Source organism: Labrys neptuniae (assembly GCF_040797145.1).
GTDB classification, from domain to species: domain Bacteria; phylum Pseudomonadota; class Alphaproteobacteria; order Rhizobiales; family Labraceae; genus Labrys; species Labrys neptuniae.
On record NZ_JBFNQD010000016.1, the window covers coordinates 57,078 to 112,208 of the forward strand.

Sequence of the window (55,131 nt, forward strand, 5' to 3'; positions counted from 1 at the left end):
TGGTCGCCATCGGCGTCGTCGGCTTCGTCGTGTGGGCCCACCACATGTACACCGTCGGCCTCGACGTCGACACCCAGGCCTATTTCGTGTTCGCCACCATGGTGATCGCGGTGCCGACCGGCGTGAAGATCTTCTCCTGGATCGCCACGATGTGGGGCGGCTCCATCGACTTCAAGGCGCCCATGGTGTGGGCGACGGGCTTCATCTTCCTGTTCACCGTCGGCGGCGTCACCGGCGTGATGCTGGCCAATGCCGGTGTCGACCGCTCGCTGCACAACACCTATTACGTGGTGGCGCATTTCCACTACGTGCTGTCGCTGGGCGCGGTCTTCTCCATCTTCGCGGGCTGGTACTACTGGTTCCCGAAAATGTTCGGCTACGTCATCCCCGACTGGATGGGCCAGGTGCATTTCTGGATCGCCTTCGTCGGCGCCAACATGCTGTTCATGCCGCAGCACTTCCTCGGCCTCGCCGGCATGCCCCGCCACCTCGTCGACTACAACCCGGCCTTCGCAGGCTGGAACCTGGTCTCCTCGCTCGGTGCCTTCATCTTCTTCGGCGGCGTGATCTGGTTCCTGGCCATCAACTTCTATGCGGTCTTCGTCCGCAAGGAGCAGGCGGCCGCCAATCCCTGGGGCGAAGGCGCCACCACCCTGGAATGGACGCTGTCCTCGCCGCCGCCCTTCCACCAGTTCGAGACACTGCCCCGCATCCGCTGAGCCCCTCGAACGCATGAGCTTTCGGGAGGGCGGCCGTTTCGACGGCCGCCCTCCCGCCTCCAGCAAACAGGTTTTCTTCTCGAGCCTTTCCCCGAAGGCTCGAGAAGAAAACCGGCCCGCAAGGGCCTCCGGCCAAATGCTCTCAGACCAAGCATCTCCTGTCTGGCCGGCTCGACGAAAAGGAACGTTCTTTGACCGATATCGGCATGCCCATCCAAGGCGAGGCTGACGATGCTGTTCCCGTGATCAGCATCGCGTCGGTTGGCGACTTCCTGGCCTTGCTCAAGCCGCGCGTGATGTCGCTCGTGGTGTTCACCGCCCTCACCGGCATGGTCGTGGCGCCCGGCCCGATCCATCCGGTCATCGGCCTCGCCGCCCTGATCGCCATCGCGGTCGGCGCCGGCGCCTCGGGCGCCCTCAACATGTGGTACGACGCCGACATCGATGCCGTGATGTCGCGTACGCGCAACCGTCCGGTTCCGGCCGGCCGGGTCAGCCCGGGCGAGGCGCTCGCCTTCGGCATCATCCTGTCCGGCCTATCGGTGCTGGCGCTGGGCGTCTTCACCAACTTCCTCGCCGCGGGCCTGCTCGCCTTCACCATCTTCTTCTATGTCGTTGTTTACACGATGTGGCTGAAGCGCTGGACGGTGCAGAACATCGTGATCGGCGGTGCGGCGGGCGCCCTGCCCCCGGTCGTCGCCTATGCGGCGGTGACCGGCACGGTAACCGTGGAAAGCCTCGTGCTCTTCGCCCTGATCTTCATGTGGACGCCGCCCCATTTCTGGGCGCTGGCGCTGTTTAAGTCGGGCGACTACGAAAAGGCCGGCGTGCCGATGCTGCCCGTGGTCGCGGGAGACCACGAGACCCGCCGCCAGATCCTGATCTACACCGTGCTGCTGGCTCCGATCGGCATGCTGCCCTGGCTGCTCGGCTATGCGCATTGGAGCTATGGCGTGGTTGCGGGCCTGGGTGGGCTCGGCATGCTCTGGCTTGCCATCGACATCTGGCGCAAGCCCGGCGACATGGGACCGGCCAAGCGCATGTTCGGCTACTCGATCCTCTATCTGTTCGTGTTGTTCGCCTGCCTGCTCGGCGAGGCGCTGGTGATGAGGGTCCTGGCATGATGGCGCATCATCTTTGGTTCATCGGACCGGCCCTGATCATCCTGCTGCTGATCATCCTGTTCCGTCCCCTCGCCTATCAGCGCCCGCCCAAGGACAGCTGGGTCGCCAGGCTGCCAGCCGACCAGGCGCGTAAGCTGCACTGGCGTTCCATCGCGATCGCCGCCGCCCTCATCGCCTTCGTGCTGCTCGTCTATGCCGTGAGCTTCGTCAAGGGCCCCGGCGTGCTCGACAAGGGGTTCTAGAATGGCTGGAACGCCCGACAAGCCCTCCTCTTCGCGCCCCAAGGTCGGCAATGGCGTGATCGCGGTGTCCTGCATCGCGTTCGTGGCATCGATGGTCGGTGCGGCCTATGCCGCCGTGCCGCTCTATACGCTGTTCTGCCAGGTCACCGGTTTCGCGGGAACCACGCGCGTTGCCGAGGCCGCCCCGGGCCAAGTCCTCGACCGCAGCTTCGAGGTGCGCTTCGATTCGAACATCAACCCGGCCCTGCCCTGGAAGTTCGAGCCCGAGCAGCGCTCGGTGACGGTCAAGGCCGGCGAGGTGAAGACGGTCTATTACAAGATCACCAACCTCTCCCAGGAAACCACCTATGCCGCGGCCGCCTATAATGTGACGCCGCAGGAAACCGGTGCGTATTTCTCGAAAATCCAGTGCTTCTGCTTCACCAACCAGAAGCTGGGGCCGGGCGAGAGCCAGGAATTGCCGGTGGTCTTCTTCGTCGATCCCGCGATCGACAAGGTCGACTATCTTGCCGGCGTGCACACGATCACGCTTTCCTATACCTACTATCCGGCCAAGCCTCCCGTGACTCCGCTCGCGGCGGCCGAACCGAAAACCGACACGTCGAGCAAACCGCAGTTATAAGTTCCCGGGCGACCGGCATCTGGAGAAAGCCATGGCTCAGACCAAGAACCATGATTACCACCTCGTCAATCCGAGCCCGTGGCCGTTCGTCGGCTCGATGGCGGCTTTCATCCTGGCCATCGGCCTGATCACCTGGATGCACAAATATTCCTACGGCCCGCTGGTGTTCGGCGTCGGCCTGATCGGCGTGCTCTACACCATGCTGATGTGGTGGTGGGACGTCATCAAGGAAGCTTCCGAGGGCGATCACACCCCGGTGGTGCAGCTGCATCACCGCTACGGCATGATGCTGTTCATCGCGTCGGAAGTGATGTTCTTCGTCGCCTGGTTCTGGGCCTATTTCGACGTCGCCCTCTTCCCGGGCGATGCCGCCGAGGTCGCTCGTACCACCCTGACGGGAGGCGTCTGGCCGCCCAAGGGCATCGAGACCCTCGATCCCTGGCATTTGCCGCTCCTGAACACGCTGATCCTGCTCACCTCCGGCACCACGGTGACCTGGGCCCATCACGCCCTGCTCGAGGGCGACCAGAAGGGCCTGAAGAACGGCCTGATCCTCACGGTCGTCCTTGGCCTGATCTTCACGCTGTGCCAGGCCTACGAGTATGCCCACGCGCCGTTCTCCTTCTCGGGCCACATCTATGGCTCGACCTTCTTCATGGCGACGGGCTTCCACGGCTTCCATGTGATCGTCGGCACCATCTTCCTGGCGGTCTGCCTGCTGCGCGCCAATCTGGGCCAGTTCACCCAGCGCCATCACCTCGGCTTCGAATTCGCCGCCTGGTACTGGCACTTCGTCGACGTGGTCTGGCTGTTCCTGTTCGCCTGCATCTACATCTGGGGTTACGGTCCCGGCGGCGTGCACGGCTGAGCCGCCTTCATACGATCAACGAGGCGGCCGGGATCACCCGGCCGTTTCCTTTTTGAGGCCCGAGATGCCGCAAGATCACCATTATGCGCCGCTTTCGCCCTTCCAGACCGGCTCGCGCGGCAGATGCCCGCGTTGCGGCCAGGGCAAGCTCTTCGATGGCTTCATCAGCCTCAAGCCGAAATGCAGCGCCTGCGACCTGGACTACAGCTTTGCCGATTCGGGCGACGGGCCGGCCGTGCTGGTCATCCTGGTCGCCGGCTTCATCCTGCTGGGTGCGGCAGTCTATGTCGAATTCACCTTCTCGCCTCCGGTCTGGGTCCACATCGTCCTGTGGCTGCCGCTCTCCCTCGCCGTCTGCCTCGGCCTGCTGCGCTGGATGAAGGGCGTGCTGGTCGCCCTGCAATATACCAACAGGGCGGCCGAAGGCCGGCTGGAAGAATGACGACGGCCGTAGTCTCCTCGCGTCCGCGCTCGCTGGTGGCGCTGACGATCTCGATGCTGGTGATGGGCGCCTTCCTGGTCGGGCTCGGTATCTGGCAGCTCGAACGTCTGCAATGGAAGTTCGGCCTGCTCAAGGAGATTGCCGACCGCACCACCGCGGCTCCCGTTGCTCCGCCCCCCGAAGCCGATTGGCCGCGCCTGACGCGGGATGGCCTCGAATACCGGCATTGGCAGGTCTCGGGAACCTTCGACCATGCCAAGGAGATCCGCTCCTTCACCAACCTGCCCGATGCCAAAGGGCAGTTTCGCGGCGTGGGCTACTGGGTGCTGACACCGCTCATCCGTCCCGACGGTTCCACCATCCTGGTCAATCGCGGCTTCGTGCCCGAGAACGCCAAGGATCCCGCCAGCCGCCAGGCCGGGCAGATCGCCGGTCCCGTCACCATCACCGGCCTCGCCCGCTGGACGGAAGACCGCAATCTCTTCACGCCGGCAGACGATCCTGCCACCGGCAACTGGTTCACGCGCGACATCGCCGGCATTGCCAAGGCCGAGGGGCTGACGCGGGTCGCGCCCTTCTTCATCGATGCCGATGCCAGCGCCCCCGGCGGCCTGCCCGAGGGCGGAGAAACCATTCTCACCTTCCCCAACAACCACCTGCAATATGCGCTGACCTGGTTCGGTCTCGCCCTCGGTCTGGTTGGGGTCTACATCGCCTTCGTCCTGCGCCTGAGGCGCAAACCGGCGGGATAAGGACGGCGCCGCTGGGCAAGCAGAATTTCCCGGCGAGGGCCGCGAACGGGTCTCGCCGGGAAATTCTGCAAATATTTGATATCTTGCAGTTTCCCGTTGATCGGGCCTGTGGTCCGATCAACGGGAAACTGCATGGGAGGCGGCGATACGCGCCTTGCCCGTCGGGCCCGGGCGGATTACAGGATGAAGACTGTGTTCCGGGACGGCGCGGCCGGCATTGGCGGCGCTTCCGGCACCGAAAGGATAGAACCGTGCACTATGTCTCCACGCGGGGCGAAGCTCCCGTCCTCGGCTTTTGCGATGCCCTCCTCGCCGGCCTTGCCCGCGACGGCGGCCTCTATGTGCCGCAGCATTGGCCGGTTCTGTCCCACGCCCAGATCGCCTCGTTTGCGGGTAAATCCTATTGGCAGGTGGCCGAGGCGGTGATCGCGCCCTTCGTCGGCGACGAGATCGAGCCGGCGCCCCTGCGCCACATGATCCAGGAGGCCTATGCCGGCTTCGGCCATCCGGCCGTCGTGCCGCTGGTGCAGATCGGCGACAATCTGTTCGTGCAGGAGCTGTTCCACGGCCCCACCCTTGCCTTCAAGGACGTGGCGATGCAGTTGCTCGCCCGGCTGATGGATCATGCCCTGAAGGCGCGCAACAAGCGCGCCACCATCGTCGGCGCCACCTCGGGCGATACCGGCAGTGCCGCCATCGAGGCCTTCCGTGGCCTCGAACAGGTCGATATCGTCATCCTCTATCCCCATGGCCGCGTCTCCGAGGTGCAGCGCCGGCAAATGACCACGGTGGACGCCCCCAACGTGCATGCCGTGGCGCTGGAGGGCAATTTCGACGATTGCCAGGCGCAGCTGAAGGCGATGTTCAACCATCTCGAATTCCGCGACGAGATCGGCCTGTCGGGCGTCAACTCCATCAACTGGGCTCGTATCGTCGCCCAGATCGTTTATTACTTCACCGCCGCGGTGGCCCTGGGCGCGCCGCATCGCAAAGTGTCGTTCTCGGTGCCCACGGGCAATTTCGGCGACATTTTCGCCGGCTATGTCGCCAAGCGCATGGGCCTGCCGATCGAGCGGCTCCTGATCGCCACCAATGTCAATGACATCCTGGCGCGCACCATCGCGACCGGCGTCTATGAGGCGCGCGGCGTGAAGGAGACGTCTTCTCCCTCGATGGACATCCAGGTCTCCTCCAATTTCGAACGCCTGCTCTTCGACGCCTATCGCCGCGATGCCGGCCAGATCCGCCGCCTGATGGGCAATCTCGCCCAATCCGGTGCCTTCGAGATCGACGAGGGCGCCTATGAGGCCATTCGGTCGGAGTTCGACGCCGAGCGCGCCGACGAGAAGGAAGTCGCCAAGACGATCGGCATGATCTGGCGCAATGCCGGCTATCTCCTGGACCCCCACACGGCCGTCGGCGTGATGGCGGCGTGGAAGGCCGAACCCGATCGCCGCGTGCCGATGGTCGTGCTCGGCACGGCTCATCCCGCCAAGTTCCCCGCTGCGGTCAAGGATGCCTCCGGCATCGAACCCAAATTGCCGGATGCCCTGGCCGATCTCTATGAGCGGCCCGAGCGCTTTACCGTCCTGCCCAATGACCTCGGGGTCCTGGAGGCCTTTGTCCGCAAGCATTCCCGCGCGGCCCAGGGTGCTGCGGCATGAGCGTCGAGGTTACCCGCCTCCCTTCCGGGCTGACCGTCGTCACCGATGCGATGAGCCATCTCGAGACCGCTTCGCTCGGTGTCTTCGCGGGTGCCGGCGCCCGCTCGGAAGGCGAGAAGGAGCACGGCCTCGCCCATCTGCTCGAGCATATGGCGTTCAAGGGCACGCGGACCCGTGACGCCAAGCGCATCGCCGAGGAGATCGAAAGCGCCGGCGGTGAACTCAATGCCGCGACATCGGGCGAGCAGACCGCCTATTATGCGCGCGTGCTGAAGGAAGATGTCGGCCTCGGCTTCGACATCCTGGCCGACATCCTCACCCAGTCTGTCTTCGATGCCGATGAACTGACGCGGGAAAAGAATGTCATCCTGCAGGAGATCAGCGCCGTAGAGGACACGCCGGACGATCTGGTCTTCGACATGTTCAACCAGGCCGCCTTTCCGCATCAGCCCCTCGGCCGCCCCATTCTCGGCACGCCCGAGACGGTGATGTCGTTCGACCGCAAGGCGATCCAGACCTATCTCGACACCCATTACCGGGCCGGACGCATGGTGGTTGCCGCCGCCGGGGCCGTCGAGCATGATCGCGTCGTCGAAGAGGCAGGCCGCCTGTTCGCCCATCTGCCCGAAGGCAGTGGCCCCGAACCGGCTTCGGCCGTCTATCGTGGCGGCGAAGACGTGATGGAGACCGATCACGAGCAGGCCAATGTGCTGATCGGCTTTGCCGGCCGCTCCTACAAGGATGCCCTCAGCCCGGCTCTCGGCATCTTCACCAATCTGGTCGGCGGCGGCATGTCCTCACGCCTGTTCCAGGAGGTGCGCGAAAAACGCGGCCTGTGCTATTCAGTCTATGCCTTTCAGTGGGGCTATGCCGATACCGGCATTTTCGGCATATCCGCCGGTGCCGGCGCCGACGAGCTGCACGATCTCGTCCCGGTGATCCTGGATACCGTGGCTGCCGCCGCCTCGTCCCCCACCGAGGCCGAAATCGCCCGCGCCAAGGCGCAGATGAAGGCCGGCCTTCTGATGGCGCTCGAATCCTCGGCCATGCGTGCCGAGCAGATGGCGCGCCACATGCTGATCTGGGGCCGCCCCCTGCCGCCGGCCGAATTGATTGCCAAGATCGATGCGGTCACCGCCGAGGACGTGCGCCAGGCCGGCGAGGCCGTGCTGGCTTCGCCGCCGACCCTGGCCGCCCTCGGACCGGTCAAAAAACTGCCCCGTCTCGACAAGATCCGCACCTATCTGGCGGCATGAGGCGGTGAATGTCCTTCCTGCGCCCCTTCTCCTTCGCCGACGTCGTACCGCCGGTCCGTGGTGAGAAGGTCGAGCTGCGCGCCCCGGAAATGCGCGATTTCGAGGCCTGGGCCGCCCTGCGCGGCGCAAGCCGGGAATTCCTGCGCCCCTGGGAGCCGACCTGGCCACCCAATGATCTGACACGCCCGGCCTTTCGGGCCCGGATCAAGCGCTATGGCCAGGATGCGAGGGCGGACGCCGCCTATCCCTTCTTCGTCTTCCGCTCCGATAACGGCGCGCTGGTCGGCGGCCTCACGCTCGGCCAGATCCGCCGCGGCGTGGCGCAGACCGGTTCGCTCGGCTATTGGATGGGTCAGGCGCATGCCGGCCAGGGCCTGATGAGCGACGCCGTGCGGGCTTTGCTGCCCTATGCCTTCGGCACGCTGCGCCTGCGCCGGGTGGAAGCCGCCTGCCTGCCGGAGAACGGCCCCTCGATCCGGCTCCTGGAGCGTGTCGGCTTCATCCGAGAGGGCTATGCCCGCTCCTATCTGTGCATCGCCGGCGCCTGGCGCGACCATCTGCTCTACGCCATTCTCTCCAGCGACGAGATCCGTTGAGGCTTTCCAGGGTGAGAAGCGTTGGCTTCACCAGGCGCTCCCGGAGGGCAGGAACGTAAATTCACGGCATCACCGCGCGGAGGGCACCATGATCGGGGAAACTCAACTTGTCATCACCCGGGCAGAGGAGCGGCCACGGGAAGCCTGGGAGGATCCCGCCAAGGGGAGCGTGGCCTGGCACACCTTGATCAGCGCTGAGATCACGCCGACCGACAGCCTCAGTGCTGGAATCGCCGTCCTGCCGCCCGGCGGCACCAATCCGCCGCACCGCCATGCCGAAGCGGAGCTCTATCTCATCCTGGAAGGCAGCGGCGTGCTCACGGTCGATGGCGCGGAAAGCCCCGTCGGCAAGGGAGCGGCTATCTTCATTCCCGGCAATGCCTGGCACGCGCTGCGCAACGAAGGCGACGCCGAGCTCCGGCTCTTCTATGTCTTCCCGACCGGACGCTTTTCCGACGTGGTCTACGAGTTTCCCGGTTGAGCCCGAACGTCGCAGCCCGAAGGCGCATTGCCATGTCCGCGCCCAGAAAAATGGCCCGGTTTCCCGGGCCATTTCATCCAGAACCTTGTCAGCCCAGCAGGGCCTTCAACTCGGCCCTCAGTTCGTCACCGAGGCCCTCGCGTTCCAGCGCATAGGCGACATTGGCGGTCAGGAAGCCGATCTTCATGCCGGTGTCGTAGATGCGGCCCTTGAACACCGAGCCGTAGAATTTCTGCCCCTGGGCGAGCTTGAGCATGGAATCGGTGAGCTGGATCTCGCCGCCCGCGCCGCGTTCCTGCTTTTCCAGGAGATCGAAGATCTCCGGCTGCAGGATGTAGCGGCCGGAGACCGCCAGATTGGAGGGCGCCGTGCCCTTCTTGGGCTTTTCGACCATCTGGGTGATCTCGAAGGCATTGCCGCCGACGCTTTCGCCCTTGCCGACGATGCCATATTGATGGGTCTGGTCTTCCGGCGCCTCGAACACGGCGATGTGGTTGCCGCCGACCTTGTCATAGGCATCCACCATCTCCGCAAGGCACCCCTTGCCCTTGCCGTGATGCAGCATGTCGGGCAGCAGCAGGGCGAAAGGCTCGCGCCCGACGATCTCCCGCGCGCACCAGACGGCATGGCCGAGGCCGAGCGGGGCCTGCTGGCGCGTGAAGCTGGTCTGGCCCGCTGCCGGCAGCGAACGCTGCAATTCCTCATAGGCTTCCATCTTGCCGCGCTCCTTGAGCGTGGCGTCGAGTTCATAGGCGATATCGAAATGATCCTCGATCACGCCCTTGTTGCGGCCGGTCACGAAGATGAAGTGCTCGATGCCGGCTTCGCGGGCTTCATCCACCACGTGCTGGATGACGGGCTTGTCCACCACGGTGAGCATCTCCTTGGGCACCGACTTCGTGGCAGGCAGAAAGCGCGTGCCGAGGCCGGCGACGGGAAATACAGCTTTGCGAATGCGCGTCATAGGAATCCTTTGATCGGTGCCCTTGGGGAAGGTTGGTTGTTCTTATTGCCCCCTCGGATGAAGGAACGGTTTATGCAAGCCTACTCAGAGTCTGGCCCTGCAGCAATCTCAGCCTTGCCAGCTTTGAACGTCAAAAATGAGGTCACGGCGAAATCGCCGGTAACACCCTGCCTACATCGGCTGGACCTGCACGATGATGACGCTGGACGGAGCTGCGGGCACTCAATCTCCATTCCGCCAACAGGAATCCGCCCGGGGCAGCTTGCCCATTTTCGCATTGCTGGCTACTGCTTCTCGACACAATTGAGTGGCAGGTGGGCAGGCCCTTCGAAGTGAGATGAACCAGGACCGTCGCAAGGGGGCGCCGGGAAGCCTGGCTGGAGATCGTATGTTGCAGTTCATTCGCGTCGTCGCAGCCTCCATGGTCATGATGCTCGTCATGGCAATGGTCGGCGGCGTTGCGCATGCCCTGGAGCCGGTGGACGTCAACGGCGAGGTCGATGCGATCGATCTCCTGCCCGCTGTCGAAAGCTATTCCAGCCAGGGCGACCGCATCCAGATCCAGACCGCCCCGGGCGCCGACGGCATCGTGCGCCGCATCGAAGTGCGTTCGAAGCAGCCGGGAACCAATCCGCACTGGATCGTGTTCGCCCTCGCCAACACCACCGACGAGCAGATCGACCGCATCGTGGTGGCACCGCATTTCCGCCTGGTCGGTTCCGGCCTGGTCTGGCCGGATCTCGGTGCCTCCCGCATCGCGGAAATCACGCCCAGCCAGGGCTTCCAGCCCGAGCGGCAGGAGGATGACGACGCCGATGTCTTCCGGGTGACGCTCGATCCGGGCTCGCGCGTGACCTTCGTGGCCGAATTGCGCACCTCCAAGCTGCCCCAGCTCTTCCTGTGGGATCCCGACGCCTACAAGGACAAGGTCAACTCGCTCACCCTCTACAAGGGCATCGTGCTCGGCATTGCCGGCCTGCTCGCTTTGTTTCTCACCATCGCCTTCGTGGTGAAGGGCACGGCGATGTTTCCAGCCGCCGCGGCGCTGGCCTGGGCGGTGCTGGCCTATCTCGCCATCGATTTCGGCTTCCTGCACAAATTCCTCGCCATTCCCCCGGATGGAGACAGGGTGTGGCGCGCGGGCGCGGAAGCGGTGTTCTCGGCGACGCTCCTGGTCTTCCTATTCGCCTATCTCAATCTCAACCGCTGGCATGTGCGCTATTCCGTGGTCTCGGCGCTCTGGCTCACCGCCCTTGCCGCCCTCGTCGGCCTGGCGGTGATCAACGCCCCCGTCGCCGCCGGTGTCGCCCGCATCTCCATCGCCACGCTGGCCGTGGTCGGCCTCTTGATCATCCTGTTGCTGGCCTTCTACGGCTATGACCGGGCCGTGATGCTGATACCCACCTGGACGTTGCTGCTCGGCTGGGTGGCGGCGGCGGGATTGACCATCATGGGCCATCTTACCAACGACCTGGTGCAGCCGGCCCTCACCGGCGGCCTGGTGCTGGTGGTGATGCTGATCGGCTTCACGGTTATGCAACACGCCTTTGCCGGCAGTGCCTTCGCGCCCGGCCTGATGACCGATACCGAACGCAAGGCCCTCGCCCTCACCGGCTCCGGCGACGTGGTCTGGGACTGGGACGTGCCGGCCGATCGCATCTATGTCAGCCCCGAGGCCGACCAGCTGCTCGGCGTTGCCCCCGGCGCCCTCGACGGGCCTGCCGCCGAATGGCTCGAGCTCGTCCATATTTTCGACCGCGACCGCTTCCGTACTGCTCTCGACGCGGTGATCGACCAGCGCCGCGGCCGCGTCAGCCTGGATTTCCGCATCCGGGCCGCCGACGGCCATTATATGTGGCTCAACCTCAAGGCCCGGCCCGTGGTGGGCTCGGACGGCGAAGTGGTACGCTGCGTCGGCACCGTCTCCGATGTCACCGAACAGAAGACGGCCGAGGAGCGCCTGCTGCACGATGCCGTCAGGGACAATCTGACCGGCTTGCCCAACCGGGAGCTGTTCACCGATCGGCTGGAAGCGGCGTTGGTCCAGGCCAAGCAGGACGGCACCACCAAGCCGACGGTACTGATCCTCGATCTCGACCGCTACAAGCAGGTCAACGACGCCGTCGGCCATTCCGTCGGCGATTCGATCCTGCTGACAGTGTCGCGCCGCCTCTCGCGCCTGATGAAGCCCCGCGACAGCGTCTGTCGCATCTTCGGCGATCAGTTCGGCGTGCTTCTCATGTCGGAACCCGATCCGGAGCGGATCTCGGCCTTCGCCGAGTCGATCCGTCGCTCGCTGCGCGCGCCCATCGCCGTGGCCGACCGCGAGATCTTCCTCACCGCCTCGGTCGGCGTGGCGATGTACGATCCCCAGGCCCCGGTCAAGGCGGACGAACTGATCAAGGACGCCGAGATCGCCATGTACAACGCCAAGAAGATCGGCGGCGATCGCATCGAGATCTTCCGGTCGGCCATGCGGGTCGAGCGGCCGGACCGCTCCTCCCTGGAGGCCGACCTCAGAAGGGCGATCGAACGCGACGAGCTCAAGGTGCTGTTCCAGCCGGTGGTGCGCCTGCAGGATCGCACCATTGCCGGCTTCGAGGCGATCGTGCGCTGGGAGCATCCCAAGCTCGGCCGCTTGCCGCCGGGCGAATTCAACGCCATGGCCGAGGAGACGGGGCTGATCGTCGATGTCGGCCTGTTCGTGCTCGACCGCACCGCCCGCCAGCTGTCGATCTGGCAGCGCCTCGTCGAGGTCGAGCCGCCCTTGTTCGGCATGGTCAACATCTCCAGCCGGCAATTGCTGCGCCAGGACCTCGTCCAGGACATCAAGGCGGTGATGGCGCGGGCCGGCATCGAGCGCGGTTCGCTCAAGCTCGAGGTCTCCGAGAGCCTGGTGATGGAAAATCCCGAATATGCCGCGCAGATTCTGGCCCAGCTCAGCGATCTCGGGGTGGGCCTGGCCATGGATGGCTTCGGCACCGGCTATTCCAGCCTGTCCTACCTCCAACGCTTCCCCTTCGACATGCTCAAGATCGATCCGAGCTTCGTCAAGGAAGGCGAGCGCGGCCGGCCGGTGATCCTGCGCTCGATCATCGCCATGGCGGGCGACCTCGGCATGGAGATCATCGCCGACGGTGCCGAGGCCGATAGCGATGCCGCCGAACTCGGTGAGCTCGGCTGCCAGTTCGCCCAGGGCGAGGCCTTCGGCGATCCCGTCACGGCGGAGGAAGCCCGCAGGCTGATCGCCGGCCCGGTGCGGCTGCGGGCGTGACCTGGAGCGCGGACATCCTGTCCGCTCTTGAAACCTGCCCCTTGCAGGACGTTTCGAGGGAACCGCCATGGTGGAGAAGAAACACCCGCTGCGGCCACAAGTGGAGTGGCATTCCCGAGGATATCTCCCGCATTGGGAAGCTGGCGAGCATCCACAAAGCATCACCTTCCGTCTCGCGGATTCCCTGCCTAGCGAGCTGCTGAGCCGTTGGGCGCGGGATCTGAAGGAGTCCGACCCCGAACTCGATTCAACCGAGCAGCGCCGGCGCTATGAGGAAGCGCTTGACAAGGGCCATGGGGAAGCTTTGCTCGCGCAGCCCGATGCCGGCTCGATCGTGCAAGCAGCTCTGCTTCATTTCGATGGGGTACGATATCGTCTCCACGCCTGGAGCATCATGCCCAACCACGTTCATGTACTCGCCACACCGCTTGTACCGCATGCGCTATCGGCCATCATTCACTCGTGGAAATCTTTTACGGCACTTCAGATCAATCGCGCCTTAGGGCGGCAGGGAATGCTGTGGTTTCCTGAATATTTTGATCGTCGGATCAGAGATGAGGGCCACTTTCAACGCGCGCTTTACTACATCGAGACCAATGCGGTAAGCGCCGGTTTGTGTGCCCGGGCCGAGGACTGGCCTCATTCGAGTGCAGCGTGCATAAGGGGAAGTAATGAAGTCGAGTTGTGAGGCACGACCAAAGACGTTCGGCAATCACAGATTTAGTGGAACCGATTGAGGATCAAGAGCGGACAGGATGTCCGCGCTCCTCGCCTACGCGTGCCCCGCATCCCGCGAGAACAGGCCGGGCTCGATGCCGAGCTTGCGCAGCGCCCGCGTATATTTGGTGTCGACCTGGTCGTCGAACAGCAGCCCCGGATCGGCATCGCAATGCAGCCAGCCATTGGCCTGGATCTCGCGTTCGAGCTGCCCGGCACCCCAGCCAGCATAGCCCAGCGCCAACAAGGCCTGTTCCGGCCCCTCGCCGATGGCGATGCTGCGCAGAATGTCGAGCGTCGCGGTCAGGCAGATATTGTCTTCGATCGGCATGGTCGAATTGTCGATGAAGACATCGTTGGTATGGAGCACGAATCCCCTGCCGGATTCGACCGGGCCGCCATTGACGATGCGGATCGGCGCGCCCCTCGGTTGACGCATGTCCGAGACGCCGTCAATGACGCCGAGCTGCTTGAGGAGGTCGGGAAAGCGGATATTCTTGGCCGGCTGGTTGACCACGATGCCCATGGCACCGTCGGACGAATGCGCACAGATATAGATCACCGTGCGCGCGAAGCGCTCATCCTGCATGGACGGCGTAGCCACGAGCATCTTGCCGTCCAGGAAACCGCCGGATGAATCGCTGCCAAATGGAATGTACCCTGTCATGGACATGATCGTGCCGCATCGTATCGGCTTTGTTAAGGCATAAATTTGGCCAACCTTGGCGAAGCGCCGGCGGTAGGCTTCACAAGAGTGTCACGCCTTCGTGCATGGCGCTATTGACCATTCGCAGTTATCCGTCTGCCGAGACCCTTGTTTGGAGCCGCAAGCTATCCGAATGTCCAGCCGTCCTGTCCTTGCCATACTCGCCGGGTGCCTCGCCTTGTGTGCCCTGCCGGCCCTGGCCGGCTCCCCCAGCCAGTCCGATCCAAATCAGGCGGACCCGCACGCCGTCATCCAGCTGCTTGCCGGCCAGGCACATCCGGAAGGCCTGGCAGGCCTGGAGATCCAGCTCGCGCCGGGCTGGAAGACCTATTGGCGCAATCCGGGCGATGCCGGCATTCCCCCGACTTTCGACTGGTCCAAGTCGGAGAATCTGCGCGAAGTGACGGTGCTCTGGCCGGCGCCGAGCCGCTACGACCAGGAGGGCGCATCGTCGGCCGTCTATCACGATCAGGTCGTGCTGCCCCTCAAGATCAGCGCGATCGATCCGTCCAAGCCCGTCAAGCTGGCACTCGGCCTCGACTATGCCGCCTGCAAGACGATCTGCGTCCCGGCCAAGGGCAGCGCCGACGTCGTCCTCTCCCCGGGCGCGGTGACGGGAGGGGAAGGCAGCGCCGAGATCGCACAGGCCCTGAAGAAAGTACCGGTATCGCAAGAGATCGGCGCCACGGCTCCCCTCGCCATCAAGCAGATCCGCCTGGACACCGCGACCAATCCGGCTCGCCTGACCATCGATGTCAGCACCCCCTCCGCCTCCGCGCTGTTCGTCGAAGGGCCGATGAAATGGTACCTGCCGATGCCGGAACCGGCCGACAAGGCGGACAAGGCCAATCCCCAGCGCTTCGTGCTGCCGCTCGAGGGACTGCCCAAAGGCGCGACCCTCGCCGGAAACGAACTGCGCTTCACGCTCTCGACTGGCGAGGCCGGCGTCGAAAGCCTATATCGGTTGCCGTAGACTCTCGTCATGGCTACTGACCGGCCATCCCGATCGCGCACAGGCGCAAGGGGTGACAGGGCAGCGTTCGCCATGGCGTCACCAATGGAGATATCAGTGACGATCAAGCCCGGCGACAAACTCCCCGATGTGACGTTCCGCGCGGTGACGCAGGACATGCCCGAACCCAAGAGCACGGCCGACGTCTTCGGCGGCAAGAAGGTGGTGCTGTTCGCCGTTCCCGGCGCCTTCACCCCCACCTGCCACCGCAACCATCTGCCGGGCTATCTGGAACATTACGATGCCTTCAAGGCCAAGGGCGTGGACACGGTGGCCGTGACGGCCGTCAACGACGCCTTCGTCATGCAGGCCTGGGCCAAGGCCACGGGCGGCCTGGGCAAGATCGAATTCCTCGCCGATGGCAGCGGCGATTTCGCCAAGGCGATCGGCATGGAGCTCGATCGCGTCGCAGCGGGCCTGGGCGTGCGCTCGCAGCGCTATGCCATGCTGGTGGAAGATGGCGTCGTGAAGGTCCTCAACCTCGACGATGGCGGCAAGCTCGACATTTCCGGCGCCGACACGCTGCTCAAGGCGCTCTGATTAGGAGGGCTGGTCTTCCCAGTTTCATCGGAGGATGGAACTGGGCCAGTCGGCCTGTAGTCCCAAAATACGGGCGTCGTCAAAATCGAGATTTCACGACGGCCAACGCTGGTAGGAAAGGGGAATTCTCGTTTCCCCTTATGCGCAACAGCTTTTCCTCTTGGTCAAGTCTTATCCCTCGGCCTCGTTCAGAGTTCGAGCCACAACCATCAATGCGCGATGTCGGAGCATTCTTTGATAACCTCCTTATAAATGCAGGTATTTATGACCCACGCTCAGCTCTGCACTCTCATCCAGCAAACTGTCAAAGGCGACAAATCTGCTGAGGAGCGGTTACGGGCATCGGCTTCGCTCCTGAGGCTATGGGCCAAGGAAGCAGCCATCGTCGTCCTGTCACGCGAGAACGGAGACGCAGGAATCTATCTGGGCTGGTACCCCGGGAGGGGTGGCGGTTTGGAAACGGTGCCTTTGCCGCAAACCTTCACTGTCATCGACGCCCATTTCGAGGGTGAGGTTTTCACTCTTCAATCGCAGGATGGACGGTCCGTTTCGGCCACCTGGCGCGGATTTCATCAGATTCGTTCCTATCTGTTGCCTACCCACGCAGTGCAACGCAGCCCTGGCGATCTCGACCGCATTTTCGCCTACCTTCATCCCGGCAAGGCAACCGGCAACGGAACGAGTAGGGTGGCAGGTTCGCTCGAGGCATCTGATGGGCCCTATGCTCCTCTCTTCAATTACGAAGGACGTTTCCTGTATCACGATCAGGAGATCTTCCTGGCCGTCCATGCCGTAAGCGAGAAACATCTCCAGACCATGTTGCCAGGTCTCGATCACGCGTTGGTCCGGCTCGACAATGCATTGCCTGCAGCAAGGCGTTTACTGGCGGAGGGGATGGAGGTCGAGCCAAGCGAGATGGGAACTCTCTCTTTATCGGAAATCGTCCACTACGATGGTGGTGCCACGGATTTGGTCTTCAATGCGGATGAGGAGACCCAGGATCAAGGTGTCGACTTTTTCACGGTCCATTGCGACGTCACTGGCGTACCAAAACTAGTCTCGATGGGATAAGCGTGGGCGCAAAATTTCTGGCTTCGGCGACGACGCCGGGTCAGACACAAAAGTCATCGCTGGGCTTGGTCGGTCCACGGAGTTCACGTGTCGGAAGGCTATCTTCAAACATTGCAGCACGAATTCGAAGCTGGCGAAGGGTCTTTTCTGCTACAGCTGCGCAGCGATTTGTATTGGGACCGGCAAGCGTTCGGCCGTCTGGTTTCAGCAATGCAGGCATGCTGCAACGAGCATCAAAGCACACAGGCCTTTGATCGATGGATGGCAGAAGGGTTCTGGTATACTCAGTCGTTCGTCCGCAGCTGGGTCAATCATCCGAACTTTCCGAAACCCTATACGCAAGACTATTACGAGAAAGCCTGCACAAGCTTGGATGATCTAGCCCAGTGGTTCTTCTCGGGTATTAACCCCTATGAAGGAGAAGGCGGCTTCGAGCTCATTGAGTAAGTAAATCGCGGCGTTGCTGGATTTTGCGACAGCATTGGCCTTAAGACAGCGTCGCCGCCCTGTCCCGCTTTTCCTGCTGATAGGGCGCCATGCCCTCGCGCGCCAGCCGGTCGGCCTCCTCGTTGAGCGGGTGGCCGGCATGGCCCTTTACCCAGTGGAACTCGACGTCGTGGCGCTCCAGCGCCGCGTCGAGGCGGCGCCAAAGGTCCTCGTTCTTCACCGGCTTCTTGTCGGCGGTGCGCCAGCCATTGCGCTTCCAGCCATGGATCCAGCCGGTGATGCCGTTCTTGACATATTGGCTGTCCGTATGCAGGTCGACAGCACAGCCGCGCGTCAAAGCTTCCAGCCCCTCGATCGCCGCCTGCAGCTCCATACGGTTGTTGGTGGTCTCCAGGGCGCCGCCGCACATCGTCTTGCGGTGCTCGCCGAACATCAAGATGGCGCCCCAGCCGCCGGGGCCCGGATTGCCCGAGCAGGCACCATCGGTATAGAGCGTCACCTTCTTGGTCGTCATAGGTCGAACCCGTATTCGGCCGGGCTGGCGACGCGCTGGTGGAAGCGCAGCTTCTTCCAATATTCCAGCGGATCCTTCGGCTTCACCAGGGCGCCGGGCGGCACGTTGAGCCAGTCGACCAGGCGCGTCAGCATGAAGCGCAGCGCCGAGCCCCGGGCGAGCACCGGCATGGCTGCCATCTCGGCGTCCGAGAGCGGCCTGACGGCGCGATAGCCTGCCAGGAGCGCCCTGCCCTTGGTCGCGTTGTAGGCGTGGTCGGGCTCGAAGCACCAGGCATTCAGGCAGATCGCGACGTCATAGGCGAGAATGTCGGTGCAGGCGAAATAGAAATCGATCAGGCCCGAAAGCCGCCCGTTCAGGAAGAAGACATTGTCGGGGAAGAGGTCGGCGTGGATGACGCCCGTCGGCAAGCCTTGCGGCCAATGGGCGCGATGAAAGGCGAGTTCCTCGGCGATGGCGGCATCGAGCCCGGCCTGCACGCTGTCGGCCCGGCCATCCGCCTGACTGTAGAGCGTCTCCCAGCCGGCGAGAGACAAGGCGTTGGGCCGCTCCATCGGAAAGCCCAGCGTGGCATTGTGCATGGCGGCGAGCGCGCGGCCGACGGCACCGCAATGCTCGACATTCGGTTTCTTGATCCAGACGCCTTCCAGGAAGCTGATCAGGGCGGCAGGCCGTCCGGCGAGTTCCCCCAGCACCTTGCCGTTCCGCCGCCGGATCGGGGTCGGGCAGGTCACGCCGCTTGCGGAAAGATGCTCCATCAGGGCCATGAAGAAGGGCAGGTCGTCCCGCCTCACCCGCTTTTCATAGAGGGTGAGGATATAGGCGCCCTTTTCGGTGCGCAGGATGTAATTGGTGTTCTCGACGCCCTCGGCGATGCCCTTGCAGGCCAGTACCCCACCGATATCGTATTCGGCGACGAAACAGGCGAGATCCTCGTCATTGACTTCGGTGTAAACAGCCATCAGCGGGCAACATCTTCTGCAATTTTGCGCATGTCGTTCTCCCTCAGATCCTTGGGCAGCGGGAAGAACACGCTTTCATCGGCGGTCGAGACCGTCTCCACGGTGATGGCATAGCGCTCCGCAAAGGCGTCGAGGATTTCCTCGACCAGGATTTCCGGCGCAGAGGCGCCGGCCGCGACACCCAGGGACTTCAATGCACCGAACCGGTTCCAGTCGATATCGGAGGCGCGCTGCACCAGTTCCGAGATGAGGCAGCCCGAGCGCTCGGCCACTTCGCGCAGGCGCTGCGAATTGGAGGAGTTCGGCGCACCGACCACGATGAAGGCCTCCACCCGCGGCGCCACCGCCTTGACCGCTTCCTGGCGATTGGTGGTGGCGTAGCAGATGTCTTCCTTGTGGGGCCCGACGATCGAGGGGAAACGGACCTTCAGCGCCTCAACGATGTCGCGCGTATCGTCGACCGACAACGTGGTCTGCGTCACATAGGCAAGCGCATCCGGATTGGACGGCGTGAAAGCGGCGACATCGGCAACCGTCTCGATCAGGCTGACGGCGCCGTCCGGCAGCTGCCCCATCGTGCCGATGACCTCGGGATGACCCCGATGCCCGACCAGCACGATCTCGCGCCCGCGCTTGTGGTGGATCTCGGCCTCACGATGCACCTTGGTCACCAGCGGGCAGGTTGCGTCGATGGCAAACAGATTGCGGCTTGCGGCGGCTGACGGCACCGATTTGGCAACGCCATGGGCCGAAAAGATCACCGGCGCACGCGTCTCGGGCACCTCGTCGAGCTCCTCGACGAAGATCGCGCCCTTCGACTTGAGATTCTCGACCACATATTTGTTGTGCACGATCTCATGGCGCACATAGACCGGCGGGCCATAGATCTTCAAGGCCTGCTCGACGGCGTCGATCGCCCTGACGACCCCGGCGCAGAAACCGCGAGGCGAGCAGAGCAGAATGGTGAGGGCGGGTTTTTCAGCAATCATCTCGGCCCGGATATGGGGCTGAGCCGCAAGGCCCGTCAAGCGCTTTGGCGACATCGCCGTCGCTATCCCCGCCCTGCCGGCTTGGCGGGCAGCCCGAGGCGGTCCGCCATGCGGATGAGATCGGCCAGCGTATTGGCCTGCATCTTGCGCATGACCTGGCCGCGATGGATCTTCACGGTGATCTCGCTCAGTTCCAGTTCGGCGGCCGTCTGTTTGTTGAGAAGCCCCTGCACCACCAGCGCCATCACCTCCTGCTGGCGCGGTGACAGGGCGGCGTAGCGGTTGCGCAGATCCTCCCCCAGGGCCGTCTCGACACTCTCCGCGCGGCTTTTTTCCAGGCACGCCGCCACGGCATCGAGAAGATCCTGCTCGCGGAAGGGTTTGAGCAGGAATTCCATGGCTCCGGCCTTGATGGCCCGCACCGACATCGGCACGTCGCCATGGCCGGTGAGGAAGACGATCGGAATGGCATCTCCTGCGCCGGCCAGTTCGGTCTGGAAGTCGAGCCCGCTCTGTCCCGGCATGCGCACGTCGAGCACCAGGCAGGACGCTCCCTCCGAGCGCCGATACTGCATGAACTCGCGGGGCGAGGCGAAGCAGCGGACGCGATAGCCGACCGATCTCAGCAAGCTGTCCAGCCCATCCCTGACCATGGGATCGTCATCCACCACATAGACGGTCGCGATTTCTTCCGACATGGGTCTAATCCTTGCGTCCGCGCTCTCGCGCCAGCGGCAGCGTGAAGCGAAAAATGCTGCCATGCGGCATAGCGGCCCGGGCCTCTATACTCCCGCCATGCGCCTCGACGATGGAACGGCTGATGGCCAATCCAATGCCCATACCGTCCTCCTTGGTGGTAAAAAAGGGATCGAAGACATGCTCTATCGCCTGTGGCGACAGGCCAGGGCCGGTATCGGTGACGGCAATGGTGACCTCCCTGTCGTCGGCTGAGGTGTTGACCGTTATCTCCCGGTTTCCCTGTTTCGTTTCCACCGCCGCCTCGACGGCATTGGCGACGAGGTTGAGCAGGACCTGCTGCAATTGAACCCGATCGCCCATCACCGGCAGCAGGCCATGCAGCAATTCGGTCCGCAGCAGGATGGCATTCGCACGCAGCTTGCCCCGCATCAGGGCCAGTGTCTCGTCGATCACTTCGACCATGTCGACGGGTTCGCGCGAGGGCGGGGCGCGGCGCACCAGGCGGCGCACCCGCTCCACCACTTCGCCAGCCCGTTCGGCGGCTTCCACGATCCGATTGAGGGCATGCCGAGCCTCGTCCTGATTGGGCGGCGAGGCGGAAAGCCAGCGCAGCGCGGCATTGCTGCTGGCACCGATGGCGGCCAGGGGCTGACTGACCTCATGAGCAATGGAGGCGGTGAGCTCGCCCAGCATGGTGATGCGCGAGATACGGGCAAGGTCGGCCTCGGCACGGCGCACGGCGAGATCGGCAAGCTCGATCCGGATGGCAAGATAGGTGGTCGCGCCGATAGCCACCAGGCTGAGGGAGCTGTTGGCGATACCCGCCTCGGTATCGCCCCTCACCGTCATGAAGAAGCTGAGCACGGTCAGGAGGCTGCAGGCCAATCCGACGATCAGTACGATCCGCGGTCGCCCCGTCCACACCGAGATCAGCACCACGACGACATGCAGCACGGCGACGGCGATTTCCAGATCGGTGACGGTGTCCGCCACGAAAATGAGCAAGGCCAGCCCGGCCATGGCGAGCCACAGCAGCGGCAGGTCGATGGTCGATCCCAGGCGTTCGCGTTTCACCAACTGCGTTCCCCGTCATGGAAGGGCTGTCCCACATCCTTGCCGCCATCCACGCCAGGCCTGCGAGCGCGTCCCTCAGGCGCGATGGCGGGAATACCGCCGCAGATGTCGGCGCAACAGCACCACGCCCACCTTGTTGAGGCCTGCGGCCATGCGAAGCAAGCCTTGCGTCTCCGGCGGCAGCAATTGCCTGCGAAGGAAAAGGCGGCGCGTGAGCCAGGACAGGCCGTCGGCGCCCGACAGGACGAGGCCGATGGCGAGCAACGATGCCCTGTTTTCGACCCAGCCGCCCGCCTTCTGCAGCGCGATGATGGTCCGCGCGAGTTCTTGATTGTCCCGGAGCATGTTTCACCTGCCTTCGCCATGAAGGATGGCAAGGCTCCCGCCGGCGCTGGTGGCGGGAGCACGACCACGATATCGACGATCACCAAGCGCTCGAGGCGTTCAGCTCGGGTTCTCCAGCGTGAAGAGATCCGCCGCCTCGTCATAGGCGAAATATTCGGCGTAGCGGGCGAGGCTGATCACGGACCGTACGGTACCGGCCGCATAGTCCTCCGACATGTGGTCCTCCAGCTCGTCGCGAAAGCGGCGGGCCGGCGCCTGATGGCTCGGCCTTTCGTCGAGGATGCGGCGAATATGGGCCGCCAGCGGCACATAGGTCGCCAATTGCTGTGCAAACTGGCGTTTGCGCTCGTCCACCTCACTTTCGGCGAAGCGCTTCCCCGCCGCGGTAAGGCGGATGTCGCCGCCCTCCAGCTCGGCAAAACGCAGCAGCTGCAAGGTCTCGGCTACCGGGAAGAGTTCGTCGATCTCGAGATGCAGGCCGGCAGCCAAGGGCGGCAGGTCGGCCTTGCCGTGATAGGGAGCCGCCGCCACCGCCTCGATCAGGCCGGCGAGTTCGTTGGAGGAAACCTTGGGCAGCACCATGGCGATGCCCGTGCCGGGGAAGAGGCCGTCCCGCGCCGGCGCCGAACCAGGACGTGCGGTCATGCGGGCGTAGATGTCCTCCACCAGGGCCCGGAAGGCAGGATCGAGCCGGTTGCGCGGCTGTGGCAGGTCGACGCGGACTTCTCCGATCACCCGGCCCGGATTGGAGCCGAAGATCAGGATGCGGTCGCACATCAGCACCGCCTCCTCGATATTGTGGGTGACCATCAGGATCGCCTCGATCGGCATGCGGCCTTCGCACCACAGATCGAGCAGGTCCGTGCGCAGGGTCTCGGCGGTGAGCACGTCGAGGGCCGAGAAGGGTTCATCCATCAAGAGGAGCTTGGGATGCACCACCAGAGCGCGGGCCAGGCCGACGCGCTGGCGCATGCCGCCCGACAGTTCCTTGGGATAGGCGTTCTCATAGCCGTCGAGCCCGATGAGGTCGATCGCGGCCAGGGCCCGCTTGCGGCGTTCTGCCGGCAGGACACCCTGCGCCTCGAGCCCGAGCTCGACATTCTGCTGCACGGTAAGCCAGGGAAACAGGGCAAAGCTCTGGAACACCAGCGAAATGCCGCTGCGGGTGCCGCTGACGGGCTCGCCCTGGAAGGAGACACTGCCTTCGCTGGGCCGGATCAGGCCGGCGATCGCGCGGAGCAGAGTCGACTTGCCGGAGCCGGAGCGGCCGAGCAGGCCGACGATTTCGCCGGCCCGCAGCGTGAGATCGACCCTGTCGAGCACGACCAGCGGGCTCGACCCGCCCTTATCATAGGTCTGGCGCACGCCGAGGACGGACACCAGCGGGGCATCCTTGATGGTGACGGGGGCATTCATGGTGACGGGAGCGTTCATGGCGAGATCTCCGGGCGATCAGTCGAGGCGCAGGCGGCGTTCCGCGAACACATAGAGCGGGCGCCACAGCAGGCGGTTGAACAAGGTGACGAAGAGCGACATCACGGCGATGCCGAGCACGACGCGCGGAAAGTCTCCCGCCTCCGTCGCCCTGGCGATGTAGGAGCCGAGGCCGTGGGCCTCGAGCCTGGTATTTCCCCAGCTCACGAGTTCGGCGACGATGCTGGCGTTCCAGGAGCCGCCCGAAGCCGTGAGGGCACCGGTCACGTAATAGGGAAAGATCCCCGGCAGGATCACCCGGCGCCACCAGGTCCAGGACCGGATCTGGTAGATCGAAGCCGCTTCCTTGAGATCGGTGGGAAAGGCGCTGGCACCGGCAATGACGTTGAACAGGATGTACCACTGCGTCCCCAGCACCATCAGGGGCGACAGCCAGATGTCGGGACTTGCCCCCGTCGCGACGATGGCGATGACGGCAAAGGGAAACAGCACGTTCGCCGGGAAGGCGGCCAGAAACTGGGCCAGGGGCTGAACCCGCTCGGCCAGGGCCGGGCGCAGGCCGATCAGCACGCCGATCGGCACCCAGATCAGGCTTGCCACCGCGATGAGGACGATGACGCGCAATAGCGTCGCGAGGCCGCCGCCCAGCGCTTCGAACGCGTCGCTCCAGGACAGGCTCTGGCGCATATAGGCGATCGCCACGAAGATCCCCCAGGCCGTGACAGCGAGCACCAAGCCAAGCCAGAGGCGATCGATCAAAGGCGAGGTCGCCCGTCCGGGCCGAAAGGATGCCTTGCCCGATCGTCCGATACGCACCAGCATCAGGCGCTGCCAGATCCAGGCCAGCGGCGCGATCAGCCGCTTCATCAGCCTGGTATGGCGGATGAGGTCGTAGACCCAGGAGCGCGGCCTTTGCTGGCTGGCCGTCTGCTCGACGCGGAACTTGTCGGCCCAGGCGACCACCGGCCGGAACAGGAGCTGATCGTAGAGCACGATCAGGATGCCCATCGCCGCCACGGCCCAGCCGACTGCGACGAAGTTCTTCTGGTCGATGGCGAGCGCCAGGAAGGAGCCGATGCCGGGAAGCTGCACGGTGGTATTGCCCACCGTGATCGCCTCGGAGGCGACCACGAAGAACCAGCCGCCGGACATGGACATCATGGTGTTCCAGATCAGGCCCGGCGCCGCGAACGGCGCCTCCAGGCGCCAGAAGCGCTGCCAGCCGGACAGTCTGAAGCCGCGGCTGACCTCGTCCAGGTCTCCAGGCACCGTGCGCAGGGACTGGTAGAAGGAAAAGGCCATGTTCCAGGCCTGGCTGGTGAAGATCGCGAAGATCGAGGCGCATTCCGCTCCGAGCTGGCTGCCGGGAAACAGGCCCATGAAGAAGGTGACGGTGAAGGTCAGGAAGCCGAGCACCGGAACCGACTGCAGGATGTCGAGGGCCGGGATGATGATCAGCTCAGCCCGCCGGCTCTTGGCCGCGAGCGTGGCCACCACGAAGGTAAAGACCAGCGAGGCGATGATGGCGGCAAACATGCGCAGCGTGGTGCGCAGCGCATATTCCGGCAGGCGGGCCGGATCGAGCGAGACCGGGGCCCCTGAGAGGGCGTCGAGCGGTGTCCGCATCGCGGCAGCGCCATGCAGCACCAGAGCAATGAGCGCGATCACCAGCCCGCAGGCAATCAGATCGTAAAGATTGGGCAGGAGGCGCCCGCGGGCGAAAGCCGCGACGGAGCGCTGACCGGAACGGTCATGGGGCAGGAAAACCATGGCGAACCTCGTGGAGGGCAAGGTCGGAAAAGGCAGGATGCTGGGAAAAAGGCGAGCTCTTGCAGGGCCCGCACCGAGAGACACTCAGCGCGAGCCGACGGCCGTTCCGGCGCATTTCGAACAAGGAGGGTAGAAAGCGTCCGTCTCTTCACCGGCGTCGGACAGGCGCCAGCGGCATTCGAGCCGACCCGTGTCCGGGTTCAGGTGCCAGGCTGCCCGGAGACAACCGCGGATCGTGCCGGGTTGTCGTTCCATCCGATCAGACCGGAAAGAGGCATCCGATGGCGTGAGCGATGCGCCGGGCGTGGTTGTACGGGCCTTGGCCGGGAAGGCAAGGATGACGACGCCGCGAACAGGCGGCGTGACGGCCGTGACACGGCCGCGGAACGGAATGACGTTGTTCATGTTTCACCTCGTCGGGCCGCCTTTGGCCAGACCCGCGAGGCAAGACGGCGCGGACTTAAGGCCGGCCGGTCATAGCCCGGCGCGCGAGACCGCCGGCGTTCCAGATCGATGGCGCACCCCTCCGGCGACGGCTGGGAGCCGAAGCCGGACGGCTACTGCGATCGTTGTCCATGTGCTTCCACAGCTGATTGTTCGGGTGTTATCCAAGGTGTCGGGCACCGCGGATACAGAGCCCTTCTGTCATTGCCCCAAAGCGGGGTCAACCGTGCCTTGGTGTGTGAAGACCATACCTTGGTATGGGGACGTCGGCGCTGACTGGGCGGGGCGGCAACGCTCGACGGGCAGCTTATCCAATAGTTTCATCCACGCCGGCACACATGCCACGTTGGTAAGAAAAGGCGCCGGCATCCGTTCCCAACTTCGGGGACGGATGCCGGCGCCTTGTACTGGCAATACTGAGATGTGTGCAGCGGATAACCGCGCAGTGGAGAAGACAAATCGTTCCTTGCTCCGCCCCGTCTCAGGCCAAGACAGGCGACAAGTTCCGACCACGACGTACGATCCGGAAGCACCTCTTTGATGGCATCACCCCTGACCGCGCTTTTCGAAATCCTCGACCTTGGCCGCGCCGGTCATGATGGCCACCACGTCGGCCATCGAATGGGTCTTGGGACTTACCACGGCGGCCCGGCGGCCCAGTCGCATGATGTGGATACGGTCGGCGAGCTCGAACACATTGGGCATGTTGTGGCTGATCAGCACGACGGGCAGACCACGGTCACGGATGGTGCGGATCAGTTCCAGCACCTGGCCGGTCTCGCGCACGCCGAGCGCCGCCGTCGGCTCGTCCATGATCGCCAGCTTCTTGGCGAACAGGGCGGCTCTCGCCACCGCCACGCCCTGGCGCTGGCCGCCCGAGAGGGCCTCCACCGCATTGTGGATCGACGGCAGCCGGAATTTCAGTTCCGCCATGGCCTTGCGCGCTTCCTCGCGCATGCGCGCCTTGTCCAGGCGACGGAACACGCTGCCGAGCACGCCGGGCATGCGCAATTCGCGCCCGAGGAAGAGGTTCGAGGAAATGTCGAGGGCGGGTGCCACCGCAAGATCCTGGTAGACCGTCTCGATGCCGCGATGGCGGGCATCGAGCGGCCCCTTGAAATGCACGGGCTGGCCATCGAGCAGGATTTCGCCGCTGTCCGGCTTGAGGGCTCCGGTCAGTGCCTTGATCAGGGAGCTCTTGCCGGCGCCGTTGTCGCCGACGACAGCGAGAATCTCACCTTTGCGCAGCTCGAAATCCACCCCGTCCAACGCCGTGACATGGCCATAGCGCTTGATGACGTTGCGGGCCTCGAGGATGACCTCGGAAGAAGCGGATGCGGTCATCAGCGCCTCCCGCGCGAAAGCTGGTCGAAGGCCACCGCCACGATCACCAAGATGCCCGTGATCAAGTCCTGCCAGAGCGGATCGATGCCGGCGAGCGTCAGACCGTTGCGCAGCACGCCCACGATCAGCGCGCCGATCAGCGTGCCGACGAGGCCGCCGCGGCCGCCGAACAGCGAGGTACCGCCGATCACCACGGCGGTGATCGAGTCGAGATTGGCCGTCTGCAGCGAATTGGGATCGGCATTGGGAATGCGGCCGAGCGCCAGCCAGGCGGCGATGCCATAGAGCAGGCCGGCGAGCACGTAGACCGAAAGCAGATGCCGCCTGACGGGAATGCCGACCAGCCGCGCCGCCTCGGGATTGTTGCCGATGGCATAGACGTGACGGCCCCATTTGGTCTGGTTCAGCAGATACCAGACCAAGGCATAGAGCAGCAGCATGGCGAGGACGCCATAGGTGACCACGAAGCCGCCGATGAGTTCGCCATTGCCGGTCCAGCTCAGGAATTCGTCATCGACCGGAAAGGCACCGCCGGCGGAGATCAGGCGCAGGGCAGCCGTGATGATGCCGAGCGTGCCGAGCGTGACGATGAAGGGCGGCAGCTTCAGCCCGCTGATCAGGCCGCCGGCCACGGTGCCCGACAGGGTGCAGAGCACGATCGCCACGCCCATGGACAGCACGGGATCATAGCCGAGCGCCGCCATCTTGCCGGCGATGATGGTGCCGAGCACGCAGATCGCCCCGACGGCGAGGTCGATGCCCGCGGTCAGGATGATCAGGGTCTGGCCGATCGCCAGCGTGCCGACCACCACGGTCTGCTGCAGGATCAGCGAGATGTTCTGCAGGGCAAGGAAACGCTCGTTGATGCTGGCGAAGATGACGCAGAACAGCGCCAATACCAGGAAGGGCCCTGCCGAAGGCACCGCGAAGATGCGTGCCAGCAGGCTGCGCTTCTCTTCAGGTGCGGGAACCGTGGTCGTGCTCATGCAGTCCTCGACGATATGGCTGACGGGCCGGTCAGGAAACCGGCCCGCCCAATCTGGAGGAAATGCTGGTCAGGCTTATTCGCCGCCCCAGCAATTCTTGAGGCCCCAGGCGGTGTCCTTGGAGTCGAGACCCGCCATCGGCTTGTCGGTGATCAGCTCCGAGCCGGTGTTGATGAAGCCGGTCGGCTTCTTGCCGGTCTTGGCATATTCGGCAACCGCATCGACGCCGGCGACTGCCATCTTGTAGGGGAACTGCATCACAGTGGCGGCGACCTTGCCGGACTTGACGTCCTTCACGCCCTGGCAGCTGCCGTCGATCGAGGTCAGCATCACCGCCTTGGCCTTGCCGAAGGATTTCAGTGCCGCATAGCCGCCGGCCGCGGCCGGCTCGTTGATGGTGTAGACGACATTGATGTCGCCATTCTTCGACAGGAGGTTCTCCATGCCGGTCTGGCCCTTGTCCTGCGCGCCATTGGTGATGGCGGAGCCGGCGATGACCGGGTCGCCCTCCTTGATGCCGAAGCCCTGCAGGTAGCCGTTGTGGCGGAAGGTATCGACCGTGCCACCCGGCGTGCCGTCGAGCATGGCGAGCACCGGCTTCTTGTCGCCCATGGCCTTCTTGGCATAGGTGCCCTGCTTGACGCCGGCCTCGAAATTGTCGGTGGCGTAGGTAGCGTCGACCGCATCGGCCGGATCGGTCGCCGTGTCGAGCGCGATCACCAGGATGCCGGAGTCGCGTGCCTTCTTGATGATGCCGAGCATGCCGGTCGAATTGTTGGGCGTCACCAGGATGCCCTTGGCGCCGGCAGAGATCAGGTCCTCGATCGCCGCGACCTGGCCTTCATTGTCGCCGTCGAACTTGCCGAAGCGGGCGATCAGCTTGAGGCCCTTCTTCTTGGCTTCGGCCTCGGCGGCCTGGCGCAGCTTGACGAAATAGGGATTGACCTCGGTCTTGGTGACCAGGCCGACGATCACTTCGCCTGCCGCCTGGGCCTTGTCGGCCACGGCGAGGGACGAAAACACGGCAAAGCCGAGGGCGGCCGTGGTGGCGAGGGCAGTGGACGTGAAGATGCGGCTCAGGCGGAGCGCTGACATGAAATCCTCCCAGATTTTTGAATGGAGCTTGGCGCTCTCTTCTCGACGATGGCCTTTCCATCGCAGGAAGCGGATTAATGCATCATCGCTGAATGATTGCAAATATATTTTGCCTGTTTTCAGGCATAACGGCGCCGCCGCTAAGGGAGCTGTTGGATATTACCGATCCGGTTGAGCGCATGCATGGCCGTTCGCAGCGAAGCATCACCTGCCAGGGCGGCGTAGCTGCGATAGAGATCGGCATAGACGGATGCGGCCCGGGCGTCCGGCCGATAGGTCCTGAACGCCCGGGCGCCGAACCTCGCGCCGCCATCGGGATAATCGGCGACGACCCCGGCCGCGATGGCGCCATGGATGGCGGCACCCACCGCGGTGGGATTGTCGATTTCGGGCACCTCGACCGCGCGCGCGAAGACATCGGCCATGATCTGCACCAGCAGGGGATTGTTACGGGCAAGGCCGCTCGACAGGATCAGGCGGTCGATGGGAAAGCCTCCGGCGATGAAGAGATCCTGGATGCTGCGCGCACCATAGGCGAGCGACTCCAGCAGAGCCCTGTAGATGCCAGCCGCCGTCGTGCCCGTGGTCAAGCCGAGGAGCAGGCCGCTCAGGCCGGAATCGGCCAGAGGCACGCGGTTGCCGCTCCACCAGTCGAGTGCCAGGAGATGGTTGGCGCCCGGTGCAAGACCAGCCGCCTCTTCATTGTAGAGCCTGAAATTTTCAGCCGCATCCCCAGCGCGCGGGAAGGTCTTGACGAACCAGGCGAGCGTATCGCCAAAGCCGGCCTGGCCCGATTCATAGCACCATAGGTCACGCATCGACCCATCGAAGGCCACGCCCTCGATGCCCTGGGGCAAGGGCCGGAATTCGCGGCCGAGCATCAGATAGACGGCGGAGGTGCCGAGAGCTCCGACGAGGCAGCCATCGCTGACGCCGCCGACCGCCGGCAGCACGACATGGGAATCGATCACCGCCACGGCAACGGCCGCCTGCCCGCGAATGCCGGTACGCTCACGCCAGGCGGCCGACAGGCCCCCCGCCGAGCTGCCGGCGCGCCGGGGCGGCCTCAGGCGGTCGGCCAGACCCTCGACGATGCCATCGGGATAGCCCGCCCCATCGGCATATTGCGCCTTGTAGGCGGCAAAGCCGAGGCTGCGTGTCTCACGCCCGGTCAATTGCCAGACGAGCCAGTCACCCGCCTCGATGAAACGCCCCGTCTCCTGCCACAGTCGCGGCGCCTCCTGCGCCAGTTGCGCCGCCTTGGCCAGCAGCCACTCGGCCGAGAGCTTGCCGCCGAAATTATCGAGGAAGGCCCCGCCCCGCGCATTGATGGCCTCGGCCTGGGCCTGGGCGGCACCATGCTTCCACAATTTCACATAGGCGTGCGGCTCCTGCGGGTGGAGGCGCGAGAGCGGCACGCCCTCCGCCGTGGCCGGCAGCGGCGAACTGGCGGTGAAGCCGAGGCCGATGCCTTCGACTTGCCTGTCCCGGCCGAGGGCCGACAGGATGGCCTGGGCCGCCTCGATATAATCGTCGGCGTTCTGGAGCGCCCAGAGCGGCGGCAAGGCCGGTCCCTCGGGCAGGCGGGTCATCACGCCATGGCGATAGGGCACCGCGTGGCTGGCGACCTGCTTGCCGCTCTCGACATCGACGAGCACGCCACGCGCCGATTCCGTGCCATAGTCGAGGCCGATCAGATAGCGACGTGTCATGGCTGCGCCTTTCCCACTTGTGCAGGCTCAGCTTAGGCGCCATTGCCAGCAAAGCAACACTTTTGTCTATTTTCAGGCAAAAGTGTTGCTTCATGCCGCCTCATGCCGGTACGGGAGCCAGCGCCTTCCGGACAGCCGGGGCAACCACGGTGCCGAAGAGCTCGATCGATTTCATCATCTTGGCATGGGGAATACTGCCCATGGAGAACTTGATCAGGAAGCGCTGGTGCCGGAACAATTCATGCTCGGCCAGGATCTTGTCGATCACGGCACTGGGATCGCCGACGAAATCGGACCCTTGCGGGGCGCGCGAGGCTTCGAACTGCGCCCGGCTCAGCGGCGACCAGCCGCGTTCGCGGCCGATGCGGCCCATGACATCGACATAATAGGGGAAGATCTCGTCCGCCGCCCTGTCGCCGTCCTCGCCGATATAGCCATGCGAATTGATGCTGACCGGCAACCTGGCCGGATCATGCCCAGCCCGGCGCGCCGCCTCGCGATAGAGATCGACCAGCGGCTTGAAACGCGCCGGCTCCCCGCCGATGATGGCAAGCGCCATCGGCAGACCGAGCGTGCCGGCGCGGATCACCGATTGGGGATTGCCGCCAACGCCGACCCAGACCGGCAAAGGCTGCTGGACCGGACGCGGATAGATGCTCTGGCGGTCGAGCGACGCACGATGCTCGCCCTGCCAGCTCAGCGTGGTCTGCTCGCGGATCTTCAAGAGCAGGTCCAGCTTCTCGGCGAACAGGCTGTCGTAATCCTTGAGGTCGTAGCCGAACAGCGGGAAGGACTCGATGAAGGAGCCCCGCCCCGCCAGGATCTCGGCCCGCCCGCCCGACAGAAGGTCCACGGTCGAGAATTCCTGGAACACGCGCACCGGATCGTCCGAGCTGAGCACAGTGACGGCGCTGGTGAGGCGGATGCGCTTGGTGCGCATGGCCGCCGCCGCCAGCAGTACGGCGGGGGTGGAAGCGGCGAAGTCGGGACGGTGATGCTCGCCGATGCCGAAGACGTCGAGGCCGATCTGGTCGGCAAGCTCGACCTCCTCCATCAGATTGGCAATGCGCTCCTGAGCACTGATGACGGTGCCGGTGGCGGGATCCGCGGTGGTTTCCGCGAAGGTGTACAGGCCGAGTTCCATAGGTGTCGCGCCTCACCGGGAACGAAGCGTCCCGGAGTTCTCCAGGTTGAAATTTTCTGGTTACAAAACGTAACTGAGGCTAAATATGGTACAGGCATGTGAGGCACAAGGAGGCACATTCATGGCCGTAGGTGACATGGGTGTAACCGGCCTGAACGAGGACAAGGACAACCTGACCGAGAGCTGCCGGCCGGTCACCGAGATCCTGTCCCGTATCGGTGACAAATGGAGCATCCTGATCGTGATGGCACTGAGCCAGGGGCCTTTGCGTTTCAGCGAGATCAAGCGCCGGATCGACGGCATCTCGCAGCGCATGCTGACGCTCACGCTGCGAGGGCTGGAACGCGACGGCCTCATCAGCCGCAGCGTGACGCCCAGCATTCCGCCGCGCGTCGACTATGAGCTCACCGAACTTGGCCATTCGCTGCGCATGCCGGTGAACGCCCTCGGCCAATGGGCCTTCGCCAACCGCGCCGCCATCCTCGAGGCACGGTCGGCATTCGACCGGACCTGTCCGGTCCAGCGGGCGACCATACGGGATGGGCAGCGCCCCCCGGCAGCTACTCGGCCGGCGCCACGGCGAGCTTGATGGTCTGTGCCTTCACGCCGCTGATCTGCAACGAAACCGGGCCCGGTGCCAGATTGAAGCGCACGCTCTTGCGCAGGCCCGTGCAGGCTTTCTGGCCGGTCGCCGCCGAATATTTCACCGTGGCCCCGGCCTGGACGACATCGATCCAGCCCTCATCCGAAAGCGTGACCTGATAGAGGCCTGCCTTTTCGATCGGCGGCAGGGTCAGCAACGCCCCATAGGTGCCCGTCGCCGGCTTGCGCCCGGTCGTGACGGGAAATTTGAGATCCGCCACCGGGCTGAGCTGCAGGTCGGCGGCCCCGTCCACCTTGGCCAGCGCAGCGCCCGAAGCCAGTGCGGGCGGCGAAGCCTGGAACCAGCCCTGTTCGCGCGTCAGCGACCATTTGAACGGCTTGCAGGGCGTCGTCTCGGCCAGGACGGGCCCGGTTTGCAGGGCAATCAGCGCTATCAGGGCGAGGCCAGCGCGGCTGAAGGTAGGCATTGCGCAATCTCTCCGAAAGGAAGGAATGCGCGATCATACCTTGGTGCGCGCTAGAAACAAGAACAATTCACGAACAAAATACGGCCCGTTTCTTTTCAAAAGCAATTTATCAAGCCGTGCCCGGCAAGAAAGCCAAAGCCAGCCCATTGATGCAGTAGCGCAGCCCCGTCGGCTTCGGACCATCGTCGAAGACATGGCCGAGATGCCCCTCGCAGCGGGCGCAGGCAACCGCGGTCCTGGTCATGCCGAGGCTGGTGTCCCGGCTGGTGCGCACCGACCGACCGATCGGCGCCCAGTAGCTCGGCCAGCCTGTGCCGCTGTCATATTTGGTCCGGGAGGAGAACAGGGCCGTGCCACAGCCCGCGCAGGTGAAGCGCCCCGCCCGCTGCTCATGCAGCAAAGAACTGGTGAAGGCCGGTTCGGTGCCGGCTCCCCGCAGAATGGCAAACCGGGCTGGCGTCAGACGCCGGCGCCATTCCGCCTCGCTGAGCGTGAGGCGAGCAGGCCCCGCCGCGGCCGCTTGCGCGAAGGCGAAGCTCGCACCTCCCAGCAGGACCAGGCCCAGGAAATCGCGGCGTGTCGGCATGGGCAGGTCTCCTCGCAGGATGGTGGCTTGGCCTCTCCTCCATCCTACGACAACCGAGCCCGCCTTGTTACCGATCCGCTTCTCGCTCCGACGCGGCCAATCGCCCGAAAACCGCCAGGGCTCATCGTGCGAGCTCGAGCGCCTTGGCGAGCACGGGATCGCGCCCGGCGGCATAGTCGGCAAAAGTGACGTCGACGGCAATGTCGGGCGCCAGCGAGATGCCGCGCGGACCGAACGCCACCGTCGCCCAATAGCAATTGCGCGTATCCGTGCACCCCTTCTCGTAATCCTCGAACTGGTCGCTGTACCGCACCGCGATCTTCGAATGGGGCAGCGTCATCTTCCGGCCCTCAGCCCAGAACTGGCCTGCATCGCCCATGGGCTCGCCGATGAACACCACCTTGTCGCCTCCGGCCCCCTTGATCATGGCAGCGGTGACGATGCCGGCGGAAAAGGTCGCCCGGCTCACCAGCACGAATATATGCCCATCCTCGGGCAGGAGACGTGGCAGGGCCTGGGCGAACAGGATCGTATTGAAGAAATCGCCGCCATTGTTCAGGCGCAGGTCGACGATGACATGCTTGGGTTTGTGCGCGAGGATCTCGTCCCTGACGATGGCGGAGAGCTTCTGGACGAGCGGCGTATCGTCGATGCTCGCGACGGTATCGTTGCGGATATAGAGCGTGTTGTTTGAAGGCGTCATCATGAAGGCCTTGACGTCGCCACGCTTGCTGTAGAGCGGCGAAGGATCGCCCTTGCCATCGAGAATATGCGGCCAGCGCTCCGGCAGATCCCTCGGATCCGGGATCAGGACGGAATAGCCCCGATTCAGTCCGGATCTGCGCTCGTCACCCGGATCCGCCGCGACGGGTTCGAGGCGCGGCGTTTGCGTGCTGCCATCCGCCAACCGCACCGTGAAGGGGATGGCGGAGGCGCTATCCGCCGCACCGATCTTCTTCAGGATCCGTGGATTGACCAGGTAGCCTGGAGCAAGGAAGCGCCTGCGCTGGCGCACGCCGGCCAGGTAAGGCTCGACCTGCTGCAAGGCTTGCTCCGCCGGCAGCGCACCGATCCTGTCGATGCGGGCACCGAGCAGATGGGCATAGGCCGGATGGGTCTTGACGACGAACAGCCCGTCGGCGAACCACCAGGCGCGGACTGGCAGGTCAGCGCCGAGATAGGCAGCGACATTAGCGTTAGTGTGCCCATTGCCGGCAAGTGCGACAGCTCCCATGACGTCCAGGGCAAAATCTTCCGGCGTGAGCTTGTCAGCCGCAGCCGCGATTTCCTCGATCCGGCGGTTGAAGGCCTGACGCTGCTCTTCGCTGAAACTCTTGTCGAGCGGTGCCCAACGCTCCTTCAGGAAGGCAAGATCTTCCCGCAACTGCTGCGGCTGCAGCTCGATATCGCTGGCATGGCTCGCCATCGGCGCAAACATAGGCGTCGCCACGACCAAAAAGGCGAGAAATCGTTTGGTGCTTGAAATGAACATGGCTTCCCCAGCGGACAAGCGCACTTGCGTGCGTGGTCGGAGAACACAAGTCTATACGATCGGAGGAATTCGTTTTGTATTGTTTTACTATGGAATTCACGAATGATCTCTGCGATCTTCGCACCGTGAAGAGTGTCCCAGCGCCGGCAGTTGCCACGGTACGCGCCGGGCCTGACCATACCGCGCGGTGGGTTCGGATTGACCATGCCGCCCCGCAAATGCCAGTTTGCCAGGACAAGCTGGCACATCGAGGATTTCCCCATGGTGAGAAAATTCCTGCTTTCGGCCCTTTGCTTGACCGGCCTCTGCTTGCCTGTGGCCGCCGAAACCCTGCCGAACAGCGGCGACTATTATCGCGCCGCCTGCCGCAGCCTGGCGGCCAATACCGGGCCGACACCGAGTGAACTCGTACTTCCTTCCCTGGGCTGCGCGATCGAGATCGAGGATCTTGCCTCGATGGGCCGCCTGCTGACGTCGAACAGCCGTATCTGCAAGCCGGTCGACGTCTCGGTCGCGCAGACGGCAACCGTCGTCTCTGCCTTCCTCGACGCCCATCCAGACCGGCTCAAGGAGCCCTTCGTGGTCCTCGCCACCACGGCCCTGCAGGAGAAGTGGCCCTGCTCCTGACGCTTGCGGCGCCGGGATAGCGCACCGCCGGGCGACATCTCCGGCGGCAGCGGCAATCTGCACTCCCCGCTTCCTCGCCGTTTTGACCGCATCTGCTTCGCGAAAAGCCGATCCGCTTTTCCGGATAATGCCCTGTGTGACCCCGTTAGAGCCATGTCGCGGACTGATGACGGCTGCGCCCTTTGCTGCAGAGTTGACAAATTCATAACTACTGAGCTATGGATCAAATCCATAACTGAGGAGTTATTGATTTTGACGCCGCTCTCCCCCGACCTCCTGTTCAGAACGCTTGCCGATCCGACCCGGCGAGCGATCTTCGAGCGCCTGTGCCGCAAGGGAGAGCAGACGGTCGGGGCTCTCACGACCCATGCCCGGGTCTCGCAGCCGGCTGTCTCGAAGCATCTGGCCATGCTGAAACAGGCCGGGCTGGTCCGCGACCGCCATGAGGGCCGGCAGACCCATTATTGCGCACAACTCGGCGCCCTCGGCCCTCTGATCGACTGGGCAAGCCAGATGACGCAATTCTGGGAAGCCCGGTTCGACGATCTCGAAGATTTGCTGAACAGGATGGACCAATGACCAACAGCGAGAGCGAAACCCGTACCGTCATCGTCGAACGCGAGATTCGGCATCCGCCCGAAAAGCTCTGGCGCGCCCTCACCCAGCCTCATCTGATCGAGGAGTGGCTGATGAAGAACGATTTCGATCCGGTGGTCGGCCACCGCTTCAATCTGCGCGGCGAATGGGGCGGCGTGCTCGACTGCGAGGTCCTCACCGTCGAGCCGCACCGGACCTTGTCCTATAGCTGGAATTTCAGCCATGAGGATCCCGCCTACGATCTGAAGAGCGTGGTGACCTTCACGCTCACGCCCAGCAGCACCGGCACGCATCTGCGCATGGAGCAGGCAGGCTTCCGGCCGACCCAGCGGCAGGCCTATGGCGGCGCCAAGGCCGGATGGCAGCAATTCCTCGCCAATCTGGAAAAGGTCGTGGCGGAGCTGAATTAAGCTCCGGCCCCACTGCGGCATAACGACTCGATACTCACAAGGGAGGCTGCATTGAACTTCAACGCCCTGATCCGGCAGACCCATCGCTGGCTGTCCATCGCCTTCACGGTGACCGTGATTGCCAATTTCGTTGCCATGGCACTGGGTGAACCACCGGCCTTGGTGGTCTATGCGCCCCTGCTGCCGCTCTTCCTGCTGCTGTTCAGCGGCCTCTATATGTTCGTGCTGCCCTATGCCAACAGAGCAAGGCGCGTTCGGGACTGAACGCCTGGGCGGCGCATAAGCTGGCGCCTCAGCTTGCAGCCTGCCGCTGTGCGGCCTCGAGGACGGCGACGGCGCGCTCGGCCATCCCGGCGGGAACGAAGGCGTGGTCGTGGTGAAAGGCCGCGACCATGTTGCAGGGAATCCCAACCGCCGCCAGGGCGGACGCCACGGCGGCCGTCAGCCCGACGCCGTCTAGCGCGGAGAAGACCTCCAACTTGATGCGCTTCATCGCCAGGGCGGTATCGAAGCCGAAGGTGGCGGCAACCTCCACCGGCAGGATCAAGGTGACGCCTTCCTCTTCCCGGAAGAAGGACAGCGCCTGCCCGGCAGCAGCCTCGATCACGGCCGGCGAGGTTGTGGTGCAGAAGACGAAGGCCCCTTCCTTGAGGCGCGGCGTCATGCCCGCAATCATGGCCCTGGTGTCACGAACGCTCTGTGGCATGCCGCCTCCTCCGATCATCCGCCGCTGCGCTGACATGGCGGCGGCAGATCCCTCTTCCCAACGCCACGATTGCAGGTCTGGCTTCCCAGATGCAATGACAGGTTAGGCCGTTTAGGCCGTTTAGGCCGTGCCCGCGCGCGTCGGCCGATCCATCACCCGCCGCCCCATCAGGCTGGCAACGAGATCGACCATGAGCAGGGCCGTGCGGCCGCGCTCGTCGAGGAAGGGGTTGAGCTCGACGAGATCGAGGCTGGTGGCGAGGCCGCTGTCATGCAGCATCTCCATGATCAGATGCGCCTCGCGGAAGGTCGCACCGCCCGGCACCGTGGTGCCGACGCCCGGCGCAATGCCGGGATCGAGGAAGTCGACGTCGAGGCTGACATGCAGCACGCCGTTCGCCTCCGCCACGCGCTTGAGAAAGGCCTGCAGCAGCGGGCCGACGCCATGCTCGTCGATGGCGCGCATGTCATGCACGGTGACGCCTGCGGCGGTCAGGGCCGTGCGCTCGGCCGGATCGACGCTGCGAATGCCGATCATGCAGATGTTCTCGGGATTCACTGGCGCGGCCAGCGGCGGGAAATAGCCCTCGAAGCCGGGCCGGCCGGTGGCATAGGCCACCGGGCAGCCATGCAGATTGCCACTTACCGTCGAGTCCAGCGTGTGAAAATCGGGATGGGCATCGAGCCAGAGCACGAAGAAGGGCCGGCCCGTTTCGGCGGCTCGCCGGCTGAAACCACTGAGCGTGCCGGCAGCCAGGCCATGATCGCCGCCGAGGATGATCGGCATGCCCTCGGCACCGAGACGATAGGAAGCCTCGGCGAGGGCTTCGGTCCAGGCCACCACTTCAGGCAGATGCTTTATGGCCTGGTTGGGGTGACCGAGCGGGCGCTGGGGTGCGGGAGCAAGGTTGCCGCGATCCTCGACGCTGTGGCCGAGTTCCTGCAAGGCGCCAGCCAGGCCTGCGGCCCGGAAGCCGCCGGGGCCCATATCGCAGCCAAGCCGTCCCGTGCCTTCCTGCAGCGGCACACCCAGCAAGATACAATGTTTCGAAGTCATGCGAGCCTCTTGAAATCCGGCGGCAGTCTATCGCCCAGGCTTGGCGGTATGAACGATGCAATTTGGCAAAGAGCTCAATATCCCTTATCGAATTGCTATAAACTTATGATCAGTTCGGCAAACGCATGGATGACATCGACCGCCAGCTCCTCACCCTGCTGCGCCACAATGGCCGGCGCAGCATTTCCGATCTCGCCGGCGAGCTAGGCCTGTCGCGCGCCACGGTGCGGGCACGCATCGAGCGCATGGAAGCCCAGGGCGACATCATCGGCTACACCGTGATCCTCAAGGCCGACGCGATCGCCATGCCGGTGCGCGGCATCGTGATGATCGAGGTGGAAGGACGGGCCGCGGACCGGGTCATCGACGTCCTCGGCGGCTTTCCCGAGGTCAGCGCAGTGCACACCACCAATGGCCGCTGGGACATCGTGGTGGAGTTCGCCACCCTTAATCTCAGCGATCTCGACGCTGTCCTGCGCCGCATCCGCCTGATCCAGGGCGTTACTGCTTCCGAAACCCACCTGCTGCTCGCCACGCCGCGCAGCACGCAGGCGAGACTCTAAAGCGTTTTGCGATTTGGTGGAATCATCCAGAATCGCAAAGACGCGTCGGAACAAGGAGTTAGAGCAAACAAGCGTTCACGCCTGAACGCGTTTTGCTCTAGGAGCCGCCGTTTCCTGCTCCCGCATCCTCGTCATCCGGACGGATGCGGCGCCCAGCAGCACCCTTCCATCGGGACCCCATGCGTGTTTCAGTAGGGAGCGCGGGTCCTGCCATCATCAGGGTCTCGGCTCATCCACGCCGGCCATCTACATGGCGGGACCGGCCAGCAATGATGCTGGCCTAAGCGTTTGCAGCGTATGGTCTTGGAACGTCGGCGCTTGAGCCGCGTTTCATGCCCCAAGAGTGTTTCCGGAACGGGTAACTGCCAGCTTTGGGAGCGATGGAATGAGCGCAGTCAACATCCGATCTGCCCGTCTCGACGACGCCAAGGCGGTGGCCGACCTGCATGTCGCGGTCTGGCGCCACACCTATCATGCGCTGGCGCCTTCCAAGGCCTTCGTCGCACTGGACGAGGAGCATCGCTTCGCAAGCTGGCACAAGCGGCTGTCCTCCCCTGCCGCCGACCAGATCGTGCTGCTGGCCGAAAGCGGGGCCGGGCTGGTCGGCTTTGCCGCGGCCGGCACGCCCTCGCAGGCGATCTTCGACGGGCGCAGCGAGATCAAGCATCTCTATGTCGATCCACAGCACAAGCGCCGGGGTATCGGGCGGGCCCTGCTCGAAACGATGGCGGCGCGGCTGGTCGAACAGGGCCGCCGGAGCGCTGCCATCGGCGTCGTCGCCGGCAATGGACCCGCGATTGCCTTCTACGAGGCGCAAGGCGGCAGGCAGGCCGGATCCTACACCGATCCGGGCCCGCTCTGGCGCTCGCACAACCTCGTCTATGCCTGGGACGATCTGGAGGCGCTCGTCAGGCGGCAGCCGGTGTCTTCGGCTCCTTGATCCGGTACCAGGCCACATAGAGGGCCGGCAGGAACAGCAGCGTCAGCACGGTTGCCACCAGGATGCCGCCGATCATGGCATAGGCCATCGGGCCCCAGAACACCTCGCGGGCGATCGGGATCATGCCGAGGCTGGCGGCGGCCGCCGTCAGCATGATCGGACGCATGCGGTGGACGGTCGCGTCCACCACGGCGGTCCAGCGATCCATGCCCGCCTCCTCATGATCCTCGATCTGCTTCACCAGGATCACGGAGTTGCGGATGATGATGCCGATCAGCGAGAGAATGCCGAGGATGGCGACGAAGCCCATGGGCTGATTGAAGGGCAGGAGGCCGAGCACCACGCCGATCAGGCCGAGCGGCGCCACGCTGATCACCAGGAACAGCTTCTGGAAGCTCTGGAGCTGCACCATCAGGATGGTCACCATGGTCAGGAGCATGATCGGCACGATGGCGATGATCGGCCCCTGGCCCTTGGCGGATTCCTCCACCGCCCCACCCACTTCGAGCTTGTAGTGGTCGGGCAGCCCGGCCTTGAATTCGGCCACCTTCGGTGCCAGCCTGTCGACCACCGTCGCCGGCTGGACATTGCCGACCAGCGCGGCCTGCACCGTGATGGTGGGCAGGCGCGAGCGACGCCAGACGATCGGCTGCTCCATGCCGTAGCCGATATTCGCCACCGCGCGCAGCGGCACCACTGTCCCGCCCGAGAGCGGGATCTGCAGGTTCTCCAGCGTCTCCACGGAGTTGCGCTGATCCGCAGTGGCACGGCCGACCACGTTGACCAGATAGATGTTGTCACGCACCTGGGTGAAGGCGGTTCCCGCCAGCGTGCCATCGAGGATGGAGGCGATATCCTGCGAGGTGACGCCGAGCAGGCGCGCCTTGTTCTGGTCGACCTCGACCTTGAGCACGCGCGCCGGCTCGTTCCAGTCGAAGGTGATCGTGCCCAGATTGGGGTCGGCAGCGATGATGCCGGCAAGCTTGATCGCCTGCTCGCGCACCTTCTGGAGATCGGCGCCGCTGACGCGATACTGCACGGGGCGGCCGACCGGCGGACCCAGCTCGAGCGGATGGACGAGCACGTCGATGCCGACGAACTTGTCGCGGGCCAGCGCCTCCAGCTTCTTCTGCACGCGGTTGCGGGCCTCGATATCCTTGGTGACCACCACGGCCTGGCCGAAGAAGGGGTTGGAGAGCTGCTGGTCGAGCGGCAAGTAGAAGCGCACGGCGCCCTGCCCGATATAGGAGCTCCAGCGCACCACGTCGTCATCCCCGACGAACGCCTGCTCGAAACGGTCCATCTGCACCTTGGTCTCACCGATGGCGCTGTTCTGCGGCAGCGTCATGTCGACCAGCAGTTCCGGCCGATCGGACGAAGGGAAGAATTGCTGCTGGACATGGCCCATGGCCACCACGGAGGCAGCGAGCAGGCCAAGGCAGACGGCAATGGTCGCCCAGCGCCAGCGCATGGCGGCGAGCAGCGTGCTCTTGAAGGCGGAAGCCAGCCGGCTCGGCTTTTCGTCATGCTTCTTCATGGTCGCAGGCAGCACGGTCACGCCCAGCAGGGGCGCGAAAAGCACCGCGACGATCCAGGATACCAGCAGGGCGACCGCGATCACCACGAACAGGGTGAAAGTATATTGGCCCGCCGAACTCGAATTGAGGCCGATCGGGATGAAGCCGGCCACCGTCACCAGCGTGCCCGTCAGCATCGGAAAGGCCGTCGAGGTGTAGGCGAAGGTCGCCGCCTTGCCCAGGCTGTCGCCGGCCTCCAGCCGGCTGATCATCATCTCCACCGTGATCATCGCGTCGTCGACCAGGAGGCCGAGGGCGATGATCAGCGCACCCAGCGAGATGCGCTGCAGGGAGATGCCGGTATATTCCATCACCAGGAAGACGATGGCCAGCACAAGCGGGATGGAGATCGCCACCACCAGCCCGGCACGCAGGCCGAGGCTGACGAAGCTCACCGCCATCACGATGATCACCGCCTCCATCAGGGCGCGGGTGAAGCCGGAGATCGCCTCCTCGACCACCGCCGGCTGGTCGGAGACCAGATGCACGCCGACGCCGATCGGCAGGGTGCCGGTGACTTCGGTCATGGCCTCCTTCAGGTCCTCGCCGAACTGGAGAACGTTGCCGTTCGGCGCCATGGCGACCGCCAGGCCGATGGCGGGCTTGCCGTCGAAACGGAAGAGCGAAGTCGGCGGATCGACATAGCCGCGCGTGATGGTGGCGACATCACTCAGCCGGAAGAAGCGGTCATTGACGCGCAGATTGATCGCCCTGAGGTCCTGTTCCGACTTGAAGCCGCCATCGACCCGCACGCTGACGCGATCTCGCCCGGCCTGGATCACGCCGGCGGCCGAGACGGAGTTCTGCGCCTGCAGCGAGGCGATCACCGCCTGGCGGTCGAGCCCGAGGCTGGCAAGGCGCGCCGTGTCGAAATCGAGATAGATCACCTCGTCCTGGGCGCCGAGGATCTGGGTCTTGCCGGCATTGGGTACGGCGAGCGCACGATTGCGTACTTCCTCGACATAGTCGCGCAGCTGGCGGAAATCGATGCCGTCGGCCGTGAAGGCATAGACATTGCCGTAGACGTCGCCGAACTCGTCATTGAAGAAGGGCCCCTGCACACCGCTCGGCAGGGTGTACCAGATGTCGTTCACATGCTTGCGCACCTGGTAGAAGGCATCGCTCAGGGCCCGGCCGTTGGTGGTGTCCTTGAGGTTGACCATGATGGTGGCCGTGCCCGGCCGCGTATAGCTGCGCGTATAGTCGAGCGCGCCGATCTGCTGGAGCTCCTTCTCGACCCGGTCGGTGACCTGGTTGAGGGTCTCGTCGAGCGTGGCGCCCGGCCAGTTCACCTGGACGACCATGGTCTTGATGTCGAAGGACGGATCCTCCTCGCGGCCGAGCCTCACATAGGAGAGAGCGCCGGCGATCACCGAGGCGATCATCAGATACCAGATGAAGGAGCGGTGCTTGAGCGCCCAGTCCGACAGGTTGAAGCCGCTCATTTCTGTTCCTCGAGAGTCTGGCTGCGCTGGAGATCGACGGCCTGGCCGGGTTGCAGGCTGCCAACCCCGGCTTCCACCACGATGTCCCCGTCCTTGAGGCCATCAACCACGGCATAGCCGGCCTTGGTGGAGACCAGGGTCACCGGCCGGGCCACGACCACGGCCTTGGCCGCATCCACCACCCAGACGGACGGCTTGTCGCTCGGTCCGGCCAAGGCCGAGACGGGAACGTCGACATGGGGCGCGACCTTTCGCGTGGCGGACACGGAAATGGTCGAGCCGAGCCGGAAGCCATTGGGTGGATCCTGCAGGGCCAGGCGGGCCCGGCGCGTGCGCGTCACCGCATCGGAGGCAGGCGCGAGCTGGCGCAGCGTGGCTGTGGTGCGGATGCTGGGCTCGCCGGCCAGAACGACGTCGAAGCGGGGATAGGCCTTGAGTTCGTCGGCCAGATAATCCGGCACGTCGACCACGGCCTCGCGCACGTCGGGCCGAGCCAGGGTGACGATGATGTCACCGGCCGACACCACCTTGCCGACGTCGGAATTCACGGCGGTGATCACGCCGTCATAGGGAGCGACGAGCTCGGCATAGCTGAGCACGTTGCGGGCCTGCCGCAGCGAGGCCTCGGCCTGGGAGACCTTGGCGTCCGCCGTCTCCCGCGCGGCCACGGCCGTGTCGACCTGGGCCCGCGAGGCCGTCTCGGTGACCACCAAGGCGCGGCTGCGGTTTTCGGTCAGCACGGCATTGGCGAGCTGGGCCTTGGCATTGGCGAGATCGGCCTCGGCCGACTGCACGGCGAGGCGCAGCAGCGTGGCATCGACGGCCGCCAGCCTGTCACCCTGTTTGACCCTGTCGCCGACATTCACTTCGCGGGCGATGATACGCCCGCCGACCTGGAAGCCGAGATCGGTCTGGTAGCGGGCGTCGACGCTACCGACGAAGGGGCCGAAGCTGGCCGTGTCGATGCTGCGCACCGTGAGGGTCAACACCGGCCGGGCGATGCGGTCCTGCGCCAAGGCGTCGCCAGCCAGTATCAGGGCACCCCCGGCCAGGGCCACTAGGGCCGCCGAGGCCATCGGCATGAGACGGGAAAAGCTCATCGCGCCTGCTCCTCGACAGTTTCGATGACGACTTCGACGACCTGGCCGGGCCGCAGCAATTGGCCGCCGCGCACGACGACGCTCTCGCCATCTTCGAGTCCGGCCGACAGCACGATGTCCTGCGTGGTGTAACGATCGAGCGTGACAACCCGCGGTTCGACCGCATGGGTGTCGGCAGCGACGGTCCAGACAGCCGGTTTGCCCTGCCACTCGAACAGAGCCGAGGACGGCAGCACGAAACGCTTCTGGGCAGCAAGGCTGGCCTCGCCGCGCACGGCCGTGCCGAGCGACATGGCCGGTGGCGTCTCCTTGAGGCCGATCTTCACCCGGATCGTGCCCTTGCGGGCATCGACGATGGGCGAGATCTCCCGCACATGGCCGGTCGTCTTCACGCTGGGATCAGCCACCAGCGTGATACCGATCTCCGGTGAACCCGGCGGCTTGTCGATCAGGGCCTCGTAGACGTCGAAGACCGCGTCGCGCGGTCCGTCCTGAGCGATGCTGACCACGGTCTGGCCGGCCTGGACGACCTGCCCCGCCTCGGCATTGCGTGTCGTCACCGTGCCGGCGACACCGGCGCGCAGATCCGCATAGCCGAGCTGTTCCTTGGCCTGCTCGACCTGTGCCGTCGCGGCCGCCACGGAAGCCTGGGCGACGCTGAGATTCTCCTGCGCGGCGTCGAGGCTGCTTTGCGAGGTGGCATTCGAGGTGATCAGCGTCTTCTGGCGCTGATACGCAGCCTGGCTCTGCTGGAGCTGCGCCTGGGCTGAAGCGAGCGCGGCGTTGGCGGTATCGAGGGCGATGCGTTGCTCCTGCCCGTCGACGCGTGCCAGCACCTGGTCTGGCGTGACGTGATCGCCGACATCCACCAGCCTTTCGACGATGCGCCCGCTCACGCGGAAGGATATGTCGCTCTGCACCTGGGCCTCCACGTCGCCGGTCAGGCTGACGCTCGGCCGGTAGTCGGCAACCCGCGCGGTCACGACGCCGACCCGCGCCGGCGCCCCTCCGCTCCAGGCAGCGGCAGGCAAGGTCATCGCGATCAGGCTTCCAAGCAGGACGGCGCGCTGCAGCCGTACGGCGCGGCGCGGCCACGCAGGATTGCCGAGGTTTGAGGTCATCGTCGTCCTCGCTGATTCATGCGAATGTCGTTCGAGGAAGCCGCTTCGACGGGAAGGCCTGAGGTCCTGCAACTGCTGCATCGTCCTCACCCGCTCCGCGGCGTCCAGAGGCCATGGTTCCCTCCCGGGACACCCGGTCGGGAACGATCATTTCACTTGTCGAGCGTTCCCATATCAACTAAAAACAAAACCGTCCAGACGGTTTTTTATTAAGCGGAGACCCTTTCAGGAATTATGCCCCAGTCTGCTCCCCCACCCCAGACCCTGCGCGCGCGAAAGTTGCAGCGGCGCAGCATGGAAACCATCGGGCAAATCCTGACCGCCACCATCGCGGTGATCGAACGCATCGGCGTTCACAACCTCACCATCGATCTGGTGGCGGCAGAGGCCGGCGTCAGCAAGGGCGGCGTGCTGCATCATTTCCCGACCAAGACGGCTTTGATCGTCGCGGCCATGCGTCAGGATATGGAAACGCTGATGATGGAAATCGACGAGACCGCTGATGCGACCGTGAATTTCGCCTCGGCCCTGGCTCAGCTCGCCCGTCGCGTCGCTCTGGAGGAAGGCGGTGTGTCGCCGGCGTTCCTGGTGACTGCTGCCGAAATCCCGGAAGCGGCCGGCGTGCTGGCCACCATGTTCAGCACATTGGTCGAGCGAGCGGGCAAGGATGACAAGGCCGGCAGCATCGACTCGACCCTGGTGCTGTTCGCCTCCTATGGCATTCTCATCAGCATGGGCATGAAGTCCTTCCAGCCGAGCGCCGAGGAACTGGCCGCCCTGCTCGATAAACTGGACGCCTTTGCCGCGAGGGCCTGATGCCGTTGCTCAACTCCCCTCACCGGAGAGGCCTGTCCTCGGCGCCCGCCAGGGAGCGTGGCCCGGACGTCTTGATGAAATCGATGAATGCCCGCAGCGGTGCGGGAACGAGACGTCGCCCGGGATAATATAGAAAAGGGCCGGAGAAGCGTTGCCACCAGGGTTCAAGGACAGGTTCGAGAGCCCCGCTCTGAAAATACGGGCGCAGCCAATCCTCGAACAGAAAAATGATACCCGTGCCGGCAATTGCCGCCTCAACCGCCAGATCCGTCGCCGTACCGACGCTCACCAGGAGCGGCCCGGTGGCGTCGACGGTCACGATCTCGCCGTCGCGCTCGAACTCCCAGGCCGGCATTGCCCCGGATGAGAAACGGCCATGCAGGCAGGCATGGTGAAGCAGATCGCGCGGGTGCTCGGGCCGCCCCCGCCGATCGAGATAGGCGGGCGCCGCTCCAGCAGCAAAGCGCTGCATGCGCGGCCCGATGGGCACGGCTATCATGTCCTGTTCCAGCCGCTCGTCGTAGCGGATGCCGGCATCGCAGCCCGCCGCCAGCACATCGACGAAGCTGTCCTCGGCAATCACCTCCAGCCGGATATCGGGAAAGGCGGCAAGGAAACCGGGCACGATCGCCGGCAGCACCAGCCGGGCGGCGCTGACGGGCACATTGAGCCTGAGGGTCCCCGCCGGTCTGTCGCGAAAACCGTTGACGACATCCAGCGCCGCCTCCATCTCGCTCATGACCGGGCCAAGCCGCTCAAACAGGCGCTCGCCCGCCTCGGTGGCGGCGACGCTGCGCGTCGTACGGTTCAGCAGCCTGACGCCGAGCCTCGTCTCCAGCCGGCTCACCGCCTCGCTCAGGCCCGACGGGCTGGCTCCGCTCGCACGAGCGCCGTCACGGAAGCCCCCAGCCCGGGCGACGGCCATAAAGGCATGGAGATCGTTGAGATCGATTTTCACTGTTCGTAACTCCGAACAAACTGTCCGGATTATGGCCGATTGTCGCGCCAATTGACAGGCCCTAGCTACACCGGACGAACAGGAGATCGACCATGACCTCAACCAAGCAGTCCGCCAATTTCAACCTCGGCGACCGTGCCGTGAAGCGCCTCGGCTATGGCGCCATGCAGCTTGCCGGTCCCGGCGTGTTCGGTCCACCCAAGGATCCGGACGCGGCCCTGGCCGTGCTACGCGAAGCCGTCGCATCCGGCGTGAACCATATCGATACCAGCGACTTCTACGGCCCGCACATCACCAACCGGCTGATCCGCGAGGCCCTGCACCCCTACGCCGACGATCTCGTCATCGTCACCAAGGTGGGCGCCCGGCGTGGCGAGGACGCGTCATGGCTTCCCGCCTTTTCGCAGGAGGCCCTCACCCAGGCGGTGCACGACAATCTGCGCAATCTCGGGCTTGATGTCCTCGACGTCGTCAATCTTCGCGTCATGTTCGACGTTCACGGGCCGGCCGAGGGATCGATCGAGGCGCCGCTCACCGTCCTGGCCGAGCTTCGGGAGCAGGGCCTCATCCGGCATGTCGGACTGAGCAACGTCACCGCGACGCAGATCGCCGAAGGACGCCGCATCTGCCCGATCGTCTGCGTGCAGAACCACTATAATCTCGCCCACCGGGCCAATGACGCCCTGATCGACGATCTCGCCCGCCAAGGTACCGCCTATGTGCCCTATTTCCCGCTTGGCGGGTTTACGCCGCTGCAATCCTCGACCCTGTCGGAGGTTGCCCGGCGCCTCGGTGCCTCGCCCATACAGGTCGCGCTCGCCTGGCTCTATCGCCGCGGGCCCAATATTCTGCTGATTCCAGGCACGTCTTCCGTCGCGCATCTGCACGCCAACCTCGCAGCGGCAGAGCTCGACCTGCCGGCAGACGAGGTCGCCGCTCTCGATCGCGTTGCGGCAAGCCGTTCCTAAGGAGGGCAAGCAATCAACCAGAAGACCGGTTCCCCGTCTCGTCATAGCCGGGCCTTGATCCGGCTACCCAGAAGCCGCACGGACGAACCGTCGGGGAGCTGGATTGCCGGGTCAAGCCCGGCAATGACAAAGGTCGAGCCCCTCGAAACGCTTAAGTGAACTGCATTGGGTTCTCCGTCCCGTTCTTTCTCGATACGGGGGGATTTCGCTCTAGTGGAACAGCTTCAACGCATTGGAGAAGGTGATCCACACACCCCAGAGAATGGGAATGCCGACGGCCAGCCAGGCCAAGGCAGCCGGGCCGTTCAATCCGCCCCGCCCGATGCCTGAGGATTTCCCCTCCTGCGTCCCGCCGCGCTTTTGCAGGGCTGCGACCTCGGCATCGCTCATGAACCAGCGGGAGGCCACCGGCTTGATCATGAGATTGATGACGAAGCCGACGGCGAGCATGCCGGCGAGCACATACATGGTGCGGTCATAGACCTGGGCTCGGGGCACGCCGGCGGCGATCTGGGCGTCGCGGATATAATTGATCACCACCGGCCCGACGATCCCCGCCGTCGACCAAGCCGTCAGCAACCGGCCATGGATGGCACCGACGAACTGGGTACCGAACATGTCGGCGAGATAGGCCGGAACCGTGGCAAAGCCGCCGCCATACATCGAGACGATCACGCAGAAGAAGGCGACGAACACCGCCAGCAGCCCGGCATGGGCAGCCCAGGGCGCCGAGGCATAGAGCACGATACCGAGGCCGAAGAAGGTGGCATAGGTAAGCTTGCGGCCGAGCTTGTCGGACAGCGAGGCCCAGAAGAAACGCCCGAAGATGTTGAACAGAGAGAGCAGGCCGACGAAGCTCGCGGCGATGGTGGCGACCAATTTGGCCTGCCCCGCATCGAGCGCTCCGAAGGCGATCTCCGGCTTGCCGATCAGCGAGCCGGCAAAGATCTCCTGCAGCATCGGCGAGGCCATGCCGAGCACGCCGATGCCAGCCGAGACGTTGAGGCAGAGCGCCGCCCAGATCAGCCAGAATTGCGGGGTCTTATGGGCATTGGACAGATGGACATGGCCCGAGGTGATCATCGCCTTGGTGCTCTCGGGCGGCGTCCACCCTTCCGGGCGCCAGCCGGCCGGCGGCACGCGATAGCCGAAGGCGCCCGCCATCATGAAGACGAAATAGATCACGGCCAATGTCACGAAGGTCTGCCAGACGCCGACGCTGTCCGCACTCTTGAAATGATTCATCAGGATATCGGCCAGGGGGGAGCCGATCATCGCACCGCCGCCGAAGCCCATGATCGCCATGCCGGTGGCCATGCCGCGCCGGTCCGGGAACCATTTGACCAGCGTGGAGACGGGAGAGATGTAGCCGAGGCCCAGGCCGATGCCGCCGATCACGCCCGAGCCCAGCCAGATCAGCCAGAGCTGGTGGATATAGACGCCGACCGCCGAGATGAGCAGTCCGCCGCACCAGCACAGGGCGGCCACGACACCGGCCTTGCGCGGCCCGGCGCGCTCCAGCCAGCCGCCCCAGATGGCGGCGGCCGAGCCGAGCAGCACGAAGAAGAGCGTATAGGTCAAGGTGAGGTCGGAGACACGCCAGTCGCAACTCGTGGTGAACAGGGCCCGCCCCAGACCGACGAGAGCACCCCAGAAACCGGGATCGACCGCACAGGCCACCGGCTTGCTGATGCCGAGTGCCTGTCCTAGAGGCAGCCAGAAGACGCTGAAGCCGTAGGCCATGCCGATGCACAAATGGATGGCCAGTGCCGCAGGGGGTACGAGCCAGCGATTGAACCCCGGCCGCGCCACGATGCGTTCACGATCCAACAAACCAGGCGCCAGATCCCCAGCCTCGGCAGAAGCGCTACTATTCATTGGTGTTTCCTCAATATTTTCTTCTTAATTTCGCGGATAAAGCGCCGCCTTCGCGCGCAAACTTCCACGAAACTGAGGATCACGCAACGTCTGAGCCTCGGCTTTACTGAGCCAGATAGCCTCCATCCACCGGAAGCGTATGGCCGGTCACCATGGCGGCACCCGGACCGGCGAGGAAGAGAATGGCCGGGGAGACCTCATGCGGCTCGGCGATGCGGCGCAACGGCGTCATCGCCTCGATGCGCTGCATCAGTTCGGGCTGGGCCAGCAGGGGCGCGATGAAGGGCGTACGAACATAGGTGGGAGCGACCGCATTCACACGGATGCGATGCGGCGCCCATTCCACCGCCAGGGCGCGGGTGAGATTGACGATGGCGCCCTTGGTGGTCTGGTAGGAGATGTTCGGATAGACGCCGCCGCCCGACAGGGCCATGATCGAGGCGGTGTTGATGATCGCCCCACCCTGCCCGGCCGCGATCATATGGCGGGCCGCGGTGCGCGCGCACAGGAAGACGCCGGTCATGTTGACGGCCACCACCTTGTCCCACGCTTCCAGGCTGAGATCCACGGCCGCATCGCGGATGGCGAGGCCGGCATTGTTGACGAGGATGTCGATATGGCCGTGGCGGGCGGCGATCTCAGTGAAACGCGCCGTCACCTCGGCCTCATCGGTCACGTCCATGACGAGCGCTTCGGCGCGGCGTGCGCCCCTGACGCTTGCCAGCACGTCCTCGCCCACCGGCGCCCGATCGAGAATGACCACCTCGGCCCCGGCCGCGGCCAGGGCCTGCGCCGCCGCCAGCCCGATGCCGCTGCCACCGCCGGTCACGGCCGCGACCTTGCCTTCCAGCCCGTAAAAATCGGTCAGGCTGACCGCGCCGCCCTGTTCCGCCGGATGTCCCTGTTCGCCCATGGTCGTTTCCCCTAAGCAGGATTTCTCAATGTTCTCCGCGGACGGGCAATAATGAGAAATCCTGCAAGTATTTGAAATCTTGCAGGTTCCTCTTGCTCGAGCCTGCTCGTTCTTGGATTGCCGCGTTCCCCAAAGCGGCGATGCAACGCCGACTCAAAAGTCCGACCATTCATCTGTGGCACCAAACCCGATGCTACGGAAGGCCGGAAACACCGGATTGACGCAGATGCTCGGCGCAGGCTTCTACGAAGGCGCGCAGCTTGGGCTGGCTCCGGCTGGTGCGGGGAAAATAGACGAAAAGGCTGTCGCCGGCCGGCGAAAATTCCTCCAGCACCGTTTCCAACAGCCCCTGGGCGAGCTCACCGGCCGTTTGCAGGGTCGAGCCATAGAGCAGCCCCATGCCTTGTACGGCCAGGGTCCGCAGCAGCCAGGGATCATTGGCAACGATGGCGCCGGGCGGCTCGATACTGAGCGCCTGGCCGTCCCGCTCGAACTCCCAGCGATAGATATCGCCGACATCCGGCCGCCGGTAACGCAGGCATTGGTGCCGGGCGATGTCTTCGGGCGCTTGTGGCCGGCCATGCCGGGCGAGATAGGCCGGGGAGGCCATCACCATCCAGCGAAAGGGCGGCGTCACCCGCACGGCGATCATGTCCTTGTCGATGAACTCGCCGACACGAATGCCGGCATCAAAGCCCCCTTCGACCAGCTCGGCATGGGTGGAATCCACTGTCACGTCGACATGCACCTCCGGCCAGCGTTGCTGAAACAGCGGCAGCACCGGTTCGAGGACATGCACCAGCGCCATGCGATGCACCAGCAGGCGCAGCGTGCCCGAAGGCTTGGCCCGCGACTGCACGAGATCGTCCAGCGCCCCCAGGATGGTCTCGGCTGCAGGCCCGAGCTGGGCCAGGAGGCGCTCGCCCTCCTCGGTCAGGGCAAGGCTGCGCGTGGTGCGGTGCAGGAGCGGCAGGCCGAGCCGGCGCTCCAGCCCCTGCAGCGCCTGGCTCACCGCCCCGGCAGTAACGCCGAGTTCGATGGCTGCCGCGCGGAAACTACCCCGGCGCACGATGGCGAGGAATTCGGACAAGCCGTCGAAGGGGTCGCTGCGTGCCATCTCTGCGTCGCTGGAAGGGAATACGGTTCGACTGTATAGCACAGCTATACAGCGTGTGGAGCCGGCGCCGGCTTATGGCCTCGCCGGCAGGGGTCTATCTTCGAAGCGTGGCCGGGAGCCGGGCTCCCGCCCCTTGCCTGCCGCCAGAGCGGCAGCTTCCATCCCCTTGATTCATGGATTTCATCTCATGCGCTACAAGACACTTGGCAGCAGCGGCCTCTTCGTATCCGAGCTTTGCCTGGGCACCATGACCTTCGGTGGCGGCAACGAGTTCTGGAACACGATCGGCACGCTCGACCAGAGCCTGGCCGACGGCATCGTCGCCCGCGCCCTCGATGCCGGCATCAATTTCATCGACACCGCCGATGTCTATTCGGGTGGCCTGTCGGAGGAGATCACCGGCCGCGCCATCGTCAATTCCGGCCGCAAGCGCTCCGATGTCGTGCTCGCCACCAAGGCGCTCGGCACGGTCGGCCCGGGGCCGAACGACAGGGGCGCCTCGCGCGGCCACATCATGGATGCGGTCAAGGCCAGCCTGAAACGCCTCGGCACCGACTATATCGATCTCTACCAGATCCATGGCCTCGACCGCTTCACGCCGATCGAGGAGACCATGCGCGCCCTCGACGATCTCGTAAGGCAGGGGCACATACGCTATGTCGGCCTCTCCAACTGGTCTGCCTGGACGATCATGAAGGCCCTCGGCCTCGCCGACCGGCATGGCTGGACGCGGCCTTCCACCCTGCAAGCCTACTACACCGTCGCCGGGCGTGACCTCGAACGCGAGATCGTGCCGCTGCTGGAGGCTGAAAAGCTCGGCCTGATGGTGTGGAGCCCGCTCGCCGGCGGCCTGCTCTCGGGCAAGATCGATCGCGACGGCAAAGGCCCGGACGGCGCGCGCCGGACCAATTTCGACTTTCCGCCCGTCGACAAGGACCGAGCCTTCGCCTGCATCGATGTGATGCGCGAGATCGCGCAGGCCCACAACGTGTCCGTTGCCCGCATCGCGCTGGCCTTCGTGCTGCATCGGCCCTTCGTGATGTCGGTGATCATCGGCGCCAAGTCCATCGAGCAGCTCGACGACAACCTGGCCGCCACAGATGTGGTGCTGAGCGCCGACGAACTCGCCCGTCTCGATGCCGTCAGTGCCCTGCCCCGCGAATATCCCGGCTGGATGATCGAGCGCCAGGCGGCGATGCGGCTGCCCGAGCCCCAGGGCCGCGCCTGATGCGATCAGCCCGAAGGGGATGGCAATCGCCCTTCCCTTCGGACAGGATGAACCGCGAGAATTCGTTGCCGCGACCGCTGGAGACCGACGCTTGACCGCCACCAGGATCGCCCATTTCATCACCCATGCGGACGTCGAGATCGACCCGGCCATTCCAGTGCCGCAATGGCGGCTCTCGGCCAGGGGCCGGGCCCGGCACGAGGCCTTCAACCGGCATGGTTTCGTCACGCGCATTACCGCCGTCCACTCCAGTGACGAACGCAAGGCGCGTGACGGCGGCGAGATCCTGGCCGGTCATCTCGGTCTGCCCGTACAGGTGGTGCCGGCCCTGCATGAGAATGACCGCTCGGCGACCGGATTCCTGCCGTCACCCGAATTCGAGGCCACCGCCGACGCCTTCTTCGCCAATCCGGAGCTCAGCATTCGCGGCTGGGAGCGCGCCATCGACGCCCAGAACCGCATCGCCGCCGCCGTCGACGCCATCCTGGCGGCCGATCGCAGCCATGGCGACATCGCCATCGTCGCCCATGGCGGGGTTGGCACGCTCCTGCTCTGCCGCCTCCTGTCCGCCCCGATCGACCGCCGCCACGACCAGGCGGCGGGCGGCGGCAACTATTTCAGCTTCGAGGTGGCGACACGACGGCTGCTGCAGGGTTGGAAGCGGATCGAGCCCTGAATCAGCTTCCCCCCGGCACTGGGAAGGCAGCAACGCTCATCCATCCGCCACGCCGCCCCAGAGCACCGGGGTGGCCCCGTACTGCGAGCCCGCACAATCGTTCAAGATTGGCGCGGGACCGCTGGATAGGATCCTTTCCCCGAAGATTTCAGGACGAGAAACGCGTCATCATGCCTGTCGGCTTCATCGGTCTCGGCGTCATGGGGGAACCCATGGCGCTCAATCTCGTAAAGGCGGGAACGCCGCTGGTGGTCTGGAACCGCTCCCCGGACAAATACGCCAGCTTGCAAGCTGCCGGTGCCGCGGTGGCCGTCAGCCCCGGCGAGGTCTTCGCCACGGCGCACATCGTGATCCTGATGCTGGCGAACACGGCGGCGATCGATGCGGTGCTCGGCCGCGGCTCGATGGATTTCGAAAACCGGGTCGCCGACCATATCATCGTGCAGATGGGCACGATCTCGCCGGAAGATTCGCGCCGACTCGACCAGGACATCCGCGCCGCCGGCGGCCACTATGTCGAAGCTGCGGTTTCCGGCTCCCGCAAGCCGGCCGAAGCCGGACAGCTCGTGGCCATGCTGGCAGGTGATGCGGGCGCGCTTGCCGAGATCCGTCCCCTGATCGCTACGATGTGCCATCAGGCTTTCGACTGCGGAAGCGTTCCCGGCGCCTTGACGATGAAACTCGCCGTCAACCTGTTCCTGATCACCATGGTGACTGGCCTTGCCGAGGCCGCCCATTTTGCCGGGCAGCATGGTCTCGACATGCAGCAGTTCCGGGCCATTCTCGATGCCGGCCCGATGGCGAGCCCGGTCTCCCGCATCAAACTGCAAAAACTGGTCGAGGGTGATTTTGCGGTACAGGCCTCGATCGCCGATGTGTTGAAGAACAACCGCCTGGTCGCCGACGCCGCCCGCCGCGCTGGGCTTGCCTCGCCCCTGCTCGACATCTGCCATGCCCTCTATGGCGAGACACAGGATCTCGGCCTCGGTACGTCCGACATGGCGGCGGTCATCCGGGCCATCGAGGCGCGGACCGCGCACTGAACAAGGCGGAAAGCCCCATCGCCGCGCTGCCATGATCGATGCCGGTCGCCCAGCAGATCGTCTCCAACACGCGACCACTCGCGCCGGCCTGCTCCGCTTCAGTGAAGCGGCGGAACTATTTCGGCGCGGGATGACTGCCGCCCGATGTGTGATCCGACGGCTTACTGGCACCGCCCGGCGACGGCATGTCACCACCACCCGAAGGCGAGATGTCGCCGCCACCAAAAGTGTGGCG

General features: G+C 64.7%; 58 protein-coding genes (2 of these 58 running past the window's edge). 29 read left to right on the forward strand and 29 right to left on the reverse strand.

Annotated features, from left to right (window positions below; translation table 11 throughout):
- From ctaD to ABXS05_RS29150, 11 genes are all read left to right on the forward strand, one after another.
- On the forward strand, positions 1-719 hold the 3' end of the coding sequence (ctaD, locus tag ABXS05_RS29100; RefSeq protein ID WP_311943313.1) for a cytochrome c oxidase subunit I. 928 nt of this gene lie to the left of the window's left edge; 719 of the gene's 1,647 nt are visible here — the last part of the coding sequence; its start codon lies off the left edge, out of view; its stop codon occupies positions 717-719.
- 200 nt (positions 720-919) lie between these two features.
- Positions 920-1,843, forward strand: coding sequence for a heme o synthase (cyoE, locus tag ABXS05_RS29105; protein WP_371260366.1), 924 nt, complete (start codon positions 920-922; stop codon positions 1,841-1,843).
- Positions 1,840-2,085, forward strand: coding sequence for a hypothetical protein (locus ABXS05_RS29110; protein ID WP_068291626.1), 246 nt, complete (start codon positions 1,840-1,842; stop codon positions 2,083-2,085). Before cyoE ends, ABXS05_RS29110 begins: the two co-directional genes overlap by 4 nt.
- Before the next feature lies 1 nt (position 2,086).
- Positions 2,087-2,707 carry a cytochrome c oxidase assembly protein gene (locus tag ABXS05_RS29115; RefSeq protein ID WP_311945270.1) on the forward strand — a complete coding sequence of 207 codons (621 nt, stop codon included), beginning with the start codon at positions 2,087-2,089 and terminating at the stop codon, positions 2,705-2,707.
- A gap of 31 nt (positions 2,708-2,738) precedes the next feature.
- The gene (locus ABXS05_RS29120; protein WP_311945272.1) at positions 2,739-3,575 is read left to right on the forward strand and encodes a cytochrome c oxidase subunit 3; all 837 of its coding nucleotides are present in this window, start codon (positions 2,739-2,741) and stop codon (positions 3,573-3,575) included.
- A gap of 64 nt (positions 3,576-3,639) precedes the next feature.
- Positions 3,640-4,017, forward strand: a complete 378-nt coding sequence (locus ABXS05_RS29125; RefSeq protein ID WP_367626285.1) for a DUF983 domain-containing protein — start codon at positions 3,640-3,642, stop codon at positions 4,015-4,017.
- Positions 4,014-4,769, forward strand: a complete 756-nt coding sequence (locus ABXS05_RS29130; protein WP_367626286.1) for an SURF1 family protein — start codon at positions 4,014-4,016, stop codon at positions 4,767-4,769. The genes ABXS05_RS29125 and ABXS05_RS29130 overlap by 4 nt, the downstream gene beginning before the upstream one ends.
- A gap of 251 nt (positions 4,770-5,020) precedes the next feature.
- The gene (thrC, locus tag ABXS05_RS29135) at positions 5,021-6,433 is read left to right on the forward strand and encodes a threonine synthase (RefSeq protein WP_311941384.1); all 1,413 of its coding nucleotides are present in this window, start codon (positions 5,021-5,023) and stop codon (positions 6,431-6,433) included.
- Positions 6,430-7,689, forward strand: coding sequence for a M16 family metallopeptidase (locus ABXS05_RS29140; RefSeq protein ID WP_367626287.1), 1,260 nt, complete (start codon positions 6,430-6,432; stop codon positions 7,687-7,689). Before thrC ends, ABXS05_RS29140 begins: the two co-directional genes overlap by 4 nt.
- An 8-nt stretch (positions 7,690-7,697) precedes the next feature.
- Entirely contained in the window at positions 7,698-8,285 is a 588-nt protein-coding gene (locus ABXS05_RS29145) for a GNAT family N-acetyltransferase (RefSeq protein ID WP_311941391.1), read from the forward strand.
- Between the two features lie 88 nt (positions 8,286-8,373).
- Positions 8,374-8,766 (forward strand): cupin domain-containing protein, encoded by a 393-nt coding sequence (locus ABXS05_RS29150; RefSeq protein ID WP_367626288.1) that lies wholly within the window; start codon positions 8,374-8,376, stop codon positions 8,764-8,766.
- 88 nt (positions 8,767-8,854) lie between these two features.
- On the opposite strand, the gene galU is transcribed toward ABXS05_RS29150, so the two are convergent.
- Positions 8,855-9,730 (reverse strand): UTP--glucose-1-phosphate uridylyltransferase GalU, encoded by an 876-nt coding sequence (gene galU, locus ABXS05_RS29155; protein ID WP_367626289.1) that lies wholly within the window; start codon positions 9,728-9,730, stop codon positions 8,855-8,857.
- 391 nt (positions 9,731-10,121) lie between these two features.
- Here galU and ABXS05_RS29160 point away from each other — a divergent pair, with 391 nt between their 5' ends.
- The gene (locus tag ABXS05_RS29160) at positions 10,122-13,004 is read left to right on the forward strand and encodes an EAL domain-containing protein (RefSeq protein ID WP_376717743.1); all 2,883 of its coding nucleotides are present in this window, start codon (positions 10,122-10,124) and stop codon (positions 13,002-13,004) included.
- Positions 13,005-13,071: 67 nt separating this feature from the next.
- Complete coding sequence (locus ABXS05_RS29165; protein ID WP_367626290.1) at positions 13,072-13,692, forward strand: transposase; 621 nt, start codon at positions 13,072-13,074, stop codon at positions 13,690-13,692.
- 84 nt (positions 13,693-13,776) lie between these two features.
- On the opposite strand, the gene ABXS05_RS29170 is transcribed toward ABXS05_RS29165, so the two are convergent.
- Positions 13,777-14,388, reverse strand: a complete 612-nt coding sequence (locus ABXS05_RS29170) for a YqgE/AlgH family protein (RefSeq protein WP_105862609.1) — start codon at positions 14,386-14,388, stop codon at positions 13,777-13,779.
- Between the two features lie 172 nt (positions 14,389-14,560).
- Here ABXS05_RS29170 and ABXS05_RS29175 point away from each other — a divergent pair, with 172 nt between their 5' ends.
- From ABXS05_RS29175 to ABXS05_RS29190, 4 genes are all read left to right on the forward strand, one after another.
- Positions 14,561-15,400 (forward strand): protein-disulfide reductase DsbD domain-containing protein, encoded by an 840-nt coding sequence (locus ABXS05_RS29175; protein WP_367626291.1) that lies wholly within the window; start codon positions 14,561-14,563, stop codon positions 15,398-15,400.
- Between the two features lie 96 nt (positions 15,401-15,496).
- Positions 15,497-15,979, forward strand: a complete 483-nt coding sequence (locus tag ABXS05_RS29180; protein ID WP_311941411.1) for a peroxiredoxin — start codon at positions 15,497-15,499, stop codon at positions 15,977-15,979.
- A 264-nt stretch (positions 15,980-16,243) separates the two neighbouring features.
- On the forward strand, positions 16,244-17,050 hold the full coding sequence (locus ABXS05_RS29185) for a hypothetical protein (RefSeq protein ID WP_367626292.1): 807 nt from the start codon (positions 16,244-16,246) through the stop codon (positions 17,048-17,050).
- Between the two features lie 87 nt (positions 17,051-17,137).
- Positions 17,138-17,497 (forward strand): hypothetical protein, encoded by a 360-nt coding sequence (locus ABXS05_RS29190; protein ID WP_311941416.1) that lies wholly within the window; start codon positions 17,138-17,140, stop codon positions 17,495-17,497.
- Positions 17,498-17,537: 40 nt separating this feature from the next.
- Here the strand turns inward: ABXS05_RS29190 and rnhA are convergent, their stop codons facing one another.
- The 14 genes from rnhA to ABXS05_RS29260 form a co-directional block, all read right to left on the reverse strand.
- Positions 17,538-18,011: a ribonuclease HI gene (gene rnhA / locus ABXS05_RS29195; protein ID WP_367626293.1), complete on the reverse strand. Its 474-nt coding sequence runs from the start codon at positions 18,009-18,011 to the stop codon at positions 17,538-17,540.
- Positions 18,008-18,973 (reverse strand): homoserine kinase, encoded by a 966-nt coding sequence (locus tag ABXS05_RS29200; RefSeq protein WP_367626294.1) that lies wholly within the window; start codon positions 18,971-18,973, stop codon positions 18,008-18,010. Before ABXS05_RS29200 ends, rnhA begins: the two co-directional genes overlap by 4 nt.
- A complete protein-coding gene (gene ispH / locus ABXS05_RS29205; RefSeq protein ID WP_367626325.1) occupies positions 18,973-19,962 on the reverse strand; it encodes a 4-hydroxy-3-methylbut-2-enyl diphosphate reductase in 990 nt (329 codons plus the stop codon). The genes ABXS05_RS29200 and ispH overlap by 1 nt, the downstream gene beginning before the upstream one ends.
- Before the next feature lie 62 nt (positions 19,963-20,024).
- Positions 20,025-20,660 (reverse strand): response regulator transcription factor, encoded by a 636-nt coding sequence (locus tag ABXS05_RS29210; protein WP_311941424.1) that lies wholly within the window; start codon positions 20,658-20,660, stop codon positions 20,025-20,027.
- Positions 20,661-20,664: 4 nt separating this feature from the next.
- Positions 20,665-21,735 (reverse strand): sensor histidine kinase, encoded by a 1,071-nt coding sequence (locus ABXS05_RS29215; RefSeq protein WP_367626295.1) that lies wholly within the window; start codon positions 21,733-21,735, stop codon positions 20,665-20,667.
- Positions 21,736-21,810: 75 nt separating this feature from the next.
- The gene (locus tag ABXS05_RS29220) at positions 21,811-22,080 is read right to left on the reverse strand and encodes a hypothetical protein (protein ID WP_367626296.1); all 270 of its coding nucleotides are present in this window, start codon (positions 22,078-22,080) and stop codon (positions 21,811-21,813) included.
- A gap of 99 nt (positions 22,081-22,179) precedes the next feature.
- Positions 22,180-23,514, reverse strand: a complete 1,335-nt coding sequence (locus tag ABXS05_RS29225) for an ABC transporter ATP-binding protein (RefSeq protein ID WP_376717742.1) — start codon at positions 23,512-23,514, stop codon at positions 22,180-22,182.
- 18 nt (positions 23,515-23,532) lie between these two features.
- Positions 23,533-25,284 carry an ABC transporter permease gene (locus ABXS05_RS29230; protein WP_367626297.1) on the reverse strand — a complete coding sequence of 584 codons (1,752 nt, stop codon included), beginning with the start codon at positions 25,282-25,284 and terminating at the stop codon, positions 23,533-23,535.
- 84 nt (positions 25,285-25,368) lie between these two features.
- A complete protein-coding gene (locus tag ABXS05_RS29235) occupies positions 25,369-25,689 on the reverse strand; it encodes a hypothetical protein (protein ID WP_367626298.1) in 321 nt (106 codons plus the stop codon).
- A 585-nt stretch (positions 25,690-26,274) separates the two neighbouring features.
- Positions 26,275-27,072 carry an ATP-binding cassette domain-containing protein gene (locus ABXS05_RS29240; protein ID WP_367626299.1) on the reverse strand — a complete coding sequence of 266 codons (798 nt, stop codon included), beginning with the start codon at positions 27,070-27,072 and terminating at the stop codon, positions 26,275-26,277.
- Complete coding sequence (locus ABXS05_RS29245) at positions 27,072-28,058, reverse strand: ABC transporter permease (RefSeq protein ID WP_068291578.1); 987 nt, start codon at positions 28,056-28,058, stop codon at positions 27,072-27,074. Before ABXS05_RS29245 ends, ABXS05_RS29240 begins: the two co-directional genes overlap by 1 nt.
- Positions 28,059-28,133: 75 nt before the next feature.
- The gene (locus ABXS05_RS29250) at positions 28,134-29,153 is read right to left on the reverse strand and encodes a substrate-binding domain-containing protein (protein ID WP_367626300.1); all 1,020 of its coding nucleotides are present in this window, start codon (positions 29,151-29,153) and stop codon (positions 28,134-28,136) included.
- 140 nt (positions 29,154-29,293) lie between these two features.
- Positions 29,294-30,865, reverse strand: coding sequence for an FGGY-family carbohydrate kinase (locus ABXS05_RS29255; protein ID WP_367626301.1), 1,572 nt, complete (start codon positions 30,863-30,865; stop codon positions 29,294-29,296).
- Between the two features lie 100 nt (positions 30,866-30,965).
- Positions 30,966-32,009 carry an LLM class flavin-dependent oxidoreductase gene (locus ABXS05_RS29260; protein WP_367626302.1) on the reverse strand — a complete coding sequence of 348 codons (1,044 nt, stop codon included), beginning with the start codon at positions 32,007-32,009 and terminating at the stop codon, positions 30,966-30,968.
- A 121-nt stretch (positions 32,010-32,130) separates the two neighbouring features.
- Between ABXS05_RS29260 and ABXS05_RS29265 the strand changes: the two genes are divergently transcribed.
- Complete coding sequence (locus ABXS05_RS29265) at positions 32,131-32,598, forward strand: winged helix-turn-helix transcriptional regulator (protein ID WP_367626303.1); 468 nt, start codon at positions 32,131-32,133, stop codon at positions 32,596-32,598.
- On the opposite strand, the gene ABXS05_RS29270 is transcribed toward ABXS05_RS29265, so the two are convergent.
- The 3 genes from ABXS05_RS29270 to ABXS05_RS29280 form a co-directional block, all read right to left on the reverse strand.
- Positions 32,570-33,079: a hypothetical protein gene (locus tag ABXS05_RS29270; protein WP_149251843.1), complete on the reverse strand. Its 510-nt coding sequence runs from the start codon at positions 33,077-33,079 to the stop codon at positions 32,570-32,572. The genes ABXS05_RS29265 and ABXS05_RS29270 overlap by 29 nt on opposite strands.
- A gap of 109 nt (positions 33,080-33,188) precedes the next feature.
- Positions 33,189-33,665, reverse strand: a complete 477-nt coding sequence (msrB, locus tag ABXS05_RS29275; RefSeq protein ID WP_367626304.1) for a peptide-methionine (R)-S-oxide reductase MsrB — start codon at positions 33,663-33,665, stop codon at positions 33,189-33,191.
- 121 nt (positions 33,666-33,786) lie between these two features.
- Complete coding sequence (locus tag ABXS05_RS29280) at positions 33,787-35,103, reverse strand: S41 family peptidase (RefSeq protein ID WP_367626305.1); 1,317 nt, start codon at positions 35,101-35,103, stop codon at positions 33,787-33,789.
- A 315-nt stretch (positions 35,104-35,418) separates the two neighbouring features.
- Here ABXS05_RS29280 and ABXS05_RS29285 point away from each other — a divergent pair, with 315 nt between their 5' ends.
- The 4 genes from ABXS05_RS29285 to ABXS05_RS29300 all read left to right on the forward strand — a co-directional run bounded on the left by ABXS05_RS29285 (position 35,419) and on the right by ABXS05_RS29300 (position 37,055).
- Entirely contained in the window at positions 35,419-35,784 is a 366-nt protein-coding gene (locus tag ABXS05_RS29285; RefSeq protein ID WP_311944673.1) for a Rap1a/Tai family immunity protein, read from the forward strand.
- Between the two features lie 252 nt (positions 35,785-36,036).
- Positions 36,037-36,363, forward strand: a complete 327-nt coding sequence (locus tag ABXS05_RS29290; RefSeq protein ID WP_367626306.1) for an ArsR/SmtB family transcription factor — start codon at positions 36,037-36,039, stop codon at positions 36,361-36,363.
- Positions 36,360-36,791, forward strand: a complete 432-nt coding sequence (locus ABXS05_RS29295) for an SRPBCC family protein (protein WP_367626307.1) — start codon at positions 36,360-36,362, stop codon at positions 36,789-36,791. The genes ABXS05_RS29290 and ABXS05_RS29295 overlap by 4 nt, the downstream gene beginning before the upstream one ends.
- 51 nt (positions 36,792-36,842) lie before the next feature.
- A complete protein-coding gene (locus ABXS05_RS29300) occupies positions 36,843-37,055 on the forward strand; it encodes a hypothetical protein (RefSeq protein ID WP_311944669.1) in 213 nt (70 codons plus the stop codon).
- A 28-nt stretch (positions 37,056-37,083) separates the two neighbouring features.
- Here ABXS05_RS29300 and ABXS05_RS29305 read toward each other — a convergent pair whose 3' ends face one another.
- Both ABXS05_RS29305 and rocF read right to left on the reverse strand, forming a co-directional pair.
- The gene (locus tag ABXS05_RS29305) at positions 37,084-37,497 is read right to left on the reverse strand and encodes an ACT domain-containing protein (RefSeq protein ID WP_367626308.1); all 414 of its coding nucleotides are present in this window, start codon (positions 37,495-37,497) and stop codon (positions 37,084-37,086) included.
- 120 nt (positions 37,498-37,617) lie between these two features.
- Entirely contained in the window at positions 37,618-38,553 is a 936-nt protein-coding gene (gene rocF, locus ABXS05_RS29310; RefSeq protein WP_311944667.1) for an arginase, read from the reverse strand.
- Positions 38,554-38,678: 125 nt separating this feature from the next.
- On the opposite strand from rocF, the gene ABXS05_RS29315 reads away from it, so the two are divergent.
- Both ABXS05_RS29315 and ABXS05_RS29320 read left to right on the forward strand, forming a co-directional pair.
- Entirely contained in the window at positions 38,679-39,116 is a 438-nt protein-coding gene (locus ABXS05_RS29315; RefSeq protein WP_068294636.1) for an Lrp/AsnC family transcriptional regulator, read from the forward strand.
- A 385-nt stretch (positions 39,117-39,501) separates the two neighbouring features.
- Positions 39,502-40,056: a GNAT family N-acetyltransferase gene (locus ABXS05_RS29320; RefSeq protein ID WP_367626309.1), complete on the forward strand. Its 555-nt coding sequence runs from the start codon at positions 39,502-39,504 to the stop codon at positions 40,054-40,056.
- Here ABXS05_RS29320 and ABXS05_RS29325 read toward each other — a convergent pair.
- The 3 genes from ABXS05_RS29325 to ABXS05_RS29335 are packed head-to-tail and all read right to left on the reverse strand — an operon-like array spanning position 40,025 to position 45,299.
- Positions 40,025-43,078, reverse strand: a complete 3,054-nt coding sequence (locus ABXS05_RS29325; RefSeq protein WP_367626310.1) for an efflux RND transporter permease subunit — start codon at positions 43,076-43,078, stop codon at positions 40,025-40,027. The two genes, ABXS05_RS29320 and ABXS05_RS29325, sit on opposite strands and share 32 nt — an antisense overlap.
- Positions 43,075-44,178 (reverse strand): efflux RND transporter periplasmic adaptor subunit, encoded by a 1,104-nt coding sequence (locus tag ABXS05_RS29330; RefSeq protein WP_367626311.1) that lies wholly within the window; start codon positions 44,176-44,178, stop codon positions 43,075-43,077. Before ABXS05_RS29330 ends, ABXS05_RS29325 begins: the two co-directional genes overlap by 4 nt.
- Entirely contained in the window at positions 44,175-45,299 is a 1,125-nt protein-coding gene (locus ABXS05_RS29335) for an efflux RND transporter periplasmic adaptor subunit (protein ID WP_367626312.1), read from the reverse strand. Before ABXS05_RS29335 ends, ABXS05_RS29330 begins: the two co-directional genes overlap by 4 nt.
- Positions 45,300-45,593: 294 nt before the next feature.
- Here ABXS05_RS29335 and ABXS05_RS29340 point away from each other — a divergent pair, with 294 nt between their 5' ends.
- Positions 45,594-46,115: a TetR/AcrR family transcriptional regulator gene (locus ABXS05_RS29340; RefSeq protein ID WP_311944660.1), complete on the forward strand. Its 522-nt coding sequence runs from the start codon at positions 45,594-45,596 to the stop codon at positions 46,113-46,115.
- A gap of 19 nt (positions 46,116-46,134) precedes the next feature.
- On the opposite strand, the gene ABXS05_RS29345 is transcribed toward ABXS05_RS29340, so the two are convergent.
- On the reverse strand, positions 46,135-47,073 hold the full coding sequence (locus ABXS05_RS29345) for a LysR family transcriptional regulator (protein ID WP_367626313.1): 939 nt from the start codon (positions 47,071-47,073) through the stop codon (positions 46,135-46,137).
- A 92-nt stretch (positions 47,074-47,165) separates the two neighbouring features.
- Here ABXS05_RS29345 and ABXS05_RS29350 point away from each other — a divergent pair, with 92 nt between their 5' ends.
- Positions 47,166-48,041, forward strand: a complete 876-nt coding sequence (locus ABXS05_RS29350; RefSeq protein WP_367626314.1) for an aldo/keto reductase family oxidoreductase — start codon at positions 47,166-47,168, stop codon at positions 48,039-48,041.
- Positions 48,042-48,251: 210 nt separating this feature from the next.
- On the opposite strand, the gene ABXS05_RS29355 is transcribed toward ABXS05_RS29350, so the two are convergent.
- The 3 genes from ABXS05_RS29355 to ABXS05_RS29365 form a co-directional block, all read right to left on the reverse strand.
- On the reverse strand, positions 48,252-49,919 hold the full coding sequence (locus ABXS05_RS29355) for an OFA family MFS transporter (RefSeq protein WP_367626315.1): 1,668 nt from the start codon (positions 49,917-49,919) through the stop codon (positions 48,252-48,254).
- A gap of 103 nt (positions 49,920-50,022) precedes the next feature.
- Positions 50,023-50,832, reverse strand: coding sequence for an SDR family NAD(P)-dependent oxidoreductase (locus ABXS05_RS29360; RefSeq protein ID WP_367626316.1), 810 nt, complete (start codon positions 50,830-50,832; stop codon positions 50,023-50,025).
- Between the two features lie 193 nt (positions 50,833-51,025).
- Complete coding sequence (locus tag ABXS05_RS29365; protein ID WP_311944655.1) at positions 51,026-51,949, reverse strand: LysR family transcriptional regulator; 924 nt, start codon at positions 51,947-51,949, stop codon at positions 51,026-51,028.
- 187 nt (positions 51,950-52,136) lie between these two features.
- On the opposite strand from ABXS05_RS29365, the gene ABXS05_RS29370 reads away from it, so the two are divergent.
- From ABXS05_RS29370 to ABXS05_RS29380, 3 genes are all read left to right on the forward strand, one after another.
- On the forward strand, positions 52,137-53,177 hold the full coding sequence (locus ABXS05_RS29370; RefSeq protein ID WP_367626317.1) for an aldo/keto reductase: 1,041 nt from the start codon (positions 52,137-52,139) through the stop codon (positions 53,175-53,177).
- A 91-nt stretch (positions 53,178-53,268) separates the two neighbouring features.
- On the forward strand, positions 53,269-53,853 hold the full coding sequence (locus ABXS05_RS29375; RefSeq protein ID WP_311944653.1) for a histidine phosphatase family protein: 585 nt from the start codon (positions 53,269-53,271) through the stop codon (positions 53,851-53,853).
- 170 nt (positions 53,854-54,023) lie between these two features.
- Positions 54,024-54,896 (forward strand): NAD(P)-dependent oxidoreductase, encoded by an 873-nt coding sequence (locus ABXS05_RS29380; RefSeq protein WP_367626318.1) that lies wholly within the window; start codon positions 54,024-54,026, stop codon positions 54,894-54,896.
- Positions 54,897-55,011: 115 nt separating this feature from the next.
- Here the strand turns inward: ABXS05_RS29380 and ABXS05_RS29385 are convergent, their stop codons facing one another.
- Positions 55,012-55,131 carry the end of a FecR family protein gene (locus ABXS05_RS29385; protein ID WP_367626319.1) on the reverse strand. 609 nt of this gene lie beyond the right edge of the window, so 120 of the gene's 729 nt are visible here — the last part of the coding sequence; its start codon lies beyond the right edge, outside the window — the gene reads right to left on this strand; its stop codon occupies positions 55,012-55,014.

Coding starts and splice junctions, on each gene's coding strand:
- ABXS05_RS29200 (WP_367626294.1), bottom strand. CDS start 18,973: ATGGCTGTTTACACCGAAGTCAATGACGAGGATCTCGCCTGTTTCGTC.
- ABXS05_RS29280 (WP_367626305.1), bottom strand. CDS start 35,103: ATGTTTGCGCCGATGGCGAGCCATGCCAGCGATATCGAGCTGCAGCCG.
- ABXS05_RS29220 (WP_367626296.1), bottom strand. CDS start 22,080: ATGCTCCGGGACAATCAAGAACTCGCGCGGACCATCATCGCGCTGCAG.
- ABXS05_RS29330 (WP_367626311.1), bottom strand. CDS start 44,178: ATGAGCTTTTCCCGTCTCATGCCGATGGCCTCGGCGGCCCTAGTGGCC.
- ABXS05_RS29225 (WP_376717742.1), bottom strand. CDS start 23,514: ATGAACGCTCCCGTCACCATGAATGCCCCCGTCACCATCAAGGATGCC.
- rnhA (WP_367626293.1), bottom strand. CDS start 18,011: ATGACGACCAAGAAGGTGACGCTCTATACCGATGGTGCCTGCTCGGGC.
- ABXS05_RS29350 (WP_367626314.1), top strand. CDS start 47,166: ATGACCTCAACCAAGCAGTCCGCCAATTTCAACCTCGGCGACCGTGCC.
- ABXS05_RS29235 (WP_367626298.1), bottom strand. CDS start 25,689: ATGAACAACGTCATTCCGTTCCGCGGCCGTGTCACGGCCGTCACGCCG.
- ABXS05_RS29365 (WP_311944655.1), bottom strand. CDS start 51,949: ATGGCACGCAGCGACCCCTTCGACGGCTTGTCCGAATTCCTCGCCATC.
- ABXS05_RS29185 (WP_367626292.1), top strand. CDS start 16,244: ATGACCCACGCTCAGCTCTGCACTCTCATCCAGCAAACTGTCAAAGGC.
- galU (WP_367626289.1), bottom strand. CDS start 9,730: ATGACGCGCATTCGCAAAGCTGTATTTCCCGTCGCCGGCCTCGGCACG.
- ABXS05_RS29170 (WP_105862609.1), bottom strand. CDS start 14,388: ATGACAGGGTACATTCCATTTGGCAGCGATTCATCCGGCGGTTTCCTG.
- ABXS05_RS29285 (WP_311944673.1), top strand. CDS start 35,419: ATGGTGAGAAAATTCCTGCTTTCGGCCCTTTGCTTGACCGGCCTCTGC.
- ABXS05_RS29130 (WP_367626286.1), top strand. CDS start 4,014: ATGACGACGGCCGTAGTCTCCTCGCGTCCGCGCTCGCTGGTGGCGCTG.
- ABXS05_RS29240 (WP_367626299.1), bottom strand. CDS start 27,072: ATGACCGCATCCGCTTCTTCCGAGGTCATCCTCGAGGCCCGCAACGTC.
- ABXS05_RS29260 (WP_367626302.1), bottom strand. CDS start 32,009: ATGGAACTCGGCCTGTACACCTTCGCGGAAACCACCGCGGATCCCGCC.
- ABXS05_RS29315 (WP_068294636.1), top strand. CDS start 38,679: ATGGATGACATCGACCGCCAGCTCCTCACCCTGCTGCGCCACAATGGC.
- ABXS05_RS29270 (WP_149251843.1), bottom strand. CDS start 33,079: ATGCCTACCTTCAGCCGCGCTGGCCTCGCCCTGATAGCGCTGATTGCC.
- ABXS05_RS29230 (WP_367626297.1), bottom strand. CDS start 25,284: ATGGTTTTCCTGCCCCATGACCGTTCCGGTCAGCGCTCCGTCGCGGCT.
- ABXS05_RS29255 (WP_367626301.1), bottom strand. CDS start 30,865: ATGACACGTCGCTATCTGATCGGCCTCGACTATGGCACGGAATCGGCG.
- ABXS05_RS29340 (WP_311944660.1), top strand. CDS start 45,594: ATGGAAACCATCGGGCAAATCCTGACCGCCACCATCGCGGTGATCGAA.
- ABXS05_RS29355 (WP_367626315.1), bottom strand. CDS start 49,919: ATGAATAGTAGCGCTTCTGCCGAGGCTGGGGATCTGGCGCCTGGTTTG.
- ABXS05_RS29120 (WP_311945272.1), top strand. CDS start 2,739: ATGGCTCAGACCAAGAACCATGATTACCACCTCGTCAATCCGAGCCCG.
- ABXS05_RS29370 (WP_367626317.1), top strand. CDS start 52,137: ATGCGCTACAAGACACTTGGCAGCAGCGGCCTCTTCGTATCCGAGCTT.
- ABXS05_RS29380 (WP_367626318.1), top strand. CDS start 54,024: ATGCCTGTCGGCTTCATCGGTCTCGGCGTCATGGGGGAACCCATGGCG.
- ispH (WP_367626325.1), bottom strand. CDS start 19,962: ATGATTGCTGAAAAACCCGCCCTCACCATTCTGCTCTGCTCGCCTCGC.
- ABXS05_RS29250 (WP_367626300.1), bottom strand. CDS start 29,153: ATGTCAGCGCTCCGCCTGAGCCGCATCTTCACGTCCACTGCCCTCGCC.
- ABXS05_RS29210 (WP_311941424.1), bottom strand. CDS start 20,660: ATGTCGGAAGAAATCGCGACCGTCTATGTGGTGGATGACGATCCCATG.
- ABXS05_RS29145 (WP_311941391.1), top strand. CDS start 7,698: ATGTCCTTCCTGCGCCCCTTCTCCTTCGCCGACGTCGTACCGCCGGTC.
- ABXS05_RS29245 (WP_068291578.1), bottom strand. CDS start 28,058: ATGAGCACGACCACGGTTCCCGCACCTGAAGAGAAGCGCAGCCTGCTG.
- ABXS05_RS29140 (WP_367626287.1), top strand. CDS start 6,430: ATGAGCGTCGAGGTTACCCGCCTCCCTTCCGGGCTGACCGTCGTCACC.
- ABXS05_RS29305 (WP_367626308.1), bottom strand. CDS start 37,497: ATGCCACAGAGCGTTCGTGACACCAGGGCCATGATTGCGGGCATGACG.
- ABXS05_RS29150 (WP_367626288.1), top strand. CDS start 8,374: ATGATCGGGGAAACTCAACTTGTCATCACCCGGGCAGAGGAGCGGCCA.
- ABXS05_RS29335 (WP_367626312.1), bottom strand. CDS start 45,299: ATGACCTCAAACCTCGGCAATCCTGCGTGGCCGCGCCGCGCCGTACGG.
- ABXS05_RS29325 (WP_367626310.1), bottom strand. CDS start 43,078: ATGAGCGGCTTCAACCTGTCGGACTGGGCGCTCAAGCACCGCTCCTTC.
- ABXS05_RS29115 (WP_311945270.1), top strand. CDS start 2,087: ATGGCTGGAACGCCCGACAAGCCCTCCTCTTCGCGCCCCAAGGTCGGC.
- ABXS05_RS29295 (WP_367626307.1), top strand. CDS start 36,360: ATGACCAACAGCGAGAGCGAAACCCGTACCGTCATCGTCGAACGCGAG.
- ABXS05_RS29320 (WP_367626309.1), top strand. CDS start 39,502: ATGAGCGCAGTCAACATCCGATCTGCCCGTCTCGACGACGCCAAGGCG.
- ABXS05_RS29165 (WP_367626290.1), top strand. CDS start 13,072: ATGGTGGAGAAGAAACACCCGCTGCGGCCACAAGTGGAGTGGCATTCC.
- rocF (WP_311944667.1), bottom strand. CDS start 38,553: ATGACTTCGAAACATTGTATCTTGCTGGGTGTGCCGCTGCAGGAAGGC.
- ABXS05_RS29110 (WP_068291626.1), top strand. CDS start 1,840: ATGATGGCGCATCATCTTTGGTTCATCGGACCGGCCCTGATCATCCTG.
- ABXS05_RS29360 (WP_367626316.1), bottom strand. CDS start 50,832: ATGGGCGAACAGGGACATCCGGCGGAACAGGGCGGCGCGGTCAGCCTG.
- ABXS05_RS29125 (WP_367626285.1), top strand. CDS start 3,640: ATGCCGCAAGATCACCATTATGCGCCGCTTTCGCCCTTCCAGACCGGC.
- ABXS05_RS29265 (WP_367626303.1), top strand. CDS start 32,131: ATGGCCGTAGGTGACATGGGTGTAACCGGCCTGAACGAGGACAAGGAC.
- ABXS05_RS29175 (WP_367626291.1), top strand. CDS start 14,561: ATGTCCAGCCGTCCTGTCCTTGCCATACTCGCCGGGTGCCTCGCCTTG.
- msrB (WP_367626304.1), bottom strand. CDS start 33,665: ATGCCGACACGCCGCGATTTCCTGGGCCTGGTCCTGCTGGGAGGTGCG.